General features: G+C 46.2%; 48 protein-coding genes and 2 pseudogenes (2 of these 50 cut by a window edge). 8 read left to right on the plus strand and 42 right to left on the minus strand.

Translation table 11 applies throughout. The annotated features are described in order from the left end of the window. The 8 genes from MHH82_RS15900 to MHH82_RS15935 all read right to left on the minus strand — a co-directional run. A protein-coding gene (locus MHH82_RS15900) for a hypothetical protein (protein WP_340966705.1) crosses the window boundary here: on the minus strand, positions 1-344 show its 5' portion. The gene continues 64 nt to the left of window position 1, outside the view; 344 of the gene's 408 nt are visible here — the first part of the coding sequence; the start codon lies at positions 342-344; the stop codon falls past the left edge of the window. 259 nt (positions 345-603) lie between these two features. Continuing rightward, the gene (locus tag MHH82_RS15905; RefSeq protein ID WP_340966707.1) at positions 604-1,506 is read right to left on the minus strand and encodes a hypothetical protein; all 903 of its coding nucleotides are present in this window, start codon (positions 1,504-1,506) and stop codon (positions 604-606) included. Positions 1,507-1,704: 198 nt separating this feature from the next. Further along, complete coding sequence (locus MHH82_RS15910) at positions 1,705-2,262, minus strand: hypothetical protein (protein WP_340966709.1); 558 nt, start codon at positions 2,260-2,262, stop codon at positions 1,705-1,707. Between the two features lie 244 nt (positions 2,263-2,506). Further along, the gene (locus MHH82_RS15915; RefSeq protein WP_251495798.1) at positions 2,507-3,028 is read right to left on the minus strand and encodes an NUDIX hydrolase; all 522 of its coding nucleotides are present in this window, start codon (positions 3,026-3,028) and stop codon (positions 2,507-2,509) included. 551 nt (positions 3,029-3,579) lie between these two features. Further along, positions 3,580-4,173, minus strand: coding sequence for a TetR/AcrR family transcriptional regulator (locus MHH82_RS15920; protein WP_192571906.1), 594 nt, complete (start codon positions 4,171-4,173; stop codon positions 3,580-3,582). Positions 4,174-4,201: 28 nt separating this feature from the next. Continuing rightward, a complete protein-coding gene (locus tag MHH82_RS15925; protein ID WP_251495801.1) occupies positions 4,202-5,230 on the minus strand; it encodes a hypothetical protein in 1,029 nt (342 codons plus the stop codon). 427 nt (positions 5,231-5,657) lie between these two features. Beyond that, on the minus strand, positions 5,658-5,876 hold the full coding sequence (locus MHH82_RS15930; RefSeq protein ID WP_285857268.1) for a LysR family transcriptional regulator substrate-binding protein: 219 nt from the start codon (positions 5,874-5,876) through the stop codon (positions 5,658-5,660). A gap of 615 nt (positions 5,877-6,491) precedes the next feature. Beyond that, positions 6,492-7,379 carry a LysR family transcriptional regulator gene (locus MHH82_RS15935; RefSeq protein ID WP_340966715.1) on the minus strand — a complete coding sequence of 296 codons (888 nt, stop codon included), beginning with the start codon at positions 7,377-7,379 and terminating at the stop codon, positions 6,492-6,494. Here MHH82_RS15935 and MHH82_RS15940 point away from each other — a divergent pair. Then, a pseudogene (locus tag MHH82_RS15940) lies at positions 7,327-8,346 on the plus strand (MFS transporter); the annotation flags it as partial. The gene MHH82_RS15935 and the pseudogene MHH82_RS15940 sit on opposite strands and share 53 nt — an antisense overlap. Before the next feature lie 387 nt (positions 8,347-8,733). Here MHH82_RS15940 and MHH82_RS41655 read toward each other — a convergent pair. Both MHH82_RS41655 and MHH82_RS15945 read right to left on the minus strand, forming a co-directional pair. Beyond that, positions 8,734-9,021 carry a GNAT family N-acetyltransferase gene (locus MHH82_RS41655; RefSeq protein WP_353057768.1) on the minus strand — a complete coding sequence of 96 codons (288 nt, stop codon included), beginning with the start codon at positions 9,019-9,021 and terminating at the stop codon, positions 8,734-8,736. A 553-nt stretch (positions 9,022-9,574) separates the two neighbouring features. Beyond that, positions 9,575-10,441 carry an SDR family oxidoreductase gene (locus tag MHH82_RS15945; RefSeq protein ID WP_251495806.1) on the minus strand — a complete coding sequence of 289 codons (867 nt, stop codon included), beginning with the start codon at positions 10,439-10,441 and terminating at the stop codon, positions 9,575-9,577. A 182-nt stretch (positions 10,442-10,623) separates the two neighbouring features. Here MHH82_RS15945 and MHH82_RS15950 point away from each other — a divergent pair, with 182 nt between their 5' ends. Beyond that, positions 10,624-11,238 carry a TetR/AcrR family transcriptional regulator gene (locus MHH82_RS15950; RefSeq protein ID WP_251495808.1) on the plus strand — a complete coding sequence of 205 codons (615 nt, stop codon included), beginning with the start codon at positions 10,624-10,626 and terminating at the stop codon, positions 11,236-11,238. Here the strand turns inward: MHH82_RS15950 and MHH82_RS15955 are convergent. Then, positions 11,206-12,471, minus strand: coding sequence for an extracellular solute-binding protein (locus MHH82_RS15955; protein ID WP_251495810.1), 1,266 nt, complete (start codon positions 12,469-12,471; stop codon positions 11,206-11,208). The two genes, MHH82_RS15950 and MHH82_RS15955, sit on opposite strands and share 33 nt — an antisense overlap. A 168-nt stretch (positions 12,472-12,639) precedes the next feature. Here MHH82_RS15955 and MHH82_RS15960 point away from each other — a divergent pair, with 168 nt between their 5' ends. Continuing rightward, positions 12,640-13,014, plus strand: coding sequence for a winged helix-turn-helix transcriptional regulator (locus MHH82_RS15960; protein WP_036660404.1), 375 nt, complete (start codon positions 12,640-12,642; stop codon positions 13,012-13,014). On the opposite strand, the gene MHH82_RS15965 is transcribed toward MHH82_RS15960, so the two are convergent. Together MHH82_RS15965 and MHH82_RS15970 are read right to left on the minus strand one after the other, a co-directional pair. Further along, complete coding sequence (locus MHH82_RS15965; RefSeq protein WP_051425294.1) at positions 13,004-14,425, minus strand: hypothetical protein; 1,422 nt, start codon at positions 14,423-14,425, stop codon at positions 13,004-13,006. The genes MHH82_RS15960 and MHH82_RS15965 overlap by 11 nt on opposite strands. 426 nt (positions 14,426-14,851) lie before the next feature. Beyond that, positions 14,852-15,670 (minus strand): SDR family NAD(P)-dependent oxidoreductase, encoded by an 819-nt coding sequence (locus MHH82_RS15970; RefSeq protein ID WP_015735362.1) that lies wholly within the window; start codon positions 15,668-15,670, stop codon positions 14,852-14,854. A 186-nt stretch (positions 15,671-15,856) separates the two neighbouring features. Between MHH82_RS15970 and MHH82_RS15975 the strand changes: the two genes are divergently transcribed. Then, positions 15,857-16,462 (plus strand): TetR family transcriptional regulator, encoded by a 606-nt coding sequence (locus tag MHH82_RS15975; protein ID WP_015735363.1) that lies wholly within the window; start codon positions 15,857-15,859, stop codon positions 16,460-16,462. 596 nt (positions 16,463-17,058) lie between these two features. Here MHH82_RS15975 and MHH82_RS15980 read toward each other — a convergent pair. From MHH82_RS15980 to MHH82_RS15995, 4 genes are all read right to left on the minus strand, one after another. Next, positions 17,059-17,862, minus strand: a complete 804-nt coding sequence (locus MHH82_RS15980) for an undecaprenyl-diphosphate phosphatase (RefSeq protein WP_015735364.1) — start codon at positions 17,860-17,862, stop codon at positions 17,059-17,061. A gap of 385 nt (positions 17,863-18,247) precedes the next feature. Continuing rightward, complete coding sequence (locus MHH82_RS15985) at positions 18,248-18,979, minus strand: hypothetical protein (RefSeq protein ID WP_340966724.1); 732 nt, start codon at positions 18,977-18,979, stop codon at positions 18,248-18,250. Positions 18,980-19,184: 205 nt separating this feature from the next. After that, the gene (locus MHH82_RS15990; RefSeq protein WP_340966726.1) at positions 19,185-19,514 is read right to left on the minus strand and encodes a helix-turn-helix domain-containing protein; all 330 of its coding nucleotides are present in this window, start codon (positions 19,512-19,514) and stop codon (positions 19,185-19,187) included. Positions 19,515-19,578: 64 nt separating this feature from the next. After that, a complete protein-coding gene (locus tag MHH82_RS15995; protein WP_340966728.1) occupies positions 19,579-20,148 on the minus strand; it encodes a TetR/AcrR family transcriptional regulator in 570 nt (189 codons plus the stop codon). 149 nt (positions 20,149-20,297) lie between these two features. Here MHH82_RS15995 and MHH82_RS16000 point away from each other — a divergent pair, with 149 nt between their 5' ends. Continuing rightward, complete coding sequence (locus MHH82_RS16000; RefSeq protein ID WP_340966730.1) at positions 20,298-21,227, plus strand: ketopantoate reductase family protein; 930 nt, start codon at positions 20,298-20,300, stop codon at positions 21,225-21,227. A 105-nt stretch (positions 21,228-21,332) separates the two neighbouring features. Here MHH82_RS16000 and MHH82_RS16005 read toward each other — a convergent pair whose 3' ends face one another. The 8 genes from MHH82_RS16005 to MHH82_RS16040 form a co-directional block, all read right to left on the minus strand. Further along, positions 21,333-21,641, minus strand: coding sequence for a class I SAM-dependent methyltransferase (locus MHH82_RS16005; RefSeq protein ID WP_251495826.1), 309 nt, complete (start codon positions 21,639-21,641; stop codon positions 21,333-21,335). Positions 21,642-21,791: 150 nt separating this feature from the next. Next, a complete protein-coding gene (locus tag MHH82_RS16010) occupies positions 21,792-22,718 on the minus strand; it encodes an NAD(P)-dependent alcohol dehydrogenase (RefSeq protein WP_340966734.1) in 927 nt (308 codons plus the stop codon). 864 nt (positions 22,719-23,582) lie between these two features. Then, positions 23,583-24,491, minus strand: coding sequence for an oxidoreductase (locus MHH82_RS16015; protein ID WP_015735372.1), 909 nt, complete (start codon positions 24,489-24,491; stop codon positions 23,583-23,585). A gap of 68 nt (positions 24,492-24,559) precedes the next feature. Further along, positions 24,560-25,192, minus strand: a complete 633-nt coding sequence (locus MHH82_RS16020) for an NAD(P)-dependent oxidoreductase (RefSeq protein ID WP_340966737.1) — start codon at positions 25,190-25,192, stop codon at positions 24,560-24,562. Between the two features lie 121 nt (positions 25,193-25,313). Beyond that, positions 25,314-25,886 (minus strand): TetR/AcrR family transcriptional regulator, encoded by a 573-nt coding sequence (locus MHH82_RS16025; protein WP_145036459.1) that lies wholly within the window; start codon positions 25,884-25,886, stop codon positions 25,314-25,316. Between the two features lie 693 nt (positions 25,887-26,579). Beyond that, positions 26,580-27,299 (minus strand): hypothetical protein, encoded by a 720-nt coding sequence (locus MHH82_RS16030; protein ID WP_260871322.1) that lies wholly within the window; start codon positions 27,297-27,299, stop codon positions 26,580-26,582. Between the two features lie 113 nt (positions 27,300-27,412). After that, on the minus strand, positions 27,413-28,765 hold the full coding sequence (locus tag MHH82_RS16035) for a sensor histidine kinase (protein ID WP_340966740.1): 1,353 nt from the start codon (positions 28,763-28,765) through the stop codon (positions 27,413-27,415). Between the two features lie 71 nt (positions 28,766-28,836). Then, complete coding sequence (locus MHH82_RS16040; protein ID WP_009589506.1) at positions 28,837-29,544, minus strand: response regulator transcription factor; 708 nt, start codon at positions 29,542-29,544, stop codon at positions 28,837-28,839. Positions 29,545-29,698: 154 nt separating this feature from the next. Here MHH82_RS16040 and MHH82_RS16045 point away from each other — a divergent pair. The 3 genes and pseudogenes from MHH82_RS16045 (at position 29,699) to MHH82_RS16055 (ending at position 32,028) form a co-directional block, all read left to right on the plus strand. Beyond that, positions 29,699-30,008: pseudogene (locus tag MHH82_RS16045) on the plus strand (GlsB/YeaQ/YmgE family stress response membrane protein). Between the two features lie 170 nt (positions 30,009-30,178). Further along, the gene (locus MHH82_RS16050) at positions 30,179-30,838 is read left to right on the plus strand and encodes a TetR/AcrR family transcriptional regulator (RefSeq protein WP_340966742.1); all 660 of its coding nucleotides are present in this window, start codon (positions 30,179-30,181) and stop codon (positions 30,836-30,838) included. Positions 30,839-30,891: 53 nt separating this feature from the next. Next, positions 30,892-32,028, plus strand: coding sequence for an alpha/beta hydrolase (locus MHH82_RS16055; protein ID WP_340966743.1), 1,137 nt, complete (start codon positions 30,892-30,894; stop codon positions 32,026-32,028). A 475-nt stretch (positions 32,029-32,503) separates the two neighbouring features. On the opposite strand, the gene MHH82_RS16060 is transcribed toward MHH82_RS16055, so the two are convergent. From MHH82_RS16060 to MHH82_RS16140, 17 genes are all read right to left on the minus strand, one after another. Beyond that, positions 32,504-35,956 (minus strand): family 43 glycosylhydrolase, encoded by a 3,453-nt coding sequence (locus MHH82_RS16060; protein WP_340966746.1) that lies wholly within the window; start codon positions 35,954-35,956, stop codon positions 32,504-32,506. 265 nt (positions 35,957-36,221) lie between these two features. After that, on the minus strand, positions 36,222-38,051 hold the full coding sequence (locus MHH82_RS16065) for a sensor histidine kinase (RefSeq protein WP_340966748.1): 1,830 nt from the start codon (positions 38,049-38,051) through the stop codon (positions 36,222-36,224). Positions 38,052-38,071: 20 nt separating this feature from the next. Further along, positions 38,072-39,514: a response regulator gene (locus MHH82_RS16070; RefSeq protein WP_145036471.1), complete on the minus strand. Its 1,443-nt coding sequence runs from the start codon at positions 39,512-39,514 to the stop codon at positions 38,072-38,074. 106 nt (positions 39,515-39,620) lie between these two features. Then, a complete protein-coding gene (locus tag MHH82_RS16075; protein ID WP_340966749.1) occupies positions 39,621-41,222 on the minus strand; it encodes an extracellular solute-binding protein in 1,602 nt (533 codons plus the stop codon). An 86-nt stretch (positions 41,223-41,308) separates the two neighbouring features. Continuing rightward, the gene (locus MHH82_RS16080; protein ID WP_340966751.1) at positions 41,309-42,205 is read right to left on the minus strand and encodes a carbohydrate ABC transporter permease; all 897 of its coding nucleotides are present in this window, start codon (positions 42,203-42,205) and stop codon (positions 41,309-41,311) included. After that, positions 42,199-43,149, minus strand: a complete 951-nt coding sequence (locus MHH82_RS16085; protein ID WP_340966753.1) for an ABC transporter permease — start codon at positions 43,147-43,149, stop codon at positions 42,199-42,201. Before MHH82_RS16085 ends, MHH82_RS16080 begins: the two co-directional genes overlap by 7 nt. Before the next feature lie 390 nt (positions 43,150-43,539). Then, complete coding sequence (locus MHH82_RS16090) at positions 43,540-44,781, minus strand: Gfo/Idh/MocA family protein (RefSeq protein ID WP_251495866.1); 1,242 nt, start codon at positions 44,779-44,781, stop codon at positions 43,540-43,542. Between the two features lie 75 nt (positions 44,782-44,856). After that, positions 44,857-45,678 (minus strand): sugar phosphate isomerase/epimerase family protein, encoded by an 822-nt coding sequence (locus MHH82_RS16095; RefSeq protein ID WP_340966755.1) that lies wholly within the window; start codon positions 45,676-45,678, stop codon positions 44,857-44,859. Positions 45,679-45,716: 38 nt separating this feature from the next. Continuing rightward, positions 45,717-46,886, minus strand: coding sequence for a dihydrodipicolinate synthase family protein (locus MHH82_RS16100; RefSeq protein ID WP_340966757.1), 1,170 nt, complete (start codon positions 46,884-46,886; stop codon positions 45,717-45,719). Positions 46,887-47,085: 199 nt separating this feature from the next. Further along, positions 47,086-48,237, minus strand: coding sequence for a Gfo/Idh/MocA family protein (locus MHH82_RS16105; protein ID WP_340966759.1), 1,152 nt, complete (start codon positions 48,235-48,237; stop codon positions 47,086-47,088). A 258-nt stretch (positions 48,238-48,495) separates the two neighbouring features. Beyond that, positions 48,496-49,332 (minus strand): helix-turn-helix transcriptional regulator, encoded by an 837-nt coding sequence (locus MHH82_RS16110; RefSeq protein WP_340966760.1) that lies wholly within the window; start codon positions 49,330-49,332, stop codon positions 48,496-48,498. Between the two features lie 540 nt (positions 49,333-49,872). Then, the gene (locus MHH82_RS16115) at positions 49,873-50,487 is read right to left on the minus strand and encodes a DUF1349 domain-containing protein (protein ID WP_340966761.1); all 615 of its coding nucleotides are present in this window, start codon (positions 50,485-50,487) and stop codon (positions 49,873-49,875) included. Between the two features lie 268 nt (positions 50,488-50,755). Then, positions 50,756-51,115, minus strand: coding sequence for a DUF3221 domain-containing protein (locus tag MHH82_RS16120; RefSeq protein ID WP_340966762.1), 360 nt, complete (start codon positions 51,113-51,115; stop codon positions 50,756-50,758). Positions 51,116-51,403: 288 nt separating this feature from the next. After that, positions 51,404-53,605 (minus strand): beta-glucosidase BglX, encoded by a 2,202-nt coding sequence (gene bglX, locus MHH82_RS16125; RefSeq protein ID WP_340970000.1) that lies wholly within the window; start codon positions 53,603-53,605, stop codon positions 51,404-51,406. Positions 53,606-53,622: 17 nt separating this feature from the next. Further along, complete coding sequence (locus tag MHH82_RS16130; RefSeq protein WP_340966764.1) at positions 53,623-56,037, minus strand: beta-galactosidase; 2,415 nt, start codon at positions 56,035-56,037, stop codon at positions 53,623-53,625. Between the two features lie 194 nt (positions 56,038-56,231). Next, the gene (locus MHH82_RS16135; RefSeq protein ID WP_340966766.1) at positions 56,232-57,509 is read right to left on the minus strand and encodes a hypothetical protein; all 1,278 of its coding nucleotides are present in this window, start codon (positions 57,507-57,509) and stop codon (positions 56,232-56,234) included. 33 nt (positions 57,510-57,542) lie between these two features. Then, positions 57,543-57,671 carry the end of a glucoamylase family protein gene (locus tag MHH82_RS16140; protein WP_015735401.1) on the minus strand. 1,134 nt of this gene lie beyond the right edge of the window, so 129 of the gene's 1,263 nt are visible here — the last part of the coding sequence; its start codon lies off the right edge, out of view; its stop codon occupies positions 57,543-57,545.

Raw genomic sequence — 57,671 nt, forward strand, 5'->3', positions numbered from 1 at the left:
TCATTTGTAATATGATCATGCTTTAGTATTCCCATTAAATCTATTCCTGGTTTCTTTGGTTTGTAATCTGATTCAATAGTATAGATATTAAAATAGACTTCATCCTCATCCTGAGATACCTTAATACAATTTAATGCCCGTATCATCTCATCTCTATCTACAAACTGAAAACCGTCTTTCTCAATTATAAAAAAAGGAAAAACAATCTCTTCTAACTTGATTAGATTTTGATATTCCTTTAAGTCTTCTGGTATTGAATTGAGATATTCAAAGGCATCTTCCTCTTCCTTAAATATTCCTGACACCCACTTGGACTTGCCAGGGTAAGCAATAATTATAAACAAATATATCCTCCTTCATCCTTTATTCATAGGTTTTAAACTAGTGTTTTATAGTGTCTTACAGCAATTTCAGTTAACGTTCCCGCATTCACGACGTCACAGCGGCTTAAGGCCGTTAGGTCGGGTGGCTCTGCCACTTAGCCGGTGGGATGTGTCCGCCTGATTCCTCTTCCTCGAAATCCCTTAAGCGGACCAAGGTCGGCGTCAGCCGGCCGAAGCGTGAATGCAGTGTTATCAGATGGGTATGCCTTCATTGAAATTGCTAAGAAGATTCTAAATTTACAGAAAAAAAACCATCCAAGCCTTTTAGTTTTCTACCTTCCAACCATAGCATGAAATTTTTAGTTGATATCATTGATTTAATAAATAATAAGCATTCTTTATCTAATAAGCTCTTGTATTTTCTAAGTCCCAAATAAGCATCTAAAACTGATGCCAAATTTATAACGCTTACCTCTATTGCAATCACTATCAAATGATACATTCCCAAATGAAATCCCTCTGATAATCCACCAGAATAGTTATTCAATCCTAAGGGATATGAATGGACACTATTAGATAATAAATTATAAATACCTGATTCAAATTCTTTAGTAAACAAAGTTCGAGATTTTGATACTCTATCATGTAAATAAGCTTTCTCTCCTTTTAGAATTTTGTTCTTGAGTTTTTCATCTAAATTGTTAAACAAAGAGTTTTGTTCTAGAATTCCTTGAGCATATGTACTAGTGATTGAATTTACTTGTATATTGTCATCGTGATATGTAAATCCAAATTTACGCAAGATTTTCTCTCTACCCATACTGTCATGCATAAACATAGTGTGTAGACGTAACTCGAATTCCTCCTCGCTAATTCCTCTTTCGCATAAGTAGTTGTATACTTTTGTGGCTTCGAATATATTTCTAGCTATACTAGCTAATGAACTAGCGTCAAGCAATTTAATGCTCTCATTATCAGTAGGCCATAGTTTGTAAAAACTGTGGGCATGCAAGGATATTTTTTCATATATTTTTTGGGCTTCAAGAGTTCGAATTGAAGAAGCGAATTTATTATCAATTTGTGAGACTAATTCGGTTATGTCGAGTAGTTTCTTTAGATCTTTTATTCTTTCACTAGGTTTTAACATTATTGCATCCCTTTCTGATAACGTTGTTGTATTCACGACGTCCCACCGACTTAAGGCACCGTCAGGTGCCGGCCGCGATGCGGTTAGTCGGTGCGGATGTGTCCGGCTGTATCTGCTCCCCCGTATACTGAAATGCCTCATCGAACTCACGTCTGACTTCGGCCGGACCGAGCAGCCGTAAGGCTGCGATGCGTGAATATGGTGTTATGCGATGCCTCGGCTTCCTTGAATAAACTACAAGTTGAACTTATATTTAATGAATTCCATATGTTCTGTATATTCATTCCAAAATTCACTTATCTGACCTTCAAATTGCTCCCACCCAGATGCAGTAATAACTCTACCATGGAAAAACTGAAACGATTGCAATGCAAAGTCATAAATAATTTGTGCATACTTCTTCAACGGTAATTCTACTTTGAGATCTGTATATTCTAGATGCTCATCTTTAATAAATTTATCTAAGATCACTTCTTCTTCGGATATGGTTACATTCCAACGTATACTGGACGAACAAAAAAGCATAAATGCACCGCAACAGTTTATTAATGTCTCTTCTGAAATCCCATCCGCGTAATATCTTGGAGGAGAAACTTCAAGGTTTGGAAAACCATATCTTACTGTTCGCATCAATGATAATGCTGCCTCATTTATGACCCAATCACCATCATCCACATCAGATACAACAGTTGATTTCACTCTCAGGTATATTGGTCCATGTGAACAAGGTTCAGTAATATCCTCAGAAAGAAAATTTTGATTTATTATTTTTATTTCAAAATCATTCTCCATCGATTTACCTCTCTAAAAAAAATTGGCTTTCCGAGGTTTCGCATAACGTTCCCGTATCCACGACGTCCCACCGACTTAAGGCTCTGCAAGGAGCCGGCCGCGATGCGGTTAGTCGGTGCGGATGTGTCCGCCTGATTCTGCTCCCCTGCCAATTCCCGTCGGGCGGACCGAAGGAGCCGTAAGGCTCCGAAGCGTGGATATGATGTTATAGGATGTTCGGGCCTTCCTTGAGTCACTAAAATGTTCACTTTTGTTCCAATATTTCATAGGCAATATTTAGGATAGTCTTATCACGCAGAATCATGAACTTTGTTGAATAATCATTACAGTTTATCAATGACTCATTCATCAATTCCATTGCCATATCTAATGTCATCCAATTAACCATCATTCCACATTGTTTTTCGCTTTCGCTAAGGTTTACAGCGCTGACTCTTCTCCTTGCATATGCTATCCAACAATAGGATAATTGCATAAAATCATTTTTCTTCTTATGTTCTTCAATATATCCCAGTTCATGGAATACTTCAGCTTCATATCCAGTCTCTTCTCTAATCTCTCTTAAAAATGATTGATCTTTTGTTTCTTTTTCTTCGATTCCTCCACCTGGCAATTTGTATAGATTAATTTCTGACATATACATCATAGCTGCATTCATCTCTTCATCAATTAGGACGCCTCTTGAAGCATATCGTGATACCGACTCAATCAATTCAGGAGTTCCACCGAAAATATCACTATCAGTAATTCTTCTAATTAATTTCATCAGATCAATCCTTTTTTTCGATGTCTCTATTCGAGCATTACAAAGATCACCCGTTGCCTGGCTCAGTTTGTTTATATGTTTTGCCCGAATTTCCTATAACATCTTATTTACGAACTTCGTAAATAATTCGATATGTAGAGTATTCGTGAATTTATTTAACTATCCTGCCCGTTAGCTTAATGAGTTTGCATGGAAACATAGTTAGATACTTATCTAATCGGTAATCGGCTCATGTTCTTGTCCATTACGGCAATCGGTACAAGTTCTTGTCCATGGCTCGGTACCGACTTGTCATTGTGTTTTGACAAACTTGATAACATAAATATAAAAAGCCGCATTATCAGCGGCTTCTAATGTTAATATGTTTTTGTCACCCGACAACTCCACCCCGCCTGAACATCTCAATGTTATCGGAATGGTCTTATTGGTCAACCGATCCCTGCACCTAATAGCGGGTGGAAACCGTATACAGGTCAGCAGGTTTGATCACCTTGAGCCATCTTTTCATCCATTGCCAACAATCGGCAATATTTCACTGTTTGTAACTGTACTTACTGATTGGATGCTATCATTCGCAAGATCAAATCAGCATCCGGTTGTTGAAAATGACCATCTTCTGGTATACCCAACAGCATAAGGCCGGAGATGACAGACAAGTATCCAGCTATAAGTTTTCTTGGTTCTATATCAATAATTTCGCCTGCTTGCTGCCCTTCTAGGAATATCGGAAGCAATTCATCAACGTAGGTATCCATAGAGTATTGTTTTAGGAGCTCTTTCACCTTCTCAGGTGTCTCATCAGATGTTCGTGCCTGGTGTATAAGCATAAAATAGGTTCCGTCGCCTTCAGCGAGAATCATTTCCGTAAGGATTCTAATTTTTTCGATCGGTTTTCCGGGCAACTTATAAGCGTAAGTCATTGTTCTATGTGATTCGCTTAACGCCCATTCAACGAGAGTCGTGAAAAGTTCGTCTTTGGATGTAAAATAATTGTATAAAAGACCCTTACTGATTCTTGCCTTTTCAGCAACCATACTCATTTTGGTTTCGATGATACCCTTTCGCGAGAAGACTTGTAGCGCTGCACGAAGTATTTGTTCTCTTCGATCATTGCGAATCGGGTTACTCCCTTCTTGTGATGCCATGGTACTCTCCCTCTCCTTATATTTGAATTTAATTATTTTTATAAAATTCCGAAATCTCTTGAAAAGCTTTTTTAGGTTCCCAATAGCCACTTGAGTAAGGCTGATCAGAGTCTTCTGGATAGACCTTAATTATACCATAGCTCCCCATATCCAAATCATAACGAGGGTCTGGAGAATGAGGTTTATTGGGCATAATAAAATCATAAACGAATGCGCCGTATATATGTTCTAGTTTATAGATTTGAAGAAGCTCCAAAATGTAATTTGCTTGGGCTTTCTCACTCCTCACTGCATTGCCTCTTATTTCAGGGACAGTCCCAGTAGTATCTACAATTTCATGCCCCGAAGGCCCCTTCTTATCTGCTCCCTCGAAGGTGCAGCACCCAAATTCAAATATGGTAACGGGCTTATTGTAACGATGGAACTTCCGTAAATTCTTCACGTATTTAGATTCGTTATAGGACATCTTATAGAGATTCAAACCAACGATATCGAACTCTTTCCAGTCAACCTGTTCCCAAAGAGCCGCTGCATAGCTAAGCTTCCCATTAAAGCTTGCTCTGGCAGTTGCGCACGCTTTTCTAAGATAATCGTTCAATTTTTTGTTATACCAGGGCAACAACCACCATTTACTGAACAATTTTGAGGCTCTTTGTTCAAAATTACTTCCCGGCATAATACCGGAAGAAAAGATAGAAAGTTCACAGCCTATATTTAGGTCAATGTACTGGTATTGCTTCCGAAGTTCCTCAGCTGCTTGTGCAACCATCGATAAATGTGCCAGTGTTTCTTCTTGGTTGCCTTCAACTAAGCGTGGTTGAAGCCAGACGTGAAGACCATTTTGTAAGGCAACTATTGCACTCTCCATCAATCTGTTAATATCTGTACCGTAAATTTGAATCGAATTGCAATGCAACTGCTCGCTGATGATTCGAATTTCTTGCTCCAATAAATCTTTGCGCCAAATTTTGCGTGTAAGAGAACCGGGATTAAAGTTGGTTCCCGCATCATAGTTAATTCCTTTTTGATATAGACTATTATGGATTTGATTTTTCAATGTAATCCCCCTTCTTCATAGTACTGACCCGGTCAGTCATTTTATATATTACTTGATATCTCTATCCATGTAAATATCGCAAAAATCAGCGGTGATAAGTTTTGCTTCACGGTAGGATTGATAAATGCTCTGAAACAGCTATTCAATTCCTTTAATCGCAATCCCCTATACCGAAAATATCTGGACCTTATTAGTCATCAAATATTATTTTATTCAACTAAACTGCCCGTTAGCTTAAGTTTGTCTACTGCCTTTGTCTTCATTGAGTTAACGTCTCCATAAGCTAAATTTCTGATTTTGCCAATTCAATAATTGATTTAATAAATGGAGGCTTTAACCTAAAGATATTATCTACATAATAAGGGCTTTCGATTACCTCAGGTGTGCTATTAATCGTTGGCTGGATCAGGTCAAACCCTACGCTGCATTAGGACTTCGAATCATTGATAGCGGTCTCGATGTAGGCTCTCAAAGTCTTGATGAACGTGCGCATGGCGTATCCGACATATCTGTCGTTGCGGTAAATTAGACAAAAGTCCTGAGATGGCGTAGGATGCCTCAGTTCCAAAACTTTGATGTCTGAATTGTGAAGATTGTCCAGCAGCATTTTCGGCAGAATGCAGGAGCCAACTCCGCTCTGCACCATCTGGAGGAGGGGCCTTCATTGCAAATTTAGTGGTAGGGTAGCTCTTCATACTTCTTACTTTTTTTCGTTTTTTTATAGTATCATTCGGACGATCATATAGTTCTTTTTTATGCGGATTCATGTACTGATAATATTCAATACACGTATGATCAGCTGTTTTTTTATATTAAATGCGCATTTTGGAAAACTGGATTCCTTTATCTCACAGAAATATTCCCAGCTTGGAACATGTTTTTTTAAAGCCCCTCCTCTGCTATCTCGAGCTAGCCTTTGAAACATTATGAAATTGCATGGAAACATAGTTATATACTTGTCTAATCGATAATCGATACAAGTTCTCGCCCTCGATTCGGGACAAGAACTTGTACCGATAAAACAAAAAAGCCGCTATTTTAGCGACTTTCTATGGGACCATGTCTTGTCCCCCGACATGATTAGCTAATTTTGTTTTTTTCCAAAATTTTAATGGTCTCTGTCTTGGTTTATTTATGATAAATTAAAGCTGAGCAAGATTTAATTTACTGGGCATTCTTTGTTAATCTAACCTGCCCGCTAGTTCAACAAAAGCAGACGATCATGATGATGAACTGCTTCTCTGGGTTTTATGAAGGATAATTAAAGGGTATGTTTGGATATCGTCCCGAAATATTCTACAACTACCTCACGGAATTCGAGAGCAGCCCGCGAAATGTACCGATTCCTGTGCCATAACAAAGCGATCTCCCGTACCAAATCATGATTCTCTACTTTGAGATATTTGATATGTTCCCCAGAATACCTTGCCGTACTTGGTATAAAGGCTATGCCAATTCCCGCTTCTACTAGAGAACTTAGCCTAGCAGGTTCGTCACCCTTATACACATATGTAGGTACAAATCCAACCGATTTGCATATAGAATCCACCAGATCACGAGTACCGTAGCCTCTTTTTACACCAACAAAACATTCATCCCTTAGCTCAGTCAAAGATATGCTGTTTCGGTTAGCAAGCCGATGCCCTGTGGGAACAGCTACAAGAATCGGGTCGATGAACATGATTTGACATTCAATGTCTTCCCCTTTTATAGGAGGTGAGGACAAGCAAAAATCAACCTCTCCTCTATGAAGAAGCGTAACCATTTCCTGCATGGTGAGCATTTGCACATGAAATTGGATATCGGGACGCTTGTTCCGAAACTCTCGAAGGATCTGAGGCAATGTGCTTGCGGTGGTCACCGCCAATTCGAGTGTGCCATGTTCTGGGCTGGACAAATCGCTAATCTCCTGCTTCCCCTGTTCCAATTCAAACAACGCCCTTTCTGCACGGAAATAGAATCTGCTTCCAAACTCATTCAATCGCAGTTTCCTCCTTACACGATCGAATAACGGGACTCCCAAATCCTCCTCCAAGCGACTAATCGTTTTGCTTAGTGACGATTGAGTAACATGCAGACTTCGTGCTGCTTCGGTCATATGTTCCAAACGAGCTACCTCGAGAAAATATTTCAGTTGTAGAAGTTCCATAGCGGCAGCGATTGGCCCCTTTATTGGCGGGGTCATCATTCACTGGTGGGGCTGGCCTGCTATCTTTTTGGTTAATATTCCTTTCGTGGTAACAAGCTTTTTGTTAGCTTGGAAGCATATTCCTAAGGATGATCCGTCTACGACATCTGTTGCTCGCAACATGTCCTTTCGCAAATGGTTTGATTTGATTGATGCATCAGGAGTTCTGCTATTCACCGTGGGTCTCGTTGCTCTGCTCGTTGGATTATTGTCCGCAAAATCATCTGGTCAAATTTCATTTAATAACGTTATTGTCGGACTGATTGGCTTGGTTGGACTGGGAGCTTTCGTGCAACATGAGTTAAAAGCGAAGGCACCCTTTATTCCTTTACGGACATTCGCTAAATATCCAGCAATGACTTGGATCAATGTCGAATTCATGGTCGTTAACTTACTTTTTTACTCTCTCTTTTTCGGGCTTCCGTCCTACTTGCAAATCGTACGTCATGTCAGCGAGTTTCATACAGGGATGCTCATGCTAAGCTTAGGCTTGTGTTCGCTCATTGCTTCTCCAATAGCAGGACGATGGATCAATAAATCAGGACCTCGACCAGCATTGCTTATGTCCGGAATGCTGATAACATTTGGGTCCGTGTGGATCGTGACACTGGATCAGACTTCACCAGTTATCAGTGTGTGTCTGGCTTTAGCTGCATTCGGTATTAGTAACGGGTTGAACAGTGTCGCTATGCATGCGGCCTTATTCAAAAGTTCACCAAAAGAAATTATTGATGTAGCATCTGGAATATTCAATACCTCAAGATACCTGGGAACCATTCTCTCTTCTTTACTGATTAGCATTGTAATGGGAGATAATTTCACCTTCGAAGGATTCCGAGTGCTTGGGATGATCCTCACGTTAATTGCATTGTCAGTGGTATTCATGAATTGGCGGCACAAGGAGACAGGGCAGTTGCATGAGTCCTAGTTATCTGACAGTTGTAAATTATCATTCGTTACCTCAACAGTAAGCGGCAGCTGATCGTGAGAATCGGCTAAGCAGAATTCTAATTAGATATATACCTAATTGTAAATGAGAACATGTTATTGTCCATTCTGGTAATCGGTATAAGTTCTTGTCCTTGGTTTGGGACAAGAACTTGTACCGATAAAACAAAAAAGCCGCTTAAACTGCGACTTTCATTGGGAATATGTTCTTGTCCACCGACAGATTTTTTTCCTTATTATTGACACAAACTTCCCGTTATTATCTGCGTACGCGTAATATCCAAATCCCGATAATCCAAAGTCAATGTATGAAATTCCCCTTGAGGTGCTGATTAAGTTGCTGGGACATTTCAACTATCGTTTCCCGTTAGTTTAATCTAATGCTCTTAACGGTACATTTGAACAAACCACATTTTAAACCATGTTTCTCGTTAAAACCAATTATTTTATGCCACTGCTTAGTCGCAGAATATACAACAGACCGAGTTATGCCATTACCTTCTGCGGCCTCAAGAAGCTTATCTACCATTACCTGACCTATATTATCGCTCCGATTTTCAGGGCGAACATATAACTCATCTACCTCTAGATAATGCTCTCCCTGCTCGATTACAGCTAACCCATCGCTTACATTTATATCACCACCATTTATTATTTTTTTATAAGTAGTTCAATTGTTAATAGTCAAAATCCTTGTCAAAGATTACTGCCCGTTAACGTAGTAAAGGACAATTGTTATCTGTTAGCATAATGAATTTGCATGGAAGCTTAGTTAGATATTTTTTTAATCGGTAAACGGCTCATGTTCTTTGTCCGTTTCTTGACTTCTCTTCCCTGCTCTATGTTGATTATCCTCAAGATAACTGATAACCTCGGCTATTACTGAACCGAATGAGGCTTCAATCAGCTTCTAGATCTTCTGCACTCCAACCAATACTAGTACCCTTATTTACTACAAGATTTTCAACACTCCTTAGGTTCGTACTCCAGTTTTTCGCCGTCACTTATGGTACGGTTCACCGTGCTGTCTGCAACGGCAGGTTTAAGGCCATCCTTTTGTCAATGGATGGCCCTCATCGCTTTGGCCGGCTCCTTTGACGATAATATTGAACTCATGATTGAACTAATGTTATCCGTCGTAACAACCGTATAATCTTCCGTGAAAACGCCACTGAAGCACACGCGAGGTTCCGTTGTTGTCCGGTACCCTATTTTAAAGAACTCGACAGATTCACCATTTCGGCACTTACTTCCCAAAGACGAGCGGCCAATTTTCGATCATAGGTGGTTGACTTGGATTTAACTGTTTTTCGGTTACTGAAATATTTACCGGTAACCCCTTCCACTTCATGAGACATTGCTAGATAAACTGAAGTATCCGCATGCTTATCGGGGGTTTTTAGGAACGGGGTGAACAGCGAAGTTAGAAATTGTGCAAATCCCCCTTCTGTATAAACGCTGATATTGGTCTTTGCTTCTCCAGGATTAAGACAATTTGCAGTTACCCCCGTTCCCTCCAAACGCCGGGCAAGCTCATAGGTGAACAAGATGTTAGCAAGTTTTGTCTGCGCATAGGCCTTAAAATAGCGATAACGCTTAGAGAAGTGTAAGTTGTCAAAGTGAATCTTTCCATAAAAATGTCCAAGAGAAGAGACTGTTACGATTCGCCCCGCCTTACTCATCTTAAGCTGTTCTAATAACAGGTTGGTTAATAAAAAGGGAGCGAGGTGGTTGACGCCAAATTGCATTTCGTAGCCGTCCAGAGTGAGCTGCCGCTCTCGCGTTATAATGCCCGCATTATTGATTAATACATCCAGACGATCATAGTTATTACTGTATTCAATCGCTAATCTTCTAACGTTGGACAGTGCGGAGAAGTCACAAATCAACAAATCGATCTTCGGATTGCCGCTTTCTTTCACGATTTCCTCTTTTGCAAGTTCTCCACGATGTGGATCTCTACAGACCATAACAACTCTAGCATTTTGCTTTGCTAAAGAAATTGCCGTCGCTTTGCCCAGTCCGGAGTTTGCTCCTGTCACCATAACGATGCGCTGTTGTTTTAAGTCACTCATAAATCCACTATCCTTCCGATTTTATTCAACACGTATGTTGATTATCATGATTTACAAGTTATATAGTATGGAAGAGTCGAGGAAAACTCAATCATTAGATAAGCCGGGATATGTACACTAATGAATAAATAAAGATAAATCTGTCGATTACTCACTAAAAAATATTGGAGGACTTGCACGGGATGAAGATGGATCGGAGAAAACTGAAGACAAGACGGCTATTGCAAAAAGCTTTACTTGAAGTAATTGAGGAAAAGGGGGCTGGACGTGTTACGGTCAGTGATATTACCAAGAAAGCAGACGTAAATCGTGGCACCTTTTATCTACACTATACGGATTCCATGGATATGCTCCAAAAAGTAAAGGAAGAAGTATGGGAAGGTTTGAGAGAACGTATAGACAAACTAGATCCATTCGACTACCTGCATTTTGCAAATAACAAAGCGCCTTACCCCTCATTAGTGGATGTGGTTGAGTATTGTGGGGAAAATGCGGATTTTTTCCGAGTTATTCTCGGACCTCAAGGCGATCCATCCTACAGGATTCGAATTAAGGATTATTTAATAAAGCAACATTTATCCAACATACTGAATTCTGAACATCCTAAAGTATCAAATTCTTTACTGCCCTTCGATTTTCTCATTGCTAGTATCGCATCGGCGAATTTAAGCATCCTTCAGCACTGGATTGATACAGATAGACGACAATCACCCGGAGAGATCGCATTAATGATTACGCAATTGATAGGAAACGGCGCCTTTCAACTACTTGATACGAACCACTTGCCGAGAAGGTGAAGCTTCTAGGTAGGACAGATTGTCCGGGTTACTCGTGATTAATTCTGTCAGCTCCGGTTTGCCGCCTTTCCAGTTGAATGACTGTCCTTCGATTCCATAATTGAAAAGCAGGTAGCCCTCTTCTCCGTAGGCGTAATCAAGCACTTGAACGGCAAGCTCTGGATGCTTGCTGCTGGCGGATATCGCAGCAGACGCTTCCGCCCCGTACAACCACGCTTCCTGTCCAAATTTCGGGGTCTCCCCTTTTTGCAGCACGGGATAAGGCGCGAACACGAAAGTCGCTCGCGGATCTCCATCCCTAAGAGCGGCCTCCCATTTGTCGATATTGGCACCCGAGGAGACGGTTGCTCCCGAAGCCCCTGTCATCAGATTCGCATCCTGCGTTTTTCGGTCGTTCTGCGTAAAGTTCGGGTCGAGCAATCCTTCTTCGTACCATTGATTCATTGTTTTCAAAAACTGTATATATCCAGGCTGCAGCGGACCATACAACACTTTCCCGTCTTCGTGATAAAAATCGCGGATGACGCCGAACGCCCCGATAAAAGCTCCATCCAGAAAACCTTGCAGCGCATGGGTTTGGCTGCTGAAAGTCAATGGTGCACGTACGCCTTTTCGCTCCTTGAACGCGATCAACACTTGGTGCCATTCATCGATCGTTGTGGGGACTTCCAATTTTAGTTCCTGAAGCCAATCCTTGCGCAGCACCGGACCTGCCCACTGTGTGGTCATGCCGCCTTCTTTAAGAAACGGAAATGCATAATAGTCTCCGTTGTCCGTTTTCACCAATTTGTCGATATCGGGATGCTCCTGTAAATACTTTTTCAAGTTCGGCGCATGCCGGTCGATGAGTTCGTTCAGTCTTAAAATATATCCGTCTTTCAATGCCTTTTCAGGCCCACCTGATACACCATCCAGCCAATTATATTCGATAATGTCGGGTAAATTTCCTGAAGCAAGCATTACGCTGAACGATTCCTTTGCCTGTGTTGCAGACACCTCAGAAAACCGAATCGGTACCCCGATCCGTTTCTGCCATTCCTGATAAAAAGGAATATCGTTAACGCTCGGTTTGAGCGTCGTCTGGCTTTGCAGCCAGTACGTCAGTTCGGCCCCATTTTGGATTGGGTAGACAGCCTGCCCGTCTACCGTTTCACCGTTCGAAGAACGGCTTGCCGATTCGGTGATTTGATCGGAGACTTCATTCCGTCCCGAGCAAGCTGAAATAAGGATCAATATCACCAGCACAAGCGGCAGAACGGCAACTTTTTAATGGTCAACATATCTGGTTACTCCTTTTGAGCATGGGTTTCATACTTGAAACGATGGGCTCGGTTTGATAATATTCATATTAAACAGGGATGATTAGTCGATTATAATAACAAAAAAAGAGGGGTATTGAATATGATCGAATACCGCAATAGCGTTTTTCTTTGTACCTCCGAAATCACGCTCGGATTAATAAGTGGGAAATGGAAGCCTTTGATTTTAAGTCATTTATCGAAACAAACCTACCGGTTCAACGAACTTCAGAAGTTGATGCCCGGAGCTACGCAAAAAATGCTGACGGTGCAGTTAAGAGACTTGGAAAACGACGGATTAATCGCCCGGAAAGTGTATGCGGTAGTTCCGCCAAAGGTCGAATATTCGCTAACCCAATTGGGAGAGGCGCTCATGGTTATATTAATCCAGCTTCGGGACTTTGGGACAGATTATATGCGGTTATTTCCGGACGACGAACTGCCATCCGCAATACAAGAGCATGAGGTTAACGGGTAACAACTTGACGAGAATAGCTTCCATTCAACAGAATTAACCCTCTTAATTTACTACCTGCCAGATGCGGCGCCTCCACCTCATCGGCTTGTTCGTCAATGATTACAACCACATTTAGCGGAAACAGTTTGCCAAGCAGTGCCCACACCACGAGCGGATTGCCTCCAACCGAAATGTAGTGAACGCCGTCATCATCAAAGGCCGCGAGTCCTGTCACCCCCAATATATCCGAAGCAGAGTGTTCGATCCATGCGGAACGGGCCGGCCAGGCTGTACTTTCCGCGGATACGTGGATTTGCTCAGGACGATACATATATCGGTGTCCTCGCATAGCCTGCCCAACATCCACACAATACTCGTAATTCCCATCCGACAATCTCAGATTTAATATAACCCGGCCTTGTTCATTTGCTTCGGGTACGATATCTATTTCGTTTTCGAAACTCACTTCATTGTTATTCTGTTGCTCTGATGTACGGGAACCGATCCAACTGCGGGTGACTGCGTAGTAATCTCCCTCAGCATAATCGATGACAAAGGAGTCTGTCCCCCCGGCCTTCTCATACGGCAATAGATGAGCGGGATGCCAGCAAAGTAAGCTTTTTGTGGCGGTAATCGGTTTTCCGATTGCCGCAGGCAGCACCATCCCGAGACGGTATTGAAATCCGTATCCAACCATGGAGAGTTCAGGGCTTAGGAAACTTTGCGCGAAGCGTACAACCTCTTTGTGTGGCATTCGTTTGACCATCAGTTCTGTGAGAAAGCGATTCCGCGCCGGCTCGATAAATCGAAGTCCCTTCGCTTGATCCCCCTCCACGATCATAATAGGAACTTCCTCCCAGTTCTCAAAAGGCATCAACGCATCTCTCAGGAGGATCAGTTGGTGCAGATACTCATTAAACAACTGCATGATTTCGGGGCTACCCTTAGGCCCCATTAAAATGCTTACCACCTCTGGCGTCCACCGATGATTGTCACACTGGCTTCTATGAACAAGCTGGAGTAAGGATTTTTCTCCGTACATCAGCCAAGCCGACTTCTCTAAATAATATTCTCGAGCCCAGCTAGACAACGTGTTTCCGATTTGTTGCGCCTGATCGAGGAACGGGCGTTTCGTTTCATCTCCCGAGGCGATTAAGGCCAACGGCAGCACGGCTTCTCTTCCGGAAACTCCTAAGCTGGATTGGAGATTCCTTAAGAGCGACTCAGCGGCTGCAGAGTCCCCAAGCTGTAAGCAAACCGCCTCGAGTAATGCACTTATTTCGCGGACGATATCTTTTGCGCGGTACACTCCAGCAGGGAGTTCCCAATGCGATTTCTCTTGAGAGTCTACAGAACGAAACGTCGTAGTCTCGATATCAATTCGCGTCCCAAGTCGCAGGCTGCTATCCTCTATTTTGATCCGATATTCCAATTAATCTCCCCCTTTCGTTATTTCTGACTCAGTATAAATTCAATTGACATACTTGAGAAGTACGCACTTTTGGGTATGTCAATTTCAATGAAGTGACTAAGTTTCATGAAGGAAACCTTAGTTAACATAAGGATAGAAAATACCCGTAAATTAGGTAGAGCGAGTTTACAAGCCTATCATTATTCCATCCTATAATTGCAAAATGATAAGAAATTTATCTAATCGGTAATCGGACTATGTTCTTGTCCTTCGACATTCGGATTAGTACCTTTTTCGGCTGTTCACTTTACACAGAAAAAAAAACAGTCAGATCTAAATATGTAAGGTCTGACTGTTGAAATTATTCACCTGTCAATTCATCATTCATTCTTTGTATTTCATATAGATATCAATAGCGGCCTATCCAACATCAATTTCGGCCAAATGTTAAAGAATATGCTTGGTCAACTGATATAATTTTAGTGCGTCCTTCTTGCTAAGCGTCGGGAGATCGAGATCAACGGGCTTGGTTCGGTCCCAGGCGATGAGGGGCTGGGATGGAGGATTATCCATCAGCTTAATGATCGGTTGAATACTCCTCTCCACCGGCTGTGCGAAGAGCTTGCCCATTACGCGCAATATTCCCTTGAAAGGCTGGGCCAAATGATTCGTACCGCTATGGGTATATCCGGGATGGTTAAGTATGAAACGCGTCTTCCCGTTCTTGTGGTTCTCAGCATACGCAACCCCCAGCAAATCATTCGCCCGTCCTCCCTGCAGAGTCGCCTTCAACAGACCATACCCCTGTTGAAGTGTAAGGTCATCGTAGTGAACGAATCCCTTCGTCATTCCAGTGCCTCCGATGCTTACAATGACCGGATTGGTCCCCCTCTCCAACAATTCCGTTAAACCATAACTCAGAATAAATCGGCTGACATAATAGAGCGCAAAAGTGCTTTCAAAACCATCTGGAGTCAATTTCCGTTTAGGAAATTGTTGCATCGCTGTAAGCACCAGTCCGTCAAGCGACATATGGTGTTGTTGAACTTCTTGAATGACGCGGCGGTTCTCAGACAATGATAATAGATCAGCTTGAATAAAGAATGCCCGGTCTGCGGCGCCAAGTCGTGCAGCCTCGTCTAGAAATTCCTTACCCCGGAGACGGTTGCTGCCTGTCACCGTCACTCTGCTGCCCTGGCGTAAATAATAAATGGCGAGCCCTTTGCCCATCCCGGAAGTACCTCCTGCTACGAATAAGTCCTTCACCTTCCCACTCTCCCACATATGAATTAAGCTATAAATGTTGACTAGTCAACAGTTGTCAATTACCATATTAATAGTAATCTCCAATGCGAATCAATCAGCAAAAGAGCAGATCTGTTGTGTAGACAACAATAGATCCAAATTGTATTCTTCCCGACTACGGATCACGATACAAGGAGATGGTGTGGGATGGGTTTAGTGAACCCGAATGATCCTCGCGCAAAGCGAACGAGGAAATATATTCAGAAAGCATTTACGGATTTGCTTGTAGAAATGGACTTCGAAAACCTCTCGATTCAGGATATTATGGATCGTGCTGAACTGAACCGAGCCACCTTTTATAACCATTATCAAGATAAATATGAATTGCTTGAGTTAACCATGACCAGCGCATTTACGGAAATTCTATCAACACAGATTCCTCCCGGTACGCAAATGCAGGGTACAGAGCTGTTGCGCAATCTAATGCTGGCAGTCTGTGAGTGGCAGATTGAAACGACGAAGCTGCTAAATGCTCGGCGAACCCTTTCGCGGGCGATGGAGGACAATGCCAAGCAACAACTGTACAATGTCATCATCTCTTGCATGGCGCATGTCAAAGACCTCCCGGCGGAAGAGCAGCGAAGAATGGAATGGGTCGCGACGATGATCAGTTGGTCAATTTATGGGGTGGTTGTGAAGTGGAGTCAACGGCAGGAAGAGCCGGCGGAACAATTCATCGAGCATGTGCTGCCCTTCCTGATGTCGAACTTGCGTACGCTTAATCTGCAAGGCTCACAAGAGGAATCGGGGTAATCCAAAAGGGTATTTAAGTCTATCCACACCCCCTATTTTTTGCCGGCGCGTATGGTATGGTTCTCCGTGACTAATCTTCAACTAAACTGCTTGCATGGAAACATAGTTAGATACTTATCTAATCGGTAATGAGGCTATGTTCTTGTCCTTTATGGCAATCGGTACAAGTTCTTGTCCTCGAATCGGGGCAAGAATTTGTGCCGATAAAACAAAAAAGCCGCTATTTTAGCGACTTTCAATAGGACCATGTTCTTGTCCTTCGACACCTATGTTTGTTTGCTTGCCTCTTTTTCGGCAATGGCTAAACCATTGGTGTAAATAATTCAAAAGTAATTCTGTAGGGTGATATAATACCCCGGTTCCATATTCCCCCACATGTATAATCCTCTCATTTCTCTTACTAACCATCTCTACTAACTCATTAACAAAAGATTCCTTTCCTTCTTGGTATTTATCTGGGTACTTATTTGCTAATTTCGATATGCTTGCTCCGTAAGTGTCCCTCTAAGTTTCATCTTATCCTTCTTCCCCATGCCCACAATTAAACTAACGTTTCCCTTGTGGTAGATTGCTTGAATAATCAAATACAAAACTGGTTACTGTATGACGATTAAATAGAAGAGCGCTGCTAAGACAAAACGGTATAGAGCAAACCATTCCAATCGAAGTCGCTTAATCAGTTTGATGAACGTCGCTACTGCAATCATTGCCACAAGAAAGGATGTCGTAAAGCCAATTATCATTAGAAAGAAATCCTCAGAATTCAGCAAATCGCGACTATCGTACAAATCCAACAAGCTTGCACCAAACATAACAGGCACGGAAATAAGGAACGTAAAATCTGCGGCGGCTTTTTGGCTAGTACCAAGTAAAAGACCACCTGAAATCGTTGAACCCGATCTCGAAAATCCCGGCCACAAAGCCAAACATTGGAACAGTCCAATCCCGAAAGCTTGTTTATAATTTATCCCATCCATCGTATCAGCGGTTTCAGTTCTCCTACTACGTGCAGCGATGATCATCAACAAGCCACCTGCAACTAGACCGATCAAGACGGGGGTTGGGCCGAATAATTGGCTTTTTATTGTGTCCTTGAAGAGAAGATATATAATTAATGCTGGTAACATAGCCAAAATCATATGAACTACATTTAAGCCTTTACTTTGGGAAAAATCCAATCTAATCAGATTAGCACCAATCTCCAAATATCTTTTCCAATAAAGTATTAGAACTGCCATCACCGCACCCAATTGAATAACGATTTTAAAAGTTATTGCAGCGTCTCCCTCAAAGTTAAGCAAATTGCCTGCTAAAATCAGATGTCCAGTAGACGATACTGGTAAAAATTCTGTTAACCCCTCTATTATGCCAAGTATTATTGCTTTAATTACCTCAGTCATCTGTGGATACCCCCTTTTGGAAATTTGGTTGGTGGCAATAAACTACACCTTGTTTAATAATTTCCAGTATAAGGGGGACATCTATGTATTCCCATCGAATAACATAACAATATTCAATTTAGTATTACATTATTGTCACATTGCTCATTATTTTAGTCTTAATACCCCTTTGACTAACTAATGGCAGGAACTGCAATATCCTCCTTTTGAATTCTTGTTTGCTATCCAAGAAACTCATCTATTGATCAGTTCTACATCCAGTCTTCAAAATTATCATTTAGAAACTCAATCTCACGCTCATAGTGCGCCAAGTGCCCTTCCTCAACCATTTTTTGATAGGCAGGATTTCCATTGGCAGCACCCTTTCTTCAAAATTCACTTAAAATCATAGTAAAGGCACTAGCAGGTTAGCTTCAATTTTCCATTGTGAGATCTCGCCTTTGGTCACTTCTGCTTTAAAAGTGTTGTATTCCTGGTCATACATCACTACAGCGGCATTCATGACTTCATTAAGATTTACGCTTACCAGGGAATCATTCTCTATTTTATAGATAGATGTTTCCGCTGCTGTACCTGCAGTAGCAACGATTTCCTTAATCCCGTCCTGATCTACATCAACCTCCACAGTATGTGCTTCTATACACAGCACCTGGGGGGAAGTACTGAGCGACAAATAATTGGAAATAGGTGCGTTAGCTCCAACAGAGCCGGTCACTTTAACGTAAGATTGGCCCAAAACATCAACTGTACTTGTCGAATAGTCGCTAGCCCCTTCATACCCGATCTGTCCTATATCATAGGTTCCGTCTTTGGAATGAAGTACAGCATAAATTTTCTCTACATCATCATTCTTTTTATAAGTTAAAACCTTGGAATCATCAACCTCTTGGCTCTTCAATTGTTTAGATAGTTCTACTGGAGTGACTTTAGTTAGTGGTTCGGCAGTTAAAGACGTTGTATACTTCAACTGGAACTGCTTTGTTTCAGGTGCTACTGCATTGGCAGTAGGCTGCTCCGTTACACTGTTAATATTTGTTGCTGAAGGAGCATCTGAGGACGGGGTGCCACATCCCGTAATTACTCCTAATAAGATTAATGCTCGTACTGTTTTTTTCATTAAAGACCGCTCCCTACTTTCGTATTTGATATGATCTCTGACACATATCCCAATCATTATAGTCGTCTATTTAGACGGAAACATTCGCATATTTGTTGTGAAAATATCCAATTTTTTTCAAAACGTCCGCTAGCTGCAAAAGCCACTTTAGACGGATATTCCTGTCTCAATTCTTCGATGATCTGGCAACGAATGGCTTTGCTCGTCACTCCCCGTGTTGATTTGGATACAGCTTTTTTAGGTATGCGATCTCAGCCTTTAAGGCTATTTCTTCTTCAAGACGGGTAAGCTTTGTCTTGGGACGTCCTTTATGAAAGGCTTCTTGCTCTATAGCTCTACCTTCTTGCTGCCATTTCACCCATACCTCAACTTGTGTCTTATTCCGAATCCCCAGTCGCCTAGCCACCTCTCGATAGGACATGTTCTCTTCGTTCCCATGAATCAGTGAACTCATAACTTCTTCTGTTTTCTTGTGCTGAAGGAGAAGGCCACCCGATAAAAATCGTGCTTCGCAGTCTATGAAAAAACTTGGCATAACATAAACCTCACCTTTGACTGCCACATGTGTATAGAGTATAGAATACCATTTTGATCCGCGTTTACCCTTCATTGACCGTGCCAAAGATATAATACGGTTTTATCCCATTTGCAAATAGGCTATCGATCAGCTTGACCAATTCTTCCGACGATAAATCTTTGCCGTTGCGTATCCAAAGGCGAAACAAAGATAGTAATGTTGATATGTAAAACTCAACCAGGTATGGCGCTAAGACATCATTTGTTGGGAAGTCTGCAATCAATCTTTCAAAGGGAATTTCTCTTTTCAGGCGTTCAACAAAATGAACAGAACCATAGTCGCCCAAGAGGGCTTTCAAGACTGAAATTTCTTCGGTATTTTCCAAGCATTGAAGCGCATCTTGGAAAGTATGCGTAGAAAGTTCCCTGCTTGCCATTTCCTCGTGAATGGATTTCAAGACACTCTCTTCAACATAGTCCAACAACGCATAGATATCTGTAAAGTATTGATAAAATGTACTGCGATTATATCCTGACTTGTTAGCAATCTCTTGAATAGATATTTTTTCAATTGGTTTTTGGCTATATAAATCACAGAATACATTGATAAAGGTTTGCCTTGTTTTGTCCGTAATTTCAGGTTGCTTTTTCATGATTTGCCTCCATTTTCTGTTCAATCGATTATGCGACAGATATTAAAAATCTGATGGTTGATGACCGTATAGTGACTCTATACAATAACATTATACAACACGTTGTTGGATCATAAACAAAGATTATCAACTATTATAGGGAGGCTAACATGAAAATTTTATTCTTCGGTAGAGGCGTAATATCGACCCAATATGCTTGGGCGCTCGAAAAGGCAGGGCATACCGTTGAGTTTTACGTTAGAAAAGGGAGAAAAGAAACCTTCGGAAGCCATATCGCGCTTGAAATGTGGGACGCACGAAGAGGGAAACAGCTCATAAAAGAAAACTGGAACGTCACACTGCATGAGGAGATAGGGTCAAATTACGATCTCATTATTGCGAGTGTCAACACGGAGCAACTTCCATCAGCAGCACAGCTCCTATCGACTGCCGCCGGGAACACCCCAATCCTCATCTTCAATAATCTTTGGCAAGACTTAAAATCAGCGATCTCGCCATTGTCTATGAACAAGGTGGTCTTTGGATTTCCAGCAGCAGGGGGCGGCATCACGGACAATAAGCTTAGAGGCGGCTTTTTGAAAATGATATTTCTGGAGAAACCACGGGCAGGCACGGAACAGATGAACAACCAGATCAAAGAACTATTTGAAAGTGCCCATTTTAAAATCAGTTGGATCAAGGATATGCAAAGCTGGCTATGGAATCACTTTGCCATGAATGCGGCGATGGAGGCCGAGGTGTTAAAACGCGGAAGCTTTCCAGCACTTATGAATCATAGTGACTCCTTCGCAAATGTTGGTAAGCATATGAGGGAAATGATGCCCATACTTAAAGCAAGAGGCGCAAAGATGGACGCGATTACTCTACTGCTGACCAAGATTCCACCGGCACTTCTCGGCCCGCTTTTTAACAAGGTTATTTTTGCAAAGAGCAGCTTACCGCGACTTTTCGTCGAATACAACAATAGTAAAGCAGGTTTTGCGGTAATTGAAGTTGTGAGAGAAGCAAAAAAGTTAGGCATACCTTTGCCGCGTCTTACGATGGCATTTGAAAATACGGAATATGCAAAAGAAATATAAAGAAGCCTTCCGATGGTTTCGAGCGTAAGCCAAATCTGCTTCTTGGCATAAAAATACACGCTTTAGCATGCATCGGATTACCCATGGGGTTTTCCAATGTCTATTCTAAGGGGTGCACTCTGTCGATGCGACGGGCGGCTTAGGCAGTGAGGACGGGAAACGAGGGGTAACGCTATTAAGGTTTCGGGCGTACACTAAAAGATTTTCACTCAAATCGACTCCAGTTACTTTTGCTCCAAGCTCGGATAAACGGTAGGCTAATTCACCCTGACCACAACCGATGTCACAAATTCTTAGGTCGGCCAGAACAGATAGATTCTTTAGTTGTTGTAAAATATATCTGTAGGAACCTTCTGGCCCTCCCGAGTTCACCATACCGTTATATTGCTCAGCATCACTATCGTAGCTCCCCATATTCATCCTCCTTTTCTCATCAAATTTAAAGTCCTTAATCCGTTATCAAGTCCATTTATATTCCATACTGGTGTTACGTAATCCTGCCCGTTAGTTTAATAAATGGTGTATAAAAAGCCGCTGATTATGCGGCTTCTAATGTTACTATGTTTATGTCACCCGACACTCGCCTACTGTAATGGCCACATTTCCCTTTTTGCGTCCTGTTTCTGCGTATCTGTGAGCCTCGGGGATCTGCTCCAACGGGTAACATCTGTCGATAACTGATTTCAATTTTCCCTTTTCCATAAGCTCTTTGAGGAAGTGCAAATCCTTGGTGCTTACTTTCGCTATGCCCTGACCATCCACGGACACATAGGTTCCATTAGGAGCTAAGACTTTAGAGGATCTCGCTTTTGAAATTTTCCCAACGGCATCAAAGATAACATCATATCGCTCATTTCTGTTCACGAAATTTTCTGTGGTGTAATCAACGACCAGATCAGCTCCCAACGACTTCACCAAGTCTATATTTGTAGTGCTAGTAACACCGGTAACCTCTGTACCAAAGTGCTTAGCGAGCTGAACTGCCGATGAGCCCACTGCACCAGAAGCTCCATAGATAAGAACCCTTTGACCACTCTGAATGTTCGACTTTTTTAAGAAATACAGGGCCGAAAGCCCACCGAAGGCAAAGGCCGCTGCTTCTTCATAAGTTGAATTTATGGGTTTCATAACTACCATTCCGTCTTCATGAAGACACGTATACTCGGCGTAAGTACCGAATTTCATTCCTCGATAAGCCATAATCTCATCGCCCTTTTTGAATCGTTTAACGTCTTTACCTACATCTTCAATGATTCCAGACAACTCTACTCCTAAAATGGTTATTTTGGTTTTTCTGAAGCCGAGCAGAAATCGCATTGGGATCCACAACAATAGAGGAAAGTCAGAGCTGCGAATTCGAACATCCATTGCCGCTACGGACGTTGCGCGAATCCTCACCAGTACTTCGTTCGCCATCGGAACTGGTTTGTTAACCTCTGTCAGTTCAAGAACGTCCGGTGATCCGTATTTAGTGCAGACCATCGCTTTCAAATGGGTTACCTCCTTGGCCACAACTTAAGCCAAGTATATCGGTCGCATCACTGTTCGAGATAGATACTAAAGTATTGTATTTGTGGGGAACTGTTTACAACAGACGGTGCTTACGAACGCGTGCTACAGCCTCGTTCCGCCTGCCTACTTGACCTGAAGTTTATCAACACGATTTGAAAGACCATGGGCCATGGGCAATAAGGTGTAGAACTTCTAATTCACGCTCGCTAAGTGGTTCGATCAGTGAGTTGTTATACGGACCGCTGTGACGTTCGGATGCACCTTCGCTGTCACGTAGATCGGTTTCAATCTCGGCTAACAATTTTTCAACATAACTAGGCATTATGCTCTGTACCTTAACTTCTAACAGCAAAGTGTAGACAGGCGAACCTTCGTCAAGGAAGATACGAATGCCCCCGTTCATCACCAAGCCCTTTTCCTCAACTTGGCGTCGCAATGACCACAGTAACGCCAAAGCACGATGGGCGTTTCCCCGTGCGAGGTTGACTCGAATTTGATTGATTGTATGTTGTGCTCTTGCACCTCTGCGGCTTTACTATGTTTATCACCTCCTATCCTCTCAAACATAAGAAAACACAAAAAAAGCCGCCAAATTAGCGACTTCCAATGGAACGATGTTCGTGTCCTTCGACAAATAGCGACTTTCAATGGGACTATGTTTTTGTCGCCCAACACGAATTCCCTGCCCGTTAGCCCAGAAAAAGCTGTCGACCAAAAATCCGGCTGCCTCTATATGTCTTCATTGAGCTATCGTTTCTACGTTTGCGTAATGCCCTGGCATATGTGATACGGTTCATCTTAACAGTCTATCGGCGAAAAAAAGGAGCTATCTTCGGTAGTTTTTTACAAGTCATAAACTACTCCGGTTAACTTCTCGGATTGTAACCAAAGCTTTTCCGCAAGCTGCACATCCAATGCCTTTTTGGGAAAATCTACAAACTTTGGTTTCTTAGCCTTTAGAGGATTCATTCCTAGCCCTACGTAAACATCTCCGGTGATTGTCGAATCCGTCGCCGCAATAAGTGATGGCCAAGATGATTGATCAGGAGGAGTTCCGAATATTTTCATTAATAGCAGTCCGAATGCTTTGGTTCCCTTCGGTACGTTTCTCCCGATTCCTGTAGGACTCGTACCAGGATGTACTGCTATAGAAGAGATACCTTTCTTCTTCGCACGTCGATTTAATTCTCGGGCAAACAGTAGGTTTGAAAGTTTCGAGCGATTGTATCCTGCCATTGGTCTGTATTTATTATCCATCTTTAAATCAGAAAAATTTATATCACCCATTTGAGCTGACTGTGCGCTAACTGTAACGATTCGACCGTGGTTCTTTTCAATTAACGGCAATAACAGACCCGTCAACGCGAAGTGTCCAAGATGATTGGTTCCGAAGTGCATTTCAAAACCATCGGCCGTCAGTTCACGAGTGGAAACGGCCATTACCCCAGCGTTGTTTATAAGGACGTCTATTCCTTTCACTTTCCCTTGGATCGTGTCGGCAAAGCTTCGAACTGACTTCAGATCAGCCAAGTTTAATGGTTCCACTGTTACATCTATATTCGGTGCCGTTTGTTTCATCTTTATGATTGCTTCTTCGCCGCGCCTAGGATCACGGCTTCCAATGATCACTTTGGCACCGTGCTTCGCTAGCTCTAATGCCGTATAATAGCCTACCCCGCTATTGCCTCCCGTCACGATAGCGGTTTTTCCTATTAAGTTTGGGAGATCGTCAGGCGTCCAGTTTGGTCTCATGATTTATTCCTCCGAAAGCTTATATTTTATATGTAATTAGGTCATTACTACATGCTAAGCTGTTTCAGTCAGTCATGAATAAACGAGGATTGTTTGATGTAACGAGCATGTTCGACTGAATCGATCATGAATCTAGCCACGTCGTCACGAGAAATTTTAGCTAGCATGGAAGGAGTAAAAGCACCGTGCTTATATCGCCCTTTGCCCGGCTCATTGGTGAGCCTTGATGGCTGAACGATAGTCCAGTCCAATCCACTGTTCCGCACAATACCATCCTGCCTTTCCTTATCGTAAAACTCTCGGAACGTTATTAAAGAAACCAGTTTTACAATCATTCTCATCCCAATTCCGAGCTGATTCCTGCTTTCTCTGCTGGTGCCAAATCCCGTAAGAACGACAAGTCTCTTTACTTTATGCCTTCTCATCGCGTTCACAATGGAACGAGTCCCACATAAGCATAGATCTGAAGGACTTCTTGATGTCGCTCCTAAAGCTACAAACACCGCGTCTTGCCCCTCAACAGCCGATCCTACATCCTCTTCACTAAATACATTGCCTTCTACAACTGTTAATCCCTCCCGGGTAAACGGGATTCGATCTGCGGCACGTACAAAGGCTTTTACGGTATGTCCTTTGCTGATTGCTTGGTCAATTAGCTGTAAGCCCGTACCCCCGCTAGCTCCAAAGATGGTAAACTTCATTGTTCTTTGCCTCCTTTAATCTTCTCTCCATCTTAATAAGTGAACGATCATTTATTATTAGTGGAGAGAAAAGCGATGCCAGGCATCGCTAAAATACTTTGTTATACTCGGGAATTATAGATCATGCCTTAATTGCTTCCCAACTCATCTTGATGGCAGAATCTAATTGTTTACTATTCAATATGCTCCCGTTCTTCAAATGTGCTTTCAACAATTCGGCTATTGGCAAGATGGAGTAAACAACCAGCATGTTAATATCCTCCTTCTTCAATATCCCTTGTCGGATGCCAGCGTCAAACATCTCGAAGATCGGCTGAAACTGACTTGCCGTATCCTCTAGGCACCATTTCTGGGGCAAAGGCGAATTCATGATTTGCTCCAGAAACAAAAAATATTCTTTGTACGATTGAATAAAATCAACATAGTTGCGGATGATAGCTTCAAATCGTTCGTAAACTGTTCGGGTATGATCCACTCCCTGAAACATTTTCTCGCTCATCTTGCCTTTAATCTTCAAGTAAGTCTTGTAGAGCAGATCCTCTTTGTTCTCATGGTAAATATAAATCGTCGCTGCCGATACATTCGCTCTTTTGGCAATTTTTGATATCGACGTTTCAGAGAAACCGATTTCATTAATTAGCTGTACGGTCGCGTCAAATATTGCTTCGACTTTGTTATCATCTCTATATCTCATGAATCAATAATAAATGATCGTTTATTTATTGTCAACAATAAGGTATTGCTAAATATTCGCTCTACTTGTGATACGGTTCACCTCGCATGACCTTAAAGTATCCTGCCCGTTAGTTCAATAAAAAGACGCTCCCGCGCTTTCGCTTGGGGTACGTCCTCATCAGTATATTCCATTTCTAATTACTAATTAAAGAACGTACGCGGGTAGCATTAGTGCTTAAACAGGGGACTTATCTTAACCTAAGCACAAAGAAAATACTTTATTTTATAATTCCAAAAGAATAGGCTGCAGAAGCTATCCGTATGTACAAATTCTTTAATCTCAATGTAAGCTCTACAAATACGGATCTGTTTAGATCTTCATCAACCGGTAATCGGACCATTTTGTTGTCCCTTGACATCGTCGGAAGACAACGTGGATTTCCGTTAACTCTTTAATCACATCACCTTTATGAATGCATAATGCATTGTCCATGTCTCGACTGTTTTTTGAAGGATCTTATGTTCATCACTTGGATAAAAGTTGTGTATGGCAAAATTGTACCATGTCTAAGTTATTTAAGAGACAACCTGTCAGCTCGATACCATTCTATAAACGATCTATAAACGAGAAAATACGAGAAAATACCTGCCCCTCCCGGGCAGGTATTTAAGGTGAATCGTATGAATGCTTACCAACATCGATCACTAAATATTAGTCCAGAAGGCTGTAGATCTGAATGCTCTCCACCTTGGCATCCTTGATATGAAACGACATCACATCCACATAATTGGATGGCTCATAACGGAAGTCATCCTCCTCATTAGGGGCTCCATCACCAAGCAGTTTCCCCTCAGGGTAGGCGTTTTTGAGTGTATCCAGGCTATCTCCTGCTTTAATGTTTCGCACTGTCGCGTACTTAGGATCTGTAATTTCGATATGAAAGATGGAGTCTTGTTTCCCCTCCGGTATACTGATTGTTTTAATCTCCAGACCAGGATACGTATAAACCTTTTCTGTAAAACCGATTAACGTATCCATGTTTGTTCCATCGCCAGCACTGTACGTATGAGATTTCAGGTTATCCGGTTTGCCCAGCATCTGTTCCATCTGATCTTCATTCGCTGTATCCGAAATCGCAATGGTGTGCTCATTATAGACAAAAGCAAGCTCCTTCAGCACCACATTGCCTTCCTTCTCCATGGAACCTTCCTTAATAGCTTCAGCACTTTGTCCTTCCGAATTTTCTGAAGCAGGCGCAGTAGAATTGGATGCTCCTTCGCCTTTGGCCTGTTCGTCGGGCGTGTTTTTTTCAGCCGAGTTCTGCGCCGCTTCTGGCGGCTTGGCACCATTGGACAGACAGCCCGTCAGTGCCATCGTTAGTAAAATACTCAGCAGGATAACAGATGTAGCTTTGTTTATCAATTTCATCATGACCCCTCCATAAATGTGTGATTTCTTCTTATGAAGTGATTATAAAAAAAGCATTTTTTAGTCTCATAACAGAATTGTATCAATCTTGTAACGTTAACTATTTTCGCGCGTGTTTACGCACGGGGTAGCACAATCGTAACGGTCGTTCCTTCCCCGATTTGACTTTCCATGTCGATATATCCATTAAACCGCTCTACAATCTCTTTGCAAATCGAAAGTCCAAGACCTGAACCGCTCGCTGTGCTTGCATTTTTCGCCCGGTAAAAGCGTTCCTGCACTCTCTCCAGCTCATCGCCCGCGATACCGATACCTTGATCACGTATCCTTATAACTACCTCGCTTGGCGTATGGTCCAACTTTAATTCGATTAGCGATGGACTGCCTGAATATTTGATGGCATTGTCCACAAGGTTGGCGATCGCATGGGACATCAGCATTGGATTCACGTTGGCGTGAACTCTCGTCATAGGCTTATCCTCCGGTTCCGCTTCCGCCTCCCTGAACATAATCTCGATTCCTTTATCTTTGGCCTTGGCACCCATACTCGTTGCGACTTGCTGAATCAGTTCGTTCATTTCCGTCTTCCGGGCTTCCAGGTCGTTAGAACCAGCCTTGTCGAATCGGGATAGCGACAACAGTTCATTAATCAAGCGCGTCAGCCGATCCGATTCCTGCAGAAGATGAGCATAGATTTTTTGCAGCTCCTTGTTCTCGTTCTCCCCTTCAACCAAGTATTGAGAGAAACCACGAATGGCTGCCAATGGTGTTTTTAACTCGTGAGATACGTTGGAGACAAATTGTTTCTGGTACTGAATGTAATCATGAAGCTGCCGCCCCATGGAATCCAGCCCATCTGCCAGCATGCCCAGCTCATCCTTCCGGTTTAGATGAACTCTCCGAAACTCCTGTCTAGAGAAACTTTGCGCAGCCCCAAGCAACAGCTTAATTGGCTTGGTTGTGTTGCGGGCAATCCACAGACTGGATAACGTAATCAGTACAATAAATCCGCCTGCACCTGCAAACAGGATGTAACGGATTTGATCCATAATCGCATAAAAGTAGGAAATGTCCTCCACGAACTCATACACATAAGCGTTTTGGTAGTATTGATCCTGAATGGGAGTGGCAAAATAAAGCAGATGATCTTCCGTTACGGTGTAGGCGTAACTGCCGCTCAGGGCTTTCTCAATATTCTTTTCAAAAATAAGAGGTTTGCCATCATTAATAATGATGCCATCCACAGCCAAGCCCAGCAACTGCTTGGAGCTATCATAGATACGTACTTCCTTGCCTGAAGCTTTCAGCTTCTCCAGAGCAAGTCTGACGATTTCTTCTGTCTGCGGTTCTCCTGTCGATGATCTATGCTGTGCCAACACCTCACGGAAGGACAACTCGGACAGATCCGCCTTCTCCATCATCTGTTTTTCAATGGTAATGAAGCTGTAGTAATCGATGGCTTTATTCACCGCAAAAATGATGATGCCAAAGGACAGCACGGAGAAAAATAAATAATTCAGTAGTAACCGGGTTGCATACTTCAGGCCTCGCCACCTCCAAGTTGATAGCCAAATCCATAGATCGTCCTGACATACTTCGGTTCGTCCGCGTTATCCTCCAGCTTCTTCCGTAATCGCATGATGGTCATATCCACACTGCGACTGTCTCCCATAAAGTCATATCCCCATCCGATCTGCAGCAGCTCATCCCGGGTAAAGATTTTGTCTGGCCTTTTGAGTAACGTTTCCAGAATTTTAAACTCTTTGGCCGTTAAAGACACGGGTACACCGTTTTTCAGCACCCTTCGGCTTTCGAGATCAAATGTCAGCTCTTCATGAATGATGCGTGTAGATTTCACTTCTGTTCCTTCACTTGATTCCTCCTTGCTCTCGTTTCTTCTCAGAATCACCTTGATCCGAGCGAGCAATTCGCGATTGTCAAAGGGTTTGGTCATGTAATCTTCCGCCCCTAGCTCTAGTCCCAACACCTTGTCGATTACCTCATTTTTGGCAGAGAGCATGATCACAGGAACGGCACGTTTTCCGGTGATTTCCTTGCACAGGTCATATCCGGAGCAGTCAGGCAGCATCAAGTCAAGCACCACAAGGTCCGGCCCAAAAGCATCCAGCAGCTGCAGGGCTATTTTTCCGTTTTCAGCCGTTTGAACGACGTAGTTTTCTCTTCTCAGTACGAGCTCGATTAAATCTCTGATTGCGGCTTCATCGTCAATGACAAGTATTTTCTTCAATGTGCACCCCTTCTAGCCTTGTTCCCCAGCTTGAATCATAATTTACCCTCATCTTAGCACAGACACTTTAGATTCCTCCACCAACTGGAAGATGAGGTATATTCCCCTGAGCCCAACATAACTAGTAATAAACCCGAAGAATGGAGAACAATCCATGGATTTGCTCTGGGTACTCATTGTTGGTGGACTTATTGGCTGGTTAAGCGGCAACTTGTTTGGGCGGGACGTACCGAGCGGTGTACTTGGTAACATTATTGCGGGTTTTATCGGTTCCTGGTTAGGAACAGAATTGCTGGGACCAAGGGGGACCGGCGATTAGCGGATTTCATATTATTCCTGCCATCGTTGGCTCGATTATTGCCCTGCTCATCTTCTTTGCTCTGGCACGCGGTGGAGCATTTCCGAAGACGTTAACAAAAAAGAGGCGGAAACCGACACCGTCGTTCATTAGATATTTTTTATAAAGATGCTGCCAGGTCATAAGATGAACACTTCACTCTGTAACCGTTCGTCCCGTCCTTTTCACTTCATATAAATCTTTTATTATGATATTAATATTTCTACACTGCTTGACATGTGAATGAATTGCCGATATAGTGTGAATCAATTCACGACTCACATAAAGGAGTAATCTATGCCAAAAAGTACTTTCTTTCGTTTAGATGAAGCAAGGCGTGAGGAAATATCTAATAGCGCTATGCATCTTTTTGTTGATCATCTTTACGAGGATATAACTATGAAGATGGTTTTGGATCGTTTGTCCATGCACCCCGGAACATTTTATCGGTATTTTGAAGACAAAGATGACCTATATTGTCTCTTAATACGTAATGTGACCCAGAAAAGAGCTGCGTATTTTAATAACAGTAATGAAGATTCTCTCCTCCAGTTTTTCCTTACTGGCTTATTTGGTAGCGTAAATGGCATTGTGACCGAGCCGCTGAACGAGTTGGAAATCAAACTCACTGAAACACTTTTATACATTCCTGAGAACATTTTGCTTAAAATATATCTGAATGTGCTAAAGGGCGAGTCATTCCCCTTAATCAAGGATATTTTACGCCGAATGAGGGTTGATGGATATCTCCGACCTGATATTGATGACGACCTGATTTCTTTTATGTTTGAGTCGATGCAGTTTAATTTAGTCATGTTTTTTAGGGAATTCGATATTAAGGACTCTAAGCTGCAACATAAGATTAGCAAGTATTTTGCTGACTTTATGAGTCATGGGCTGCTTGAAGATCATAAATATGCTGAAATGGTTAGCGATCTCAAGAAAACCAAGGAGTAGAAGTAATATGTATTTCACATTCGCCACTTTTATTAATTAAGGGGAATAAGAAAATGAAAACTTATGACGCATTTCCGGAACCAATTGGCAGCTCTGCTGTCGGTCGAACCCAGATGGATTTTGAGTATGCGGCATCAGATCATTCAAAAAGAGAACTGACGGCGTTTGTGTACTATCCGTCCGACAGTAGCGAAGGTAAGACTACATCAACGTACATGTTTCCAGAAGTCTACGAAATGCTTGATGAGCAGCCACTTCTCACTGCGTTGAAGGATGCTTACTCTATAGATATCAAGACCCAGTGTTACGACGATCTTGCTCTCTCCGGGAAGGAAAAGCGCTATCCGGTGTTATTCTATGTTTGCGGCGGGGGCGGTTCTCCAGAATGGGGTACCGTGATCTGTACTGACTTGGCAAGCTTGGGATATGTTGTGGTAAGCATCGGGCATCAGAATAGCACGATGTATAAGCGTAAAGATGGGCGCCTGTTTAATGTATCAAAGGATTTTTCGGATGTCATTATGGCGTTTTCTGAAGATCCGGAAATGGTGGCGTTGGCTGGTAAGATGGAGATGCGGCCTGACGATGAAACAGCCATTGAGATGTGCCAAAACGTGCTCACACTGCCGATACTTGCCAAGTTAACAAAGTATAGCGAATTACAGGCAGAAGATGTAAGGTATGTAGCCGATTATCTTTACAAACTGGACTCTGGAGAGCTGAATTCCATCTTTAAGGGCAGATTGTTGCTTGACATCGGCATGGGCATAGTCGGACATTCTTATGGAGGGCCTACTACGGCGATGGTTTGCCGGGACGACGATCGGTTCGCCTGCGGGATTGGCTTGGATAGCGGTGCGTTCGGCCTTCAGGGCAGCGACCTTAAGAAACCCTTCTTGCTACTGTTTTGTGAACCAAACTATAACATGAATGCGATAATTGGCGCTAACAATAGCATGGAAACCTATTATTTCTCTGTTGATCGTGTTGCGCATTTAGATTACTGCGACATCGTGTTTACCAGTGTTAATGAGGAACTCAGAGGCGAACGGGATGCTATGGAGATGCGAAATCTTGTTACAGACTACACGAAGAACTTTTTTGATCATTACATACTGCAGAAGGCTGCAAGTGTGGAAAGTCTGGCATACGATGGCGTGGACTTGATCAAGAAGACCAGCAACAAGTGACATAACCGAGAGGTTGCTGATAAACGCATGTCAAAGAGCTAGTCGTACAGACACAGAGCCGATAACCCTATTACGCCGGTTATCGGCTCTCTCTCATATTTCAGGGATTGTTTTCTATTTGAGATGGTAAGCGGTGTTTACAGCGTTGAAAAACACACTTGAAGATGTTAGTAATTGGCTGAATTCTAACAGACATTGAGATTACAATCCAAAGCTTCTCCTTTGTATTAAATTTATTTTTGTGTATACATGACAACTATAACATTTACCTTTCTTCCTGAAGAGGCATGGGACCATCGAATGGGAAGAGCTAACCAAGATAGGATGAATCAAATCAAAGGTTTGACCAATGTACTCACGCTCCGTTAGTTAAAAAGCGTTCGAGTTTTGTCTAGGTAAATCAATCGGAACAACACTTCCGTAAAACGGGTTTCTAACAAGCCCCTTTCGGTCTGGGCGCCGCCCAGCCGGGCCATCACTTAGATGCTTCAGCGGGTTCTACATGTGCGGTGAGCTGGACAGTGGAGCTCCCATAATTGGTATACAATTGCGCAATCGTTTGGTCCAGTCTTACACCGGTGACAGGAATCGATTGATTAAAAGCCATAATAGTGAACTCCACATAAGGACTTGCTTTATGTGTGTCCGTTTCGCGGTATCGAACCCAGTACGTTCCGGTCGGCAGATTGGCAAGTGTATCACCTTCTACATTTAGCCAGGTGCCGCCATGATCTGAAGACCATTCCATGGAATCATTCACCCCGGTGATGCGTCCATCATTGGCGCCAGCCGCTGTTTCATCGACTTTCCCAAGACCCTCTGGCGCAGCCTTTGGTCCTCCTATGACCATAGCTTTGAAATCATCAAAATCGATGGAGGCATTGGCGTATCCGTCGATCCCGAATTTCTGTCCGATCAGCTTGTCGCCGCCTGTATGGCGGAAATTGTAATCCGTAGCTACCGGAACATCGTCGAGATAGACGGTGTAGGTTTTGTTATCCCAGTTGGCCACCATTTTGATTTTGTACCATGTATTGTAGGACACGTTTTGGACTGCTTTTTTGGATCCACTGTTCTGTACAATAAACTTACCGGTATCAAAAGCAGTGACCATTGAATAATTGCCGGTACCGCTGTCGTTTCTCATCATGGCGCCATTCGCGTATTGGAAGCTGCTGTTTAATCTGGTGCGGTATTCGATGACGATGCGCTGATCCCCCTCCGCTTTTACCTCGCCTGTATATGGCAGGAACAGGTTTGCCTTGCCCGAGGTAGCGGTCGTGGTCAGTCGAAGAAATTTATTCCCGTCCTCTTCCTTTACCGTTGCGGTAGCTCCATTGGTCAGATCTTCGGTGGTGATACCGTAAGGGTATTTGCCTACCGTATCGCCGGAGAAATCCCGGTAAGCGTTATAGACAACGCCATCCTGCACGCGGTTAAGCGAAGCTAACAGAGCCTCTTCCGCCTGAGCGAGATTATCCAGTTCCCCGTCAAACTGCTCTTTGCTCAGATCCGGGTTGAAGGCCATCTCCTCCGCTTTATCCACCTCGGCCACAAAAGCGTCATACTTGGATTGGCTATAGTTGCCTAACCCAGTGCCCAACGGATAAGAGAAATTCGCCAGTCTATTGCGGAGCTGATTCACAATGTCATCAAGGCCCCATCCTGCAACAACTTCTACGGATACAGTGGAAGGAATATTTCGGCCATCCACCTTCAGAATGACTGGCACCTGAACCGTACCAAGAGAGCTGAAGTCCATTCCCTCCGGCTTCCAGCTGACAACTTCAGCCGTCATCGACTCGCTATGATAGACAACATCCACAACGCTGGGCGGATCAGGAGTCACTCCGGAAGGAGTCTTTACTTCGGAAACCACCTGAACCGCATCAGAAGCCTCGATCACCGTCAAATGGATTGCCGTTTTGCTGCCGTTGTATTCGGCTGTAATAAGAGCTGTACCCGGTTTATCTGCGTATACCGATGGGGTGACCGAGACAGTATCAATCCGGGCCACCCCGGGATCGCTGCTGGTATACTGAGCATCAGTTGTCACATTCTTCATTTCATAGTTGTTATAGCGAGCAGTTACCTGCAATGGACGGCTTCGCTGTCCGCTGGTCAGGACGCTGTCCAATCCGCTCATGACAAGTGACTGCACCGATCTGGGCTCTGCGACTACGGTTACCGCGGCCGTTGTTGTTTTCCCATTATATGTCGCGGTAATTGTCGTACTGCCCGCCCCGACAGCTTTAATCTGATCCCCTTCATCAATAACGGCTACCTTCGTGTCGGAAGAACTGAAGGTAGCTCCTGTATCGATAGCGGTATAGGTAGCTCCCGTTACCGTATACAGGGGCAAACTGCGGGTTTCGTTCAACCCCAGGGTGAATCCCGGAGATTCAAATAAAATTTCCGATGTATCCAACTTAAATAGATCCATACTGTCGATCTCAGCCAGATTGCTCCCTTTCGAGAAGCGGATGATGTTGTCGCCTTCCTTAAGGAAGACTTTCGCCGTGGAGGCTCCCCAACGATTCGGACCAGAATAGACGATGTTCAATTTGGCACCGGAGCTGCCGTTCACCGACAATATATGGGAGGCATCCGCCGCATTGGGGGAGCCGTTGGCATTGCGCACGGACAGGTTATAGAATCCCGCCTCCGGCACATTTACTGTAAACTGTGCATAATCATTGGCGTTCTTGATACCCGCGATTTTCATCCCGCCTGATGCGGTGCTTTCCCGCAGGACAGCCGGAGAAGTTTCTCCATTCGGATCCTTCACCAGCAACGCATTCTCCGCTTCATAGCGCTTCCGCATCGGCTCGCCGGAAGGTATGGCAATCGGTATGTTCGGATCTACCGGCTCTCCCAGGTTCGGCGTCATGTCGTCTTTCCAAGTGAATTTCTGTGCATAGACTTTGCGGGTCCAGCCTGACCCCGGCCAGCGGGCAGCATGGTAAATAATCCAGTTCTCCGCGCCATCAGGAGATGAGACGATACTATGGTGGCCGGGGCCGTAAACACCATTGGCGCTAGAAAAGATCGGCTTATCCCGCTTTACCCAGGAGCCAGGGTTCATTAAATCGTCGCTAATCTTGGCCGAGATCAACCCGAGGGAGTAACTGTCTGTCCAGCTTCCGTTGGCCGAATAGATCAGATTGATGGTGTCGCCCTTTACAGTGACCTCGGGCCCTTCATTGATCCTCCCCGGGGAAGTTTCCCAGTCATATTCAGGCGTTGAAATCAGGACCCGTTCCGAACTGATGGTCCGTGGATCGCTCATCTTTGCGATATATAAATTTTGAAAGCTTCCGTCGGTTTCCTCCCAGCCGGACCAAATAAAATAGTGATCCTCATTTACAGTCAGCACAGTGCCGTCAATTGCCCAACGATCGGTGGAATCGGTAATCTTCCCTTTGAACTCCCAGGTTCCCGTCATCGGATTATCACTGGCGTTCTCCAGCACGTACATGCGGTGGTTTGCATTGGTTCCGTCGTCGGCTGCGAAGTAAATATACCATTTGAATAGGCCATCGTTATCTCTGAGATAGTGCATTTCAGGCGCCCAAACATCGGAACTGTACATGGACCCTTTAACCGGTGTCCAGGCTAGGCTTCTCTCGCCCGCATCAATGCCGGTAATCGTCTTCGCTCTGCGGATCATGATGCCGCTGGCATTGACAAAGACATTGTAGTAGTAGCCGTCCGTATGCTTGTAAACCCAAGGGTCGGCCCCTGTCTGCATGATAACATTGTAGAAATCAGACACATCCTTTCCCTCCTTCCGGAATGCCAAATCCGCCCTATCTGGCGTTTGCTCTGCCGCCATAGCCGCTCCGTTCCATTGCGGCAGCATCAGTAGCACTGCGAGACAAAACAGCAAATACCTGAATCTTTTCCTATCCCATAAAACCGCTTTCAACCTCATCCATCCCCCTGTCATTGATTTTTTCAGCCATGTCCTCATTCTACTTGCAGAGAAAATTTAAAAAATGTACTATCTTAAATTGTTTTGGTAACCGTTTTAGAAAAGGTGTCTTGACCTTCGGATTGTACTTAACCCTCTCAACGTCTGATTGTTATCGCCGGGAATCCGAAGAAAAAAAGGACACAATCCCCAATTAAGGGATGTGTCCTGAAGAAAAACATTACATTGTAGGTAGGGTGTCCGACGTATCGACATAACCTTACTCTTCCGAAGGTTTGCGGTTGTTTAACAGCTTTGGAATCCTCACGGTCACTGTCGTCCCATGGCCGAGCTGGCTTTCTATGGCGATCCCGTAACCCTCTCCGAACAATAGCCGAAGCCTGTTATGGATATTGGAAAGTCCGATGCTTGCAGCAGGTTGGCCATCTGGTGCAGGTTCCGGGGATGCCATGCCCAGCTTAGCCTGAAGGGAAGCCAATTGCTCCGGGTCCATTCCCTTCCCGGTATCCGTGATTTGGAAGCACACGTCCCCATGCGCATCTATGCTCCCGGTAACTTGAAGCCGGCCCCCTTGATCCATCCGCTCAAGCCCATGATAGACCGCATTCTCCACAATGGGTTGGAGAATCATCTTGGGGGTTTGCATCTCCAGGAGTCCCTCGTCCACATCGATCTCGATGATAAATTTATTTTCATACCGGATGGCGATAATGTTCATATAAGCCTGAATACAGTCCAGCTCTTCACTAATCCGTACAAGATCATCTTTTCTTATACTGTACCGGAATATTTTGGACATGCAAGATGCAATTTGCGCGATCTCCCTGCTTCCGTATTCCAATCCGATGCTGCTGATGCAATTGAGCGTATTATAGAGAAAATGGGGGTTGATCTGGCTTTGCAGGGCAGCAAACTCCGCCTGTTTCTGACTCAGCTCAGATTCATATAATCTGGCCTGGGTATTGATCATATCTCTTGCCATCTCTTCCCTTTCATTGATTACCCGGTTAATGTCGCAGGCCAGCATGCCTACTTCATTGGTAGACCGGACTTTAATGCGGAAGCCCATGTCCCGGCTCCCCACTCTCTTCATATCCAGAACAAGTCCCATCACCGGACGCATCAGATTGTTCATAAAGAAACTGCCCATGATAAGCATGCTTAGAATCATCCCAATCCCCACGATTATGCTGACTTTCCGTATAGGGTTCATGTCCGCAGTAAGCTCTTGCACTGGAATCATACTCACTACTCGCCACCCGTCTGCCTGCTCCAAACCCTTAACCTGGACAAGAATATCCTCCCCATCGATAGTTGTTTTGACCCCTTTAAGCAGGAGGCCCTTATCCATAGACAGAACATCCCTGAATAACGCACCTCGGGCATTGGAATTGGTGGAAGCAATCACCTCATCCCGGCTATTCAGAATGTACAAGGTAGAGTTGGGCGTTAATTCCGTATTTTCTACAAGCCCCTGCATTTTGTCCATATTGACCAAAACGGTACAGTAACCCGTAATTTGGGAGAAATAGATTCCCCCGATGGCCTCCACAATCGGCGCTATATAAAAGAACTGTTCCGTTCCTGTTCTGTCGTCTTTTAGAATCGAAGTGAACATCCCCTTGTCCCGCAGCGAGGAATCTTCCTTATACTTCTGGATAAAGGTATCGTAACGATTGAGAAAAAAAATATCTCCGCTTGCTGATGCCAAACTGTAAAGCCGTCTTCCCTGTATATCATTAATTACAATTCCGTCCACATACGAATTAAAGGATCTCATATATTCCATGAGATCCAATGCATTTGGACCGCTATTAAACGCCCTTTTGTAATCATCATCCACTACAGAAAATTCCTGAACCCGTCTGCTATTGACCGCAATGCTGGTGCTGACCCTGATATCACTAAATGCAGAATCAATTTTGCGGCGTGTTTGTTCTATCATCTGGTTACTGTAATGGGCGGCTCTCTTCTGGGTCAAATTAGAGAAACTATAATAATAATAAAATTCCATGACAGTAAATATGATGATTGAGAAAAAAAAGATAAGCCATATCTGATGCTTCAATTTCAGTTTACTGATCTTCATGGCCCGCCGCTCCGTTCATATCAACTTTTTCTGAATTTGGCGGGGGTCATCCCGCAATGCTTCTTGAACACTTTATTGAAATAATAATAATCGACATACCCCGCCTTAATGGCCACTTCTTCAATGGATAGATCCGTTCGCTTCAGGAGCTCACGGGCCTTCTTGATTCTCAACTCCGACACATATTCAGAGAAGGTTTTGCCCAGATTTTTTCTGAATAATTGACAGCAATACACCTGGTTAATGAAGAACTGGGCAGATAAATCCTTCAAATACAATTTCTGCTCAAAATGATGGTTGATATAATTGATCATCCTGTTGAAGCAGGACTGAATGTCCCCTTCCTGCAAATAGCGGCTGTTTCCTATCCTGATTGAGTCGAGAACCTCATGTAAAAAGCTGCATAGCGACTCAAAGTGTTCAAATCGTTCCTTGATCTCGGAATAATTCAGGAATTCCAGTTCCATATCCTTCAATTCCTCAGAATATGCTTTGATAAGGATCCCGACGGCTTGATTCCACAGGTAGACAACCTCAGACATGCCAAGATGATGATCCCTGAAATATGCCTGCAGCCCTTTAATGTACGCTTCAACATCGTCAAATTGATTTCCCTGAAGGATGTGGTGGATTTCATCGATACATGGCTTCACCAGATGAAGCTTCGGCTCGTAGTGAACGACGCCCCCAGCTTCTTCAAGAAAAACCTGGGAAGCGGACAGGTCAGCTTCTTTAATGAGCTTGCTCATGTGCTTTAGTTGATTAGAGATGCTGCTGACGCCCATAACATGGATGCCCGTCTTATTCAGAACCCGCTTATCCGAATGTCCTTCCAGACAATCCCTATGCTCCGTCATCAGGACAACTAGCATTTTTCGGGCTCCAGCTTCAACTTCCACAACATGAACAGGCTTTCCCTCCAAAGAAAGCAGGTTCCTCATATTTTTATGTTCTCCCTCGAAATAGATGGTCAACACCTGATAATAGTACACAGCTGCATCATCGGGAAGCGGTAGGAAGCTCTTGATCGCGTCCTCATTCACCGAGGTCAGCGCATCCAGAAGGAGTTGGTTGCGTGCTGTGCTTCTCCTGGAGAAGTGCATGGCCAGTTTCGCGATGAAGGGGTCAGCCTTATCGATATCCAAGGGTTTCAGGAAATAATCCAGCGCGCCATAGCGCAGCGCTTCCTGGGCATATTCAAATTCCGCATATCCGCTTACGATGACAAACTCAATGTCCAGCCCTTCTACTTTGGCCCTCTTCATCAGATCCAGTCCGGATATCTCAGGCATACGGATATCCGTAAATACCAAATCGGGTTCATTCGCTTTTATGGCATCCCATGCGGTGTAAGCGCTTTTAAATTGTCCGATAATTTCAAATCCATATTTATCCCAATCGAAGGCGTTGCGGATTCCTTTAATTGCCCACGGCTCATCATCTACAATCATGACCTTGTACATGGGTATCCTCCTGAACATATGGATTCCCCCGAATAATAGCAAAATTATTCGGGAACAGCAACGAAATAAGGATAAACCACAGACTGGTTTATCCTTATGCCATGGATTACTTGCTCTGTGCTTTGATATCTCTATAATTCTTTATATTCTCATCCTGAACAGCCTGACCGCCGGCGTCCATATATTCTTTCACCAGCTTGTCATACAAGGCGTCGAACTCTGCCGGCTTGGCAACGACCAGCCTGTCACTCATCTGCTTGTTCATGTCACCCAACGTTTTGCCGTACTTGATACTAGCTTCGTTCGAGACGCCGTAATAGAAGCCTGTATAACCATCCGTCGTATTGATCTTGTATGAATCGACAGCCAGTTTTTCATAGCTCTGATCTCCGGCTGCTAACGCTGCTGCGTACGTTCGGACATTCTTTTCGGTATCGCCCAGCTCTGCACCGTTTACAATTAGAGTATAATCCATATTCAGATTGCTCGTTTGCATATTTTCGCCGGTTTGCGCAATCCCTTGCGGGATGCCGTTTACAAGGTTATGGTTGACGCCTTCTTCGCCAAACTGAAGGAAGAACATCACCTCCGGATCAGCCATCCAGTTCAGATACTTTATGGCCAGCTCCGCATTCTTGCTGCTTTTCGGGATGAAGGAGAAAATCCCGTTTTCATTGTACATCTCTTTCAGGTATTTCCCCTCATCGTTTTTGAAGGTATCTACAGCAACATAGTTGGCATCAGGTGCATTTTGCTTCAGTGGTACACGAATTTTTTGTGAAAGTGGATAATCCCAGTTGGCAGCGTAGAAGCCTACCTTGCCATTGGTCACATCGGCATCCGCTTGTTTGGTTGTTTTATCCAGCGCAAAGTCGGGGCTGATCAGCTTTTCATTGTACAGTTTGTTCAGCCATTTATACGCATCCTTGGTGCCGGGCTTCAGCCAATTGGTGGTGGTAACGAATTCCTCCTCCGACATCGGACCCCAGAACGAAGGAATCAGGTTGCCAAAGGTGTAGTTCATGCCTGAAGCCGCAGTTGCCCACGGAATGACACCATCCACATTACCCGGGTTCTTCTCACGGAAAGCAACGAGGGTATTATATAATTCATCCCGATTCGTTGGAACAGGCATTCCCAGCTTATCCAGCCAATCCTTGCGGATAAACATGCCGTTCCAAGCGATCAGAGTCCGCTTGCCTGGGATCGAGATTTGTTTGCCTTCATATTTCCCGTAGGAAAGAACTTTCTCGCCCAGATAAGACTTTAATTGCTGGCCATGCTTCTCCAACAATTCATCCAGTGTATAGAGGCCACCGCTTTTTGCGAAACGGGTTACGGTATTACCGTCATAGGTGAAGGAAATATCAGGAGCTTCGTTGGCAGCCATCAACACATTCAGCTTATCGACTTCTTGGGAACGGGGGACAGGAACAAACTTTACAATGGCGTTATTAGGCTTGCCGAATTTTTCATTGACATATTTGGTCCACGTGTTATTGTTCAAGTCCGGTTGTCCCTGAATACCTCTGTCAAACACTTCCACTGTCAAGGTTACTGGGGAACCGGAGCCCGTTTCCGATGCGTTGGACCCTTTTGATGCCGTCTCCCCATTGTTATTGCCTGCGCCGCCGCAGCCTGCCACTCCTACGACTAGAAGCACTGTGCTAAATAGAATTGCTGCTTTCTTCTTTATGCCCTTATACACTTTAACCACCCTTTCGTTCTTGTGATTGATTCTCTTAAATCATCCGCGAGGCCGGGATCCCCCCTTCATCATAATCTGTTTCCCCATCACCCCTTGATAGCTCCAGTCATCACACCATCCACGAAATACTTCTGCAGTTTAGGATAAATCAGCAAAATCGGAATCGTTGTAAACATGACACTGGCCGCTTTCAAAGACTCAGGGACAATATAGGAGCCGACACTTCCTTCTCCTCCTTGTTGGCTATCCAACTGCTGATTGGCCGAAATGATCTGGTATAGCTTCATCTGCATAGGGTAGAGCTCTTTTTTCGTAATGTAGAACAGCGCATCCTGGAATCCATTCCATCTGTCCACCGCATAGAAAAGGCTTAATGTGGCGATCGATGGCAACGAAAGGGGAAGCACAATCTTGATGAGAATGCCCAGATCCGAACACCCGTCAATGGCTGCCGATTCCTCCAGGCTCTCCGGAAGATTGCTGAAGAAGGTTTTCAGGATGATCATATTAAACACGCTCATGGCACCCGGCAAAACCAGGCTCCAGACCGAATTCATCATGCCCAGGTTTTTAACCAGAATATAGGAGGGAATTAAACCGCCGCTGAAATACATGGTGAAGACCAACGCCGTCAAAATAAAGTTTCTTCCCTTCAGCCGCTTCTTCGTTAACGGATACGCTGCACATATGGTCAGGAACATGCATACCAAAGTGTAGAATATTGTAAGCACAATACTGTATCCAAGCGTATATAGCATATCCATATCGCTCAATATGGTTTTGTACGTTTCTGCTGTGAAGTCTACTGGCCACAGTCCTACCTTTTGAGAAATAATCGCTTCGTTGGAACTGAAAGAAAGCGCAATCATGTACAGGAACGGTATGATACACGTGAAGGACAATGCCACGATAAATACAATGATGGCAATATCCGCTACAGTCATTTTTTTCATCTTGCCCCTATTGCTCGCCACCCTCACCATATCCCATCCTCGCCTAATTTTTTCGCAACAAAGTTTGCAGATAACAGCAGGATCAGGCCGACCACGGATTGGAACAATCCTACCGCCGTTGCCTGGGAGAAATCACCCGAACTAATACCAACTCTATACACGAAAGTACTGATAACATCAGAGTAATCGCTAACCAGTGAATTTCCCATCACAAAGGGACGGTCAAATCCGATAGTAACCATTCTGCCTATTTGGAGAATCAGCAAAATATTGATGGTTGATTTAATGCCAGGCAGTGTAATATGCCACATTTTGCGAAGCCTGCTGCAGCCATCAATATCGGAGGCCTCATACAACTCCCTATTGATTCCGGTAATGGCCGCCAAATAAATGATGGTGCCCCATCCGATATTTTGCCATACGCCAACGGCAATATAAGTAATCAACCAAGGTGTTTTCTGCGACAGGAACTCGATTCTTTCAAGACCAAAGCTCGACAGGAAATTGTTGATCATGCCGCCGTTAGAAAACATCAGATAGACCATACCGCCAATAATAACCCAGGACAAAAAGTGGGGCAGATACAACACGGTCTGGGTCATTTTCTTGAATTTTGCTTGTCTTACTTCATTGAGCAAAATAGCCAGGAGAATGGGCGCTGGAAAACCCGCGATCAAGTCCAGAACATTCAGGACCAGCGTATTCTTCAATGCACGGTAGAAGCTGTCCTGCTCAAAAATAAACCGGAACACGTCCAGTCCTACCCATTCGCTCCCTCTAATTCCTTCAAAAATGTTGTAATCTTGGAATGCCATCACAAGGCCATAGATGGGTGCATACTTGAAAATCAGGATATACGCCATAGGCAGCAGCAAAAGAAAATATAACAGACCGTCTCTTTTGATGTAGTACAGAAAGTTATTTTTCCTTTTTGTTGCGCCGTACTTTCGGGAGCTGTCTAAAACCGCTTTCATTTTTCCCATCCCTCCGACTGTAATAAGGAGCTCTCATGTTTATCATTTTACCTACAGGATTAAATAAAAAAATGTACTCCCTTAAATCAATTTGGTAATAACTTAAAAAGGTAGTTGTATGTAAACTGTAGAGTGAGGAATCAGTCAGGTAAAAAAATAAAGAACCAGGGACCATTTAGTCCTGATTCATTTAAATAGGTATCATGCCTCCAAAAATACATAAAATGAATTTTTAATACATGAACATTGTCGGCTTCCCCTCGCAACAAGAAACCCCATCTTTAACTGTTTTGGAATCCAAAAAACAGTGAAAAGTGGAGTTGCCTCGGGAAACTATTGATTTATGGTTTATCTTTAGATTAAACCTCGACATTGTAAAAAGTAGAGCCTCTAATTGGTCGGTCTACCGTTATTTGTGCACATAGTGGCAGGCAGCTCGAATCGGCTGTAGCCCTCCATCCGGAACGGCCGGGTCGGCGTCGCCCAAGGAAGCCGATATTCACTGTACAGTTGCCGCTTCGCTGCCGCGTCTCTCATCTTCTCGGACAAGCTGGGCAGCAAGCGCACCGTGGAATCTCCATCCTCCCGCTCGGTCACGAATCGGCCGGAAATGGCACGAACGGCACGAGCCGACTCATAGGCGCCGTTGGATACCAGCACGAAGCTTCGGCTTGCCTTGAGCGGCGAGAAGAGTGGTTTCCCTGGGGTTTCAATCGCTTCCATCAGGTTCAGATACATGCTGCACATCAAATCGGTCGGACCAAACGCCAAATCCTCTTCGGCGTCCTGTGCGCGAATTGTCAGCTTGTTCTGGTAATTCCAATGCGCTTCCCCTCGCGTTCCGTAAACGGCAATCGAAGGCACTTCACTTACTTCGTGACAAAGCATGGCGTAAATATGAACGCTCACACCGTTAGCCATAACGGCGCGAATACAGGAGACATCGTCCCCCTCGATGTCATTGACGTGGTAAAGCTCGGCCTGCACCGATTCCGGGTACAAGTCTGCGGCGCCTCCTCCGGCCGCCAGCAAGCTATGGTACAGCAAGTGGGCGAACGGATTGTTGAACGTCCCGTCCAGCACATACTGGCCGTCGCTGACCAGTTTGCCGGCCCAGCGGGTCCGATCGTAGTAAGAGCGAAACCGTTTCCACATGCCAATGCCGACCACATGCTCCACCTGCCCGAGCACACCGGAGCCGATCCTTTCCAGCAGCGTTCGGAACGCCCGGCCCGACGTATTCTGGAAGTTCACCTGGCACAAGCGCCCGGTCTCCATCTGCACCGCGATCATCTCGTCCAAGTCCTGAATCGTTACCGCCGGGGGCTTCTCCACCAGCACGTGAAAGCCCATCCGCATCACCTGGATGCACATCGGCTTGTGGGAGGAGATCGGCGTGACGATGACGACGAAATCGATATCCGGATGCAGCGTGAGCATCTGCACGTAGTCTATATAATGGACGGCCCCAAGCGCGGTCAGCTTGCCGTAAGACTCCTGATGAGCGCCGACATTCGGCTCCGCAAAAGCAGCAACCTGCAGGCTGCCCTCTTCGACCAGCTTCTGCATGATATTCACATGCTCAGCGCCGAATCCCCCGATCCCGATCAGCGCGGTGCGACAAATCTTCACATTCCTTCCCTCCAAAGCTATGCCTTGACGTGCCGGGAACGATTCTCCCGGCCCGCCAAGCTGCAAATTTATAATTCATACATGCTGCAAATAACGTTCCTTGATGAGCGTGAGCGCCTCGTCTCCCGGCATATCCCATACCTGCCGGTTGAAGATTTCCACCTCGATCGCCCCCACGTAACCGGCCGCTTCAACGGCATGACGCATCCGGCGCAACTCGATAACGCCGTCCCCCATCATCCCTCTGCCCATCAGCAGGTCGGGTACCGGCACGATCCAATCGGAGACGTGGAAGCCGAGTATACGCCCCCTGGCCCGCTCAATTTGCGCGTACAGCTCGGGGTCCCACCAGACGTGGAACGCATCGACGACGACGCCGACGTCTTGCGGGTCGTGCTGCTCCGCGAGCGTGTTGGCTTGCGCCAGCGTATTGATGACGGAGCGTTCAGCGGCGTACATCGGGTGCAAAGGCTCGATGCCGAGCTTGACTCCGTGCGAGCGGGCGAACGGCACAAGTTCCGCGATCGCTTCTTCGACCGTCTTGCGGGCGAAATCGATATCCCGGTCTGGCGCCGGTCCGCAAACGAGCACGAGCACATCGGTGCCAAGCTCGGCCGCTTCCTCGACAGCGCGGCGATTGTCGTCCATCCGCTCTTTGCGCGCAGGCGCGGTGGCCGCCGGAAAATAACCCCCACGGCACAGGCTGGAGACGCGCAGGCCCGCGTCCCGCACAAGCCGCTTGCTCTCGGCCAGGCCGGTCTCGGCCACTTTATGCCGCCACAGCGCGATCCAAGGCACTTCGGCGCGGACGCATGCTTCCACGGCCTCACGCATATTCAGCCGATCGGTCGTAATCTGGTTCAAGCTGAGTCTGTCTATGGAACAGAGCGGTTCCATACTGATCCCTCCCGGATTTCAAACATCTCTATAAATGATTACGGCCGAATACCCGCCAGCGCCAAGACAGGCTTCATAAGTTCGGCGGCAAGCTCCGGATCGGCCAATAGCCCGGCCCGGTCGGCAAGCACGAACAGCTCGGCCAAATGGACGATCGAGCGTGATCCCTCCGCTCCCCCGATCATGCGGAAATGCGGTTGGTGGCCGTTCAAGTAGGCCATGAACACAATTCCCGTCTTGTAGGCGTACGTCGGCTTCTGGAAAATATGACGCGACAAGGCAACGGTAGGCTCCATAATCGCCTCATAACTGACCAGATCGCCTGCGTCTAGTGCATGAAGCGCCTGGGCAGCGGCCGGCGCGATCGCGTCGAATATACCGAGCAGCGCATGGCTGTAGCCCTGCTCATCACCCTTGATCAGTTCCGGGTAGTTGAAGTCGTCCCCGGTGTACATCTTGACGCCTTCCGGCAGCAGCCGGCGCATCTTGATTTCTTTACCGGCATCGAGCAGCGAGATTTTAATCCCGTCGACCTTGTCCGCGTTTGCCCGAATGACGCGCAAACAAACGTCCATCGCCTCGTCCAGATCGTCCTTGCACCCCCAATAGCCGGCCAGAGCGGGATCGAACATGTCGCCAAGCCAATGCAGAATGACCGGCTGTTTCACCTGCCCCAAAATGCGCCCATACACCCGCTCGTAATCCTCAGGCCCTTTCGCGCAGGCGGCAAGCGCGCGGCTCGCCATCAGAATGACCTGACCGCCCTCGCCTTCGATGAAGCCGACTTGCTCTTCATAGGCGGCTTCCACGTCGGCGATCGTGACCGACGGTCCCGGAAACAGATGGTCGGTTCCCGCGCCGCAGGCGATTTTGCCGCCGACCGAGCGCGCTTCCGCGATCGAAGCGCGGATAAGCTCCTTCGAGCGGTTCCAGTCGAGGCCCATGCCGCGCTGCGCGGTATCCATCGCTTCCGCCACGGCCAGACCGAGCGACCACAAATGGTGCCGGTAGGCGAGCGTCGAGTTCCAATCAATCTGCGATTGATGCAGCGGATCTGCGTCCGCAAACGGATCACAGACGACATGGGCGGCCGAGAAGGCGATGCGGCCCGTAAACGGCTTGGCCGGCACGGAGAACGAGCCTGCTTTGCCCGCAGTATATTCATACAACGCTCCCCCTGCACGGGGGAGGAGCAGCGATTTGGCCATCTGTATTCCCCTCCTTAAGAGGTAATTAAAAAATCGGCTTTTGATCACGAAGTATAGCTATGAAGCTTACTCGACGTCGAATCTTGAATTCAGCCGGGCCTTCCGCTACTCACGTAGGCTCACCTACGCTGCGTTGCTCAGTCCCTAGCTTCATCCAACCTTCTCGGTGCTGAAAAGCCGATTTTTTTAGTATTTATTTTTACAGGCTCAGCTTCGGCACGTCGATCCAGCGGCGTTCCTGCCACGACTGCAAGCTGAGATCGGCAAGCTGGGTGCCCTTCGCGCCTTCAAGCAAATCCCACGGAAACGGCGTGCCGATGACGACATGCTTCAAGAAGAGTTCCCATTGCACCTTGAACGCGTTGTCGTACGACGCGTTGTCCGGCACCTCCACCCATTGGTCACGGAACTGGAACGGGTTCGGAATGTCCGGATTCCATACCGGCTTCGGCGTATTGACCCGATGCTGCGTCTTGCAGCCCCGCAAACCCGCCACGGCACTGCCTTCGGTGCCGTCGACCGTCACCGTGAGCAGATCGTCGCGGTCTACGCGCACCGCCCAGGACGAGTTGGCCTGCACGATAATGCCGCCTTCCAGCTCAAATATGGCGTATGCCGCATCGTCCGCCGTGCATTCGTACGGAACGCCCTGCTCATCCAGACGTTTCGGAATATGTGTAGCGGCAAGACAGGAGACAGCCTTCACTTCCCCGAACAAATTCTCGAGAACATAGCGCCAGTGTGCAAACATGTCGACGATAATACCGCCGCCGTCTTCCTTGCGGTAGTTCCACGATGGCCGCTGACCCTGCTGCCAGTCGCCCTCGAATACCCAATAGCCGAACTCCATTCGCACGGACAGGATACGCCCGAAGAAGCCAGAGTCGTTTAAGCGTTTCAGCTTGAGCAATCCTGGTAAAAACAGCTTGTCTTGCACGACGCCGTTTCTCACCCCGGCCTCAGCGGCGAAACGGGCCAGTTCAAGAGCCCCTTCCAAATCGACGGCCGTCGGCTTCTCGCAATAAATATGCTTTCCCGCGGCGATCGCCTGCTTGATGCTTTCGGCGCGGCGCACCGTCGTCTGGCTGTCGAAATAAATTTCATAATACGGATCGGCGAGGCATGCTTCAAGATCGGTACTCCAACGTTCGACGCCGTGGGCAGCGGCCAACGCCTGCAGCTTGCTCTCCTGTCGTCCGACCAGAATCGGGTCGGGCATGATGACGTCTCCGTCCGGTAGCGCGACGCCCCCTTGCTTTCGAATCGCAAGAATTGAACGGACCAAATGCTGGTTGGTTCCCATCCGTCCGGTAACGCCGTTCATAATAATGCCGATGTTGCGAACTGCCATCGTTCATCGCTCCCTTCGCTTCGTATAACCGTATTGTAGTCGATGCGAAACCGCTTTTCTTACGATTACGGGAACACGATTCTTAATTTTGGAAGCGAGTTATTCGAGCGAAAAACAAAACCCCCGCCGGCGCTTATCCGATGGGGGATGAAGGGAAAATATGTTTCGATCAATTGGACGGACGTCCTTTGCTCGTTATCTTGTGCGTTTGATCGCACATTGTGCTCTCGCTTGTCCATTTGACGGAAGGATCCCTGCCTACTCAGCTTGCGCGGGCGTGTTCAGCTCCCGGTACGCCTTTGGCGACAGCTTGGCGACAGCTTTGAACGACCGGTAAAACGTAGAAACGGAATCGTAGCCGACCTCGAAGCAGATCGAAATAATGTCCTTACCCGTTTCCACCAGCAACTTCTGGGCGACGCGGATGCGTACCTCGGTCAAATATTGCATCGGTGTCATGTTGTACCGTTCCTTGAAAATGTTGTTCACGTGCCGCGTGCTGATGTCCAGCTTGGAAGCGATGTCCCCCGCGGTCAGCGGATCAAAATACTTCGAATCGATATAGCTGCGAATTTTCTCGGCACGCAGCTTGTTGGAGCTGGAGCCCGCTCCGGCGGCCTCCGTTTCGGCCGATCGAACCAGCAAGAGCAGCAGCTGGGACAGCTGGACTTTGAGCGAAAGCCGGACGAGCGGCGACAGCTCCCTGGACTGCTCGAACAGCACTTTCCTCAGCAGCTGGCGCAGTTCGCTCGCAGCAAACAATCCCGGCTTCATCAGGCAGGAGGCCGGAAAGTAGGCGTGGAGCAGCTGCGCCCTCATATCCGGATCGAGGACTGCCTCGTCAAACGCCAACACTAACAAGGTCAGCCTGAAGTCCGACATGACGGAGTGGACGGAATATGGAACGATCAGCGCCGTATCGTCGACCGCAAGCTTCCGTACTTCACCCCCTAGCCTGATCGTACCTTCCCCTTCCAGCACAAATAGCAGCTGGTACGTCTGGTGATAGTGCTCGGACACGAGATGCCCGCCCCTATGTTTCTGCTCGTATAAGTCTATCGCATTCCTGGACAAGTCGATCCATTTCAACGTCACGGCGAAGCCCCCGTTTTTTTGAGCGTTACATTTAAAGCCATTTTAGCGCGATCGGCGGTTTCTATACAACCTTTGACAAAATCAGTGTAGCACATCCAAGGATGCGTCTGAGTCTAAACGGGGCGCATCCGTTCAAACCGTCTCTCTCATAGGGTCCGATATTCCCGGACCGTGCTGCCCCTCGTCAGATGCACCGCTCCATTAATGAGCTCATCCGCTTTCTTCGACCGGTATGTCAAAGTAGATACTAATGTCTCGCTGAAAAAGGTCTCTCTAGGCCTGCCCCATTTGACCATGCCGTAGTTTCTATAAAAAAGGTTGCTGGTACAAGGGGGCTTCATCCTATCAGGATGAAGCCCCCTTTCCTCGTTTACTTAAGAAGTAACACCCATCGATAAAGGATTTTGCAATTTTCCGTTGGACTTTCGACACAGAACGGTATTGACGCGCGTCAACTTTGAGGGGGCTGAAGGGCTTGGTGATATAATCGTCTGCGCCTAATCTCGTTTTTCAAACTCCATTCTGCGTATATAGTTTAGATTATAGTAGTGGTGGATCAATATGAAGATCTTCGTCAGGGGCAGTTACCTCCCAACGGGTAAACGTAGCCTCAAAGCCCTCGCGCTGTGGCGAGCAGGCAAAAGGACCGGCTTGATTATTCGAAGGGTATGGAAATCTTGCGACCCTAATGGTCCTCCAAGCATGCTTACCGCTCCGTGCCCGAATAACCGCAGCATCTTTAATGATCGATGCCCGCAAGGTAACTTCCTCTCCCTCCCATTCCGGTACAGCCGTAAGCGACCAATCTGAATATCCGTCTGTAACTACAACGGCAAGTTGAGGAGTCCCGTCATTCATTTCAATGCCGGCTTTAATCCATTGTTCCTGGCCATGATATAATAACAGACCCGCTTGATCGTATAATTCGACAAAGGAGTTGAGCCGGAAGGAAACCTCAACTCCCGTATTGCGATCCCATTTTGCCAACAATGCCGGTCCATCTTCAAATTCAAAACCGTACAAAGTCTTTTTCCAGAAGTCTCTGCCTTTCTCCGGCACAATCTTCAGCATCCCATCTTCTATGGTAGAAAACTGAGGGGCGTTGAGCCATACACCCTCATTCCAATCCATTAGGGTTCTATTTTGCCTGGACATAAATAACCTCCTAAAAATTATGTTCATTCATAACAACAGTCTATTGGAGCATTCAGCTTACATGGTACCCAATTATTGTTATGTAATTATATTACAATAAAGAGCCATGCAAATTTACATTTTTGGCACTGGCATTTCCGGATGCGACACGCCTGCCTCGTACCATATCCATCTTGATACCGTCATAAATAAACGGCTCAAAGGCCTGGACTGACGATCTATCGACAGATCAGTAATAAAATATTGTTTAGTCGTTACAATAATCTCATCAATCTTTAAGTCTTTCTATCTGACCAGCTTTAATTTGCGGGGGATCGGATTTCATTACAACATATTCACCTTTGTCATTCGTTTTGGGGGTTACATGAACTTTTTCGCCTATCAAAAGCTCATTATAGAGTTGTGAATCCTCAACAATATAATTGATTAATTCGATGTTACTCTTTTTGAGTTCAGCGAAGGTCTTACTTTCAGAATCCTTCTTTGAAATATTCTTCGCTACTAAGATTCTTTGGCCTTCTTTCGAAATAATATAATCCCCCTTTTTGGCTTCGGGCGAGGCACTGCAACCACTAATCATACATATCGCAAGTACTAAAGCTGCTCCTAAAACTAACGTTCTCAACATTTCAACTCCTCCTCGTAAAATCCAACCTACTTTTTAGACGAACCTGGAATAAATTTGTTTTGTTAAACTTCCCGTAACTTAATAAAATAGCATGGAAACATAGTTATATATTTATCTAATCGGTAATCGGTACAAGTTCTTGTCCAGGGCTCGGGACAAGAACTTGTACCGATAAAAACAAAAAAAGCCGCAAATAGCGACTTTCAATCGGAATATGTTCTTGTCCTCCGGCAACAGAGGCTGCCCCATAGCCATGTGGATGACTTATGGAACAGCCCCGGTTTCAGTTTATACGCTATAGGCAAATGTGCCGCACTCGATCAAATCTCTCGCGTTCTTGCCGACGAATACCTTGAAATCGCCCGCTTCCACCTCGTACTTCTTCTTGGCGGTGAAATACGAGAGCATTTCCGGCTCAATTTCAAACTCCACCGTCGCTTTCTCCCCCGAGGCCAGATGGATTTTCTTAAAGCCCTTCAGCTCAAGCAGCGGTCTCGACGTGCTGCCCCATAGATCGCGAACGTACATTTGTACGATTTCTTCGCCGGCGTAGTTCCCGGTATTCTGCACCGTCACCTTCGCCTTCACGCAGCCGCCCGGCGTTAACGTATCGCCGATCAGCGCGGCGTCCGAATATGTATATTCGGTGTAGCTCAATCCGTAACCGAACGGATAGAACGGCGCATTCGGAATGTCGAGATATTTGGAGAGGAAACGGAAGTCGTTATCCTCATGCCCTTTCGGTCTGCCGGTATTCAAGCAGTTGTAGTACACCGGCACTTGCCCGACGGTATACGGAAAGCTCATCGTCAGCTTCGCCGAAGGATTCGCGTCCCCGAACAGCAGGTCAGCGACCGCGTTTCCTCCCTCCGTTCCCGGGAACCACGCTTCCAGAATCGCGGGAACGTGCTCGTGATACCACTTGAGCTCCAGTGGACGTCCATTGAAGAGGACCAGAACGGTAGGCTTGCCGAGCTTCAGCACTTCCTCGACCAGCTTCGGCTGAACGCCCGGCAACGTTAAATACGCTCGGCTGCCGGCTTCGCCGCTCATATGATCCTCTTCGCCCATGGCAAGAATGACGACCTCTGACGAGGCGGCCGCTTCCAATGCGGCTTCGAAGGCGGAAACGTCATTCGAGCTGTAGTCGCACCCGGCTGCAGCCGTAACCTTCACAGCATTTCCTAATTTCTTGATAAGACCTTGCTTGACGGTAACCGCCTCGTCCGGTTTACCGAGCCCGCTCCATGGGCCCAAAATCCGGCCGTTGTCGGCGAATGGTCCGATAACGGCCACCGATTTGATGTCCTTCTTCAGCGGAAGAACGCCGTCGTTCTTTAACAGCACCATCGATTTCTGGGCAGCCTCTCTCGCCAGCTGACGATATTCAGGCTTCAGGTGCGCCTTTTTTTCGCGCTCAATGTTGAGGTAACGGTACGGATCGTCGAACAGACCGAGCTTGAATTTCAACGTGAGGATGCGTCTGACCGCCTCATCGATCAGCGCAACGTCTACCTCGCCCCTTTCAACCAATTGCTCAAGGTGGCTGATGTATTCCGTCGATATCATCTCGATGTCAAGACCCGCTTCCAGCCCCTGCTTCGCTGCGTCTTCGCCGTCTTTGGAGCTCATATGGAAGATCGTTTCCCAAAGCGAGGTGTAGTCGGAAATGACCACGCCCTCAAAGCCCCACTCCTCTCTGAGCACTTTTCTCAGCAGGAAGGAGTTGGTTGTAGCCGGCACCCCGTCGTAGACGTTAAAGGACGTCATGATCATTTCGGCGCCTGCATCGATCCCCGCCTTGTAAGCAGGCAAATAGTAATTGCGGAGCGCAGCTTCCGACATATCGACGGTGTTGTAATCCCGTCCGCCCTCCGCCGCGCCGTATGCCGCAAAATGCTTCATGCATGCCGCAACCGTATCGAGCGCCTTCAGATCGTCCCCTTGAAAACCTCTTACCATCGCTGCGGCCATTAGACCGTTCAAATACGGATCTTCTCCGGGGCTCTCCATTACCCTTCCCCATCTCGGATCGCGAACGAGGTCGGCCATCGGCGCGAAGGTCACGTTAATGCCCGAGGCGGCGCCTTCCGCTGCAGCAACCCTGGAGGTATCTTCCGCAAGCTTCGGCTCCCAGCTGGAAGCAAGGCCGAGCGGTACCGGAAACACCGTGCGGAAGCCGTGAATAATATCGAACATGAAGAGCAGCGGGATTTTCAGCCGATTATGTTCTAGGAACACCTTCTGCACTTCGTACGCCGTTTCGGCATCGGTCGCGCTCAAGATCGAGCCCAAATTCGAAATGAGTTCCTTGCTGAGTGTACGCTCGGATACGGGACCGGTCACCGGCGTCGAGACTTCGATTTTTGAATGGTAGGAACGCAGCACGGTTCCCGGGTCGGTCTGGTACATTTGCCCGATTTTTTCGGCAAGGGTCATCTGGGATAGAAGCTCTTCCACTTTCGTTTGAATCGTTGAATCGGTGTGCATCAAGTTGTAGTTCCCTCCTATGACACGAAATGTAGTGTTAAGCGGTCGTTTACTTTGGCGTGCTGGCGCGACACGATCCATGTTCTGCTGCCTTCCTTACGGACCGTGAAGCTTTCGTTCGGAATCAATTCGCGATCCGTCTCGAGCACGATGATATCTTCAGGCTGGGTCAGCCGGAATTCGAGGCGGTCCTGCACTACTTTGACAATTTCCGCGGTGGAATACACAATCTTCACTTCGCCGAGGGTCACATTGAGCGGCAGCATAACCCCGTCTTTGCTTTGCAGCAGCAGCTTACGTCCGCCGAACAACGGTTGGCCGTTCTCCTGAATGCCGATCTCTTTATCGAAGCCGTCCAAATTCAGCACATGGACGAACCGTTCCCCTTCGTTCGTTGCCGTTGAAGTCATAAAGATGCCGTGGTATTTGCAATCATGCGTCAGCCCCGCTTTCGCGCCGAGAAGTTCCAAGGCTGTCCGGAATAAATCGATATCACAACGGTACGAATTGCCGAATACAATCGCGCGACCCGCTCCGGCCTTCGCATCGAACGCGGTCACTTCACCGCTGCGGTACACGCGCATAATCGGCGTCTGATCGCCGACATCGAACGTTTGGGCAACGTATGCGCGCATTTCCGGCCGCGGGGCCGCCCACCCTTCAGGCACGATCGACAGGTAGAAATGGCCCGAATCACGGAGCAGGCCAAGCGGCTTCACTCCAAACGCTTCCGTCAAAATCGTGCACGGCTTGCCTTCCATATCGAAGCTCGGCAGCTCGCCGTAAACGAGCAGCTTTCCTCCCGCATGCAGGTAGTCGGCCAGCTTCCGCTGGATATGGACGTGCATATAGCGGGCAGACGGCAGCGCGAGTACCGGGGTGGCCGAAGGATCGAGCGGCTTATTTTGAATATCGGAGGCGCCGAACCGATAGCCGGCGAGCAGCATAGCACGTCCCATGATCTCCCAAGCGCCGTGCGCGCGGTTCCCCTCGATATTTTGCAGGATTTCCTTCACGCGCTCGCTGCCCGGATAACGGTATTCCGTCATGTAATAATCCGGAATGAACGCAAAGCTGACGTCGTCGCGTTCCTCGTTCATTCGTGCGAGCTTATCTCCGACAGCCAATATCGTCTTATTCGTTCGAGCCATTCTCGGAAACGTATAATTGTACTCGCCTTCCGGACTAATCGGAGCGGCAAAGCCGTGACGTTCGCCGGTAAACGCGATCCGGTCGTTCCCGTCGCTAGGCGGCATATCCATCCGATAGTTATAGCCGCCGGTCAGAAGATAAAAATTGAGAAGCCGATTCCCTTGCGCGATGCACATCCGGGCTTTAAAATCGGCGGCCGAAGGGTCGTTGCGTCCTCCGTACGTCTCGCCGAAGTTGCTGTCGCCGCAGTTGAATTCGACGGAGGTGAGCGGCTGGTCCGGCGTATGCACGGCATCCATAAATCCGTTGATGATATAAAGATCCTGGAACGTCACCATGTCCAAGTCCCCGAAATAAATATCGGAGCCCGATAGATATCCCGGCGCCTGCGTATATGATTCATACAGCTGGCTGATGCCGATCGGGAACGTGAACCCGCGGCCCCCGTCCGTCCCGTGAATGTTAACAACGAACGGAACGTCCTTGACGCCGAACTCTTCGGCATAAGAGCGAAGAATAGCAACATAACGGGCCGCTCGGTTCCGCATATAGTAGCCTAAGTCGTGCGTCAGCTCCGGCGCGTACTCTTCCTTCGGAGAACGAATGCCGGTCTTGCGTGCTTGTGGATCATCCAAGGAGAACGGATAACGGGCCGACAGCTGCTCCGCGGAATACCGCTGCTTGAGCCAAGCGGCGAAATCGCTCAGCACGTTGTCCGTAAGGTCCGGACAATTGCTGACCCAAGAGAGCATGCCGATCTCATTGTCCAGTTGCACCGCGATAATATTGCCTCCGTTCGTGTAGAGACGGGGCGCCACGACCGCCATCACCGCCCGATACCAGTTTTTGCTGGCCTCAAGAAATCCGGGCGCGAGGTAGTCGACCGTCTTCGTCGTCGCCGGGTTTCCGTCCCAGCCGACCGGAATGATTTCCGGATACTTGGCATACACCCAGTACGGCAAACCTTCGTTTTTCATTTCCGCCATAATGAACGGGCCCGGTCTAAAGAAAAAGTATAGATCGTTCTCCTTGCACAGATCGATAAAGCGGATGAGGTTCAGCTCCGGGTGCGTATGCCCGTCAAAATCGAACTCCCCTTCCGCCGGCTCGTGACAGAGCCACGGTACATAGCTGGCAACCGCATTGCAGCCCGCTTCCTTCAGCTTGTCGATGCGGTCCTGCCAATCCTCCGGCTTAAGCCGGTAATAGTGAATTTCCCCGCACATGATGATTTGCGGCTTGCCGTCGATGAGGATTTGCTTGTTTTTGATTTCAATCATCGTTTCAAACCCTGCCTTTTTCATTCGAATTGGTCTAGCGGATGATAATGGCGAAACGTTTCGACAAACGGTGACAGCAATTACTTATAGTGCGTGTTCAAAAAGTCGGATTTTCACGAGGTTCGATGCCGAGTCGCTTCTAGACTCCCTTCGTGGTCAAAAGATGACTTTATGAGCAGCCTCTAATAGATGTGTTATCTCAACCGATCCGTAAAGAAAGACATCCCCCGTTTAAAGGCCGTCATGCCGTACAGCATGGAGCTCCAGTCGATCACTGTCACTTTCTCGGGGTACCAGCGGTCCCTTTCTTCCAGATGCCACCAGGAGTAACGATGCAATCCGTATTTGTAAGCCGCTCTATATTTCACTTCATCTTCCGGATCCCTGTGATTGAAATAAGCGTCGTACGGAATGTGCAGCCGATATAACGCATAGAGGTCGTGAATGCCCGCAGGGTACACCGGCAGGAAGCCGGCAACAATATAGGCGGAAGCGACGTTGCCCGGCGAATCCTCGATTTTATCCGCATGATAAGTGTTGTACAGACCGTCATTGGCGCCGGCTCCATACCCCCATACATAAGAAGGCACATCGGCTAGCTCTTTCCATTTCAAACGGTCAGCCGTGCATGCATTCTCATAATACTTATTGTAGATGTCGCTCTTCGCATAATCAGGAACCAAGAAATAAGGAAACTGGTGCACAAACGAAGACAAAAACTTCAATTGGTTTGGATCGTTTGTATTCGTATCGGTAATAACCGGAATGTCCCGGTAATATTTCATAGGGAATTCATTAATCTTCTGTTCCGCAAAGGTGTTATCCCACAGCTCTTGGATGTCCGGGTCTTCCGGCTGGGCGATTTTCGCCAAGTGGGCAACCAGCACATATTCGTTGTAAGCCGGGAGCGGAGCGATTCCTTGGCCGTCCTTGACGATCATGTTGATGATGCCTCTATGCTTATCTGCGATAACAACACGCCAGTCGATTTGCATTAACAATTCATGAGCCATCTCGTCGATTTCGGGCATTTTATCCTTAAAATGCTTCCCCGCGAACAAAGCTCCCGCTACCAGCAACGATGTATCGATCGTCGAAATTTCGGAGCCCTGATTCGCGCCTGTCTCTATGTCGATGAAGTGCGCGAAGAAGCCCGTCGCGGCGTCTCTAGCCGGCTTGCAGCCTTCCACCTTGCCGAGAACGGCATTAAGCGTAAGCTTGACCTTCTCCGCCGCCTGGTCGTCCCAGCCCTCGTAATCGGCAACAACCAGGCTGATCAAGCCGACCCCGGTTGCAGAGACCGAGCAGCGGGCCTCCGGATTTCTCGCGAAACTGTAATATGCGTCGCCGTAAAGGCCTGTGCGCGGATTGCGGCAAGCATCGATCAACCGGTAGGAGTCCTTATGCTGGCGATCGACAAACGCCTTCACCTTCTCCGAAAGCTGATCATAAACATTGGTCGTTTGTTTCATCGTACTCTCTCTCCATTCGCCGCCTGAAATAGCCTATTTATTTTTGAATTGCAGAGCTTCAAGCCCTTTCTTCACGTAAGGAACCTTCATGAACATGTTCCATACCGTCTCGTCCCGGTAATTGGCGGCCATCAGCAGCGTGATCCCTTTATCGATGCCGAT

This window comes from Bacillus sp. FSL K6-6540 (assembly GCF_038007545.1).

Excerpts from the sequence above, each read along its gene's own strand:
- MHH82_RS15980 (WP_015735364.1), bottom strand. The coding sequence starts at position 17,862 with ATGACTGAGGTAATTAAAGCAATAATACTTGGCATAATAGAGGGGTTA.
- MHH82_RS15920 (WP_192571906.1), bottom strand. The coding sequence starts at position 4,173 with ATGGCATCACAAGAAGGGAGTAACCCGATTCGCAATGATCGAAGAGAA.
- MHH82_RS15960 (WP_036660404.1), top strand. The coding sequence starts at position 12,640 with ATGATCGAATACCGCAATAGCGTTTTTCTTTGTACCTCCGAAATCACG.
- MHH82_RS15935 (WP_340966715.1), bottom strand. The coding sequence starts at position 7,379 with ATGGAACTTCTACAACTGAAATATTTTCTCGAGGTAGCTCGTTTGGAA.
- MHH82_RS16000 (WP_340966730.1), top strand. The coding sequence starts at position 20,298 with ATGAAAATTTTATTCTTCGGTAGAGGCGTAATATCGACCCAATATGCT.
- MHH82_RS15945 (WP_251495806.1), bottom strand. The coding sequence starts at position 10,441 with ATGAGTGACTTAAAACAACAGCGCATCGTTATGGTGACAGGAGCAAAC.
- MHH82_RS16030 (WP_260871322.1), bottom strand. The coding sequence starts at position 27,299 with ATGATGAAATTGATAAACAAAGCTACATCTGTTATCCTGCTGAGTATT.
- MHH82_RS16085 (WP_340966753.1), bottom strand. The coding sequence starts at position 43,149 with ATGAAAGCGGTTTTAGACAGCTCCCGAAAGTACGGCGCAACAAAAAGG.
- MHH82_RS15915 (WP_251495798.1), bottom strand. The coding sequence starts at position 3,028 with ATGAAATTAATTAGAAGAATTACTGATAGTGATATTTTCGGTGGAACT.
- MHH82_RS16015 (WP_015735372.1), bottom strand. The coding sequence starts at position 24,491 with ATGAGACCAAACTGGACGCCTGACGATCTCCCAAACTTAATAGGAAAA.
- MHH82_RS15975 (WP_015735363.1), top strand. The coding sequence starts at position 15,857 with ATGGGTTTAGTGAACCCGAATGATCCTCGCGCAAAGCGAACGAGGAAA.
- MHH82_RS15990 (WP_340966726.1), bottom strand. The coding sequence starts at position 19,514 with ATGCCAAGTTTTTTCATAGACTGCGAAGCACGATTTTTATCGGGTGGC.
- MHH82_RS16080 (WP_340966751.1), bottom strand. The coding sequence starts at position 42,205 with ATGGTGAGGGTGGCGAGCAATAGGGGCAAGATGAAAAAAATGACTGTA.
- MHH82_RS16050 (WP_340966742.1), top strand. The coding sequence starts at position 30,179 with ATGCCAAAAAGTACTTTCTTTCGTTTAGATGAAGCAAGGCGTGAGGAA.
- bglX (WP_340970000.1), bottom strand. The coding sequence starts at position 53,605 with ATGCACACCGATTCAACGATTCAAACGAAAGTGGAAGAGCTTCTATCC.
- MHH82_RS16005 (WP_251495826.1), bottom strand. The coding sequence starts at position 21,641 with ATGGGGAGCTACGATAGTGATGCTGAGCAATATAACGGTATGGTGAAC.
- MHH82_RS15995 (WP_340966728.1), bottom strand. The coding sequence starts at position 20,148 with ATGAAAAAGCAACCTGAAATTACGGACAAAACAAGGCAAACCTTTATC.
- MHH82_RS16095 (WP_340966755.1), bottom strand. The coding sequence starts at position 45,678 with ATGGAACCGCTCTGTTCCATAGACAGACTCAGCTTGAACCAGATTACG.
- MHH82_RS16105 (WP_340966759.1), bottom strand. The coding sequence starts at position 48,237 with ATGGCAGTTCGCAACATCGGCATTATTATGAACGGCGTTACCGGACGG.
- MHH82_RS15950 (WP_251495808.1), top strand. The coding sequence starts at position 10,624 with ATGAAGATGGATCGGAGAAAACTGAAGACAAGACGGCTATTGCAAAAA.
- MHH82_RS15910 (WP_340966709.1), bottom strand. The coding sequence starts at position 2,262 with ATGGAGAATGATTTTGAAATAAAAATAATAAATCAAAATTTTCTTTCT.
- MHH82_RS16065 (WP_340966748.1), bottom strand. The coding sequence starts at position 38,051 with ATGAAGATCAGTAAACTGAAATTGAAGCATCAGATATGGCTTATCTTT.
- MHH82_RS15985 (WP_340966724.1), bottom strand. The coding sequence starts at position 18,979 with ATGAAAAAAACAGTACGAGCATTAATCTTATTAGGAGTAATTACGGGA.
- MHH82_RS16055 (WP_340966743.1), top strand. The coding sequence starts at position 30,892 with ATGAAAACTTATGACGCATTTCCGGAACCAATTGGCAGCTCTGCTGTC.
- MHH82_RS16135 (WP_340966766.1), bottom strand. The coding sequence starts at position 57,509 with ATGAAACAAACGACCAATGTTTATGATCAGCTTTCGGAGAAGGTGAAG.
- MHH82_RS16020 (WP_340966737.1), bottom strand. The coding sequence starts at position 25,192 with ATGAAGTTTACCATCTTTGGAGCTAGCGGGGGTACGGGCTTACAGCTA.
- MHH82_RS15930 (WP_285857268.1), bottom strand. The coding sequence starts at position 5,876 with ATGGTGCAGAGCGGAGTTGGCTCCTGCATTCTGCCGAAAATGCTGCTG.
- MHH82_RS16025 (WP_145036459.1), bottom strand. The coding sequence starts at position 25,886 with ATGAGATATAGAGATGATAACAAAGTCGAAGCAATATTTGACGCGACC.
- MHH82_RS16070 (WP_145036471.1), bottom strand. The coding sequence starts at position 39,514 with ATGTACAAGGTCATGATTGTAGATGATGAGCCGTGGGCAATTAAAGGA.
- MHH82_RS16120 (WP_340966762.1), bottom strand. The coding sequence starts at position 51,115 with ATGTTGAGAACGTTAGTTTTAGGAGCAGCTTTAGTACTTGCGATATGT.
- MHH82_RS16130 (WP_340966764.1), bottom strand. The coding sequence starts at position 56,037 with ATGATTGAAATCAAAAACAAGCAAATCCTCATCGACGGCAAGCCGCAA.
- MHH82_RS16100 (WP_340966757.1), bottom strand. The coding sequence starts at position 46,886 with ATGGCCAAATCGCTGCTCCTCCCCCGTGCAGGGGGAGCGTTGTATGAA.
- MHH82_RS16115 (WP_340966761.1), bottom strand. The coding sequence starts at position 50,487 with ATGTCCAGGCAAAATAGAACCCTAATGGATTGGAATGAGGGTGTATGG.